Source organism: Bacillus sp. 11C (genome assembly GCF_055486375.1).
Genome location: NZ_JBUPVZ010000009.1, coordinates 115,344 through 173,014 on the forward strand (window position 1 = coordinate 115,344; position 57,671 = coordinate 173,014).

The following is a 57,671-nucleotide window of genomic DNA, read 5'->3' on the forward strand; positions in this document are numbered from 1 at the left end:
GCAAGAAAGAAAAATAGATTTGAATACGTCCCGTTCGCTTGAAGAATTTCTTTCCGGCTTACACCTGCGTATCGCCTTGACTGAGATGACAGAAGAGCACTTGCCGCGAGTTGCTCAAATGAGTGCGAGAATTAATCAGTTCAATATGAATCCGTCAGTCTATCGTGAGGAGCAGCTTGCCCAGCGGCTCAGTACGGACGGCCATATCGGCTGGATCGTTGAAGCAGCGGACAGATTCAGTGATGAAGGCATCGTCGGTGCAATTATGGGAATTCGAACAGAAGATTCATTAAAGTTAGATACTTTTCTTCTCAGCTGTCGCGCACTAGGCAAAGGAATTGAACATAAATTGCTGTCGGGTCTTGCTTCATATGCAAGGGATAAACAGCTTGCGACGTTGTCCTTGGAGTTTAAGGATTCAGGCAGAAACCGCGCCTTTTCTGAGTTCTTGGCTGCACATCGTTTTGAGGAAGAAGCGGGTCCGTTAAAAACAGTTTGTCAAATCTCTGTGCATGATGTTGAGGATCGAAGCGGGCATATTGAATGGGTATCCTCTCTGCAACCTGGGCCGGACAAAACGGAGAGAGCGGCTGCCAGTGATGCACTGCCGGAAGCTTTGATTGAAAACACAAACGCACATTGGGAGGTGCTGCATGCTGAACACTCCCTGCATTCTCCATATTTAATGGCCTTAGATACAAACCGGCCAGAGCATTTGCGATCTATATTAATGAAAGAACATATAGAAGCCGGAGCAGAAGAAAGCGTGCCGAAAACAGAACAGCAAAAAATTCTCTTGGCTATTTGGAAGGAAATCCTCCACTTAGATTATGTAGGAATTGACAACGATTTCTTTGATTTGGGAGGAAATTCGTTGCTCGCTGTCAAAATGGAAGTAGAGATGGAAAAGAAAGGCTGGTATGTTGATGAGTTGAATCATGCGAAAAAACACACGATAAGGGAATTATCTAAATATATGAAGAGGGAGAATCAGCATGCATAAAGATATTAAAGCAATTTTTGATGAAGATAAGGTTTTGGCAGAAGCTGCCGTTATATATGGATTTACTAGAGATCAAGTACAGTTTTTAGCGGATGCGGAAAACTATGTGTATGAGTTTGCCAAAGACAATGAATCTTATATTTTAAAGATTACACACACGATTCGCCGGTCGCCGGATTATATAATGGGAGAGATGGAATGGCTCCACCATCTTGCTGAAGGCGGGCTTTCAGTCGCCAAACCAATTCCGTCGTTAACCGGTAAAGATGTTGAGGAAGTGCCGGACGGAAACGGCGGAGCATTTTTATTGAGAGTCTATGAAAAGGCGCCGGGTCATAAAGTAGACGAATCTGAGTGGAACGAAACCCTATTTTTCGAGCTTGGCAGATATACAGGGAAGATGCACAGCCTGACAAAAAGCTATAAACTGAGCAATCCTAGATTTAAAAGACAGGAGTGGGATGAAGAAGAGCAATTAAAGCTCAGAAAATATGTCCCCGAAGATCAGACAAAGGTTTTTCAAGAGGCGGACGATTTAATGAATGAGTTGCGTCAACTGCCAAAAAACCGTGACAGCTACGGCCTTGTTCACGCAGATCTTCACCATGGTAATTTTAACTGGGATCATGGTAAGATCACTACATTTGATTTTGATGATATTGGGTACAACTGGTTTGTGAATGATATCAGCATTCTCCTTTACAATGTCCTATGGTATCCGGTCGTCCCATATGAAAATAAAGCAGCCTTTACAGAAGAATTTATGACGCATTTTATAAAGGGATACAGGGAGGAAAATGAAATTGCCGCCGAGTGGCTCAAGAAAATCCCGGATTTTCTCCGTCTGCGCCATATGCTGATTTATGGATTGCTGCATCAAATGTTTGACCTTGATTCAATAGGAGAAGAAGAAAAAGAAATGCTTAAGGGATTCAGAAACGATATCGAAAATCAAACGCCGATAACCGAATTTGACTTTTCGAAGTTAGCGTAAGAAATTTGCGCCGATCCCTTCTAAAGACGGTGCCCCTTATTAAAAAACTCCGGCTGTGAGCCGGAGTTTTTTATTTTTGTTCTAAAATAGCAAAAATGTTTTTTGCCTGCTGCGTATTGTCGATGAGCCCCTTCCATTTTCCCTTTCCCGGACCGTAAGCATAAACCGGTACGTCTTCACCGGTGTGGGCTAACGTTGTCCAGCCTGAAAAAGACCGTTTATCAAAAATCAATTGAATGCTTTTTTGGACAGCAGCTGTATTTGATTGTGAGGCTGCGTTTTTAACCTGATTGATCTCATTTTCCGTCAGCTTCATATTAATATAAGTGCTGAGCACCTTTTCGGCATCTTGGCCTTCAGCGATCTTCTCTGCCATATAGCCCGGCGTTTTTTTAGTGGCGATGATTAGGGAAGGATCCCATTTATAGCCGGTCTCGCGCGTCATTCCCTCTGCACCGTAAGAGAAACCGCCTGTAGAGTGATCAGCTGTAATAATAACCAGTGTTTCTTTATCTTTTTTCGCAAAATCCAGAGCAGATTGAACACCTTTCTCGAAATCTTCCATTTCGCTCAAAGCGCCCACCACGTCATTTTCGTGGGCTGCATTGTCTATATTGCTTCCTTCCAGAAGCATAAAAAAACCGTTTTCGTTCTTCTGTAATTGGGTGAGTGCCGCTTCTGTCATGTCTTTTAGAGAAGGTGTGCTGTTCTCTCTGTCAATCGCTTTATCTAATTCAACTTCTCCAAACAGTCCGAGCAGCTTATCGTGCTGATTTTTTTTCAAGTCTTGCTTTGTGTTCACATAATGATAGCCGTCTTTTTGGAATTCTTCAGCAAGATTTCGGTCTTTGCGAATGAAATATTTCGCTCCGCCTCCGAGTAAAACATCAACCTTATGAGAACCATTAATACGTTCATCATAGAATTGGTCCGCAATTTCAGTGTAGTTTTTCCGTGAGACGTTATGTACACCGAAAGCAGCGGGGGTGGCGTCGGTTAAGTCCGAAGTCACGACGAAGCCCACGGACATCTTGTTCTCTTTGGCAGCTTCTGTTACGCTTTTGAGCTGCTGATGTTTGTTGTCTACTGCAATCGCATCATTATATGTTTTCGTTCCGGTTGCCATGGCGGTTGCAGCAGCCGAAGAATCAGTAATATTGTCTCTGGGATCGTTAGGATGTGTCATCTGCATGCCTGTTAAATAAGGGTCCCATGCTGTTTGGACGGGGGTATTCAGCTTTTCGCTTTTTAATGTCCTATAGCTGTTAATCATCGGCATACCCATTCCATCTCCGATGATTAAGATCACATTTTTAGGGTTCTTGCTGCTGGTCTTGGATGATTGAGAATGAGGAGAGGATATGAATTCTGTTATGGCAAAAACACTTAAGAAAGCAGTCAAAATGAGGGTGACAATTACTGTAAAACGCGCTTTGGTAATAAGAAACATCTCCCTTATTGTGTTTATTTACTAATATGTATTTTATTTGAAAATGGTAGAGACTTCAATGCTTTTTTCGATAACAGCGAAAAGCCAATAGGGAATCTACCCCATTGGCTTTTATAATGTATCACATTTTACGCCGACTACGCCTTCAATGTCTTTAATGTCATAGTAGACATCGGTCGTGTACCTGTTTTTATGAACGCGGACCTTGACTTCCATGATTGGAAATTCCTTTTCACCCAGGTCGTCGATCCGGACGGAGTGCGTTTTAATATCTTTTCTTTTCATTTCTTTTAAAATATCTGTCATTTTGTCTTTATCCGAAAGCGACATTCTGATGCGGATGTCTTTTTCCTGCAGGCGGTCGGGACCGATTTTTCTGATCGCCCATGGTAAAAATTCCACGCTGATTAGGATGAACAGAAGACTGGCAAAGGCTTCTTTATAAAACCCGGCTCCGGTTGCCAGCCCAAGCCCCGCTGCACCCCAGATCATAGCTGATGTTGTCAGACCGGAAATGACATCGTTGCTTTTTCGCAAGATGACACCGGCACCGATAAATCCGACGCCGGAGATAATTTGGGCCGGGAGACGCAGCGGGTCCATCATGATGCGGTAGTATTTAGGGAAATGATATGCCGCATTAATACTGACGATCGTGAGCATGCATGAGCTGACGGCGATAACGATACAAGTTTTTAATCCGAGCGGCTTCTTTTTTAATTCGCGCTCAAGCCCGATGACCATGCCAATCAATGTGGCAATGCCCAATTTTAATAAAATATCAGGATCAATATACCAGCTCAACAGCAACTTCCCCCTTCTCTAAGGTGTTTTTAAATAAATATGATTTTCTCACAGTATTTATAGCAAAACAAGAGCACAAAAGCCACCAAGCGGCGCTTGATGGCTTGTTGCTTACTTTTTGCGTTTTAACAGCTTTTCCATGACGCCGAATAATCGATACGAGGCTTTTGCAGGACGTTTCGTGATCAAGCTGCCGATAATACCCGCGATCATACTCAGGAAAAATCCAGGTATCATTTCATAGAGGCCTGTAGAGTCAGCTAAACCAGTTGTAATCCAAATTAATACTGTCGCAGCTCCGACAACCATGGCTGAAAGAGCGCCCCATTCAGTCATCCGTTTCCAATACAGACTCAGAAGAATGGCAGGCCCGAAAGCAGAACCGAATCCGGCCCACGCATACCCAACTAAATCAAGAATCGTACTGCTCGGATTCAAGGACATCAGAATCGCAATGACCGCGATAATGAGCACTGACAGACGGCCGGTCATGACCAATTCTTTATCTGATGCTTCACGTCTGAAAAATGTCCGGTATAAATCCTCTGTCATGGCGCTCGCTGTGACCAGAAGCTGAGAAGAGATCGAACTCATAATCGCTGCTAAAATAGCAGACAGCAAAAATCCCGTAATTAATGGATGGAACAATATTTTAGAAAAAATAATGAAAATTGTTTCAGGATCGCTTACAACAACTCCGAATTTATGTGCGTAAGCCACACCGACCAAACCCGTTAAAGTTGAACCGAGAATGGAGATCACCATCCAGCTCATCCCGATTCTGCGCGCGGGTTTTAAATCTTTGATATGCTTAATCGCCATAAAACGGATGATGATATGAGGCTGGCCATAGTAGCCTAAACCCCAGGCCAAATAAGAAATAATGCTAATGACGCTCGCGCCTTTAAAAATATCCAATAGCTTCGGGTCCACGGCTGAAATCTCATGTAAAGCAGGAGAGACGCCGCCCAGCTGGGTAAAAGCAACGATCGGCACAAGCACTAGTGCTGCAAACATGATCGCACCCTGTACAAAGTCAGTCAGACTGACAGCAAGGAAACCGCCAAACAGTGTGTATAACACGACAACGCCCGCAGTCAGCAGGAGTCCAAGTGTATAATCGGCTCCAAAAGCAGATTCAAATAATCTTCCGCCTGATACCATACCAGAAGACGTATACAATGTGAAAAAGATCATAATGATCAAAGCTGATACAATTTTAAGCACTGATGAAGAATGCTGGAATCTTTTATCAAAGAAATCGGGAATTGTAATCGCGTCATCCGCCGCTTCCGTATACGCTCTAAGACGCGGAGCCAAAAGAAGATAATTCGAATACGCGCCGATTGTCAAGCCGAGTGCAAGCCATAGTGTCGACAAACCTGTGGCGAACATGGCCCCCGGAATTCCCATCAGCATCCATCCGCTCATATCCGCCGCACCGGCAGACAAAGCAGTGACAAACGGGCCGAGTCCTCTTCCCCCAAGCATGTAATCGTTGATATCAGTTGTTTTCCTAAATGAATACCAGCCGATTAACAGCATGGCAGTAAAGTAAATTCCTAACGATATAATAATTTCAATACTCACGTTTTACCCTCTCTTCAATCCTATAAATGTGACATCACCTCTCCAATTGATGGTGCCAGTTAAGTCTGGCGCAAGTGTGACCTATTTTGGTGCACTTGTTAACTTAACCTAACAAAGTATTCCCGGCCATTCAAGCGATGAAACTTTCAGCAGCAGTAAGAAATACCGCTGAAAACCTAGAAGGGACTAAGAGATAAAGCGCTTTCATAAATGAATAAAATTAAAAATATTCAGAAAAATATTTTGTTTCTCCTTCGACTCTTTTTAGTATAAAATATATGAGGTATTGTCTCGAAAACCCAAGCCTGTTCCAAGGCGTTTTGTTGCTTTAAAGGGCTTGTTTTTGATATGATCAGTATTATATGACTTAACGGAGAAATATGTGGAGGTGGATCAGATGTCACGAATTTCAATAGAAGAAGTAAAGCACGTTGCGCACCTTGCGAGACTTGCGATTACAGAAGAAGAAGCAAAAATGTTCACTGAACAGCTTGACAGCATCATTTCATTTGCCGAGGAGCTTAATGAGGTTAACACAGACAATGTAGAGCCTACAACTCACGTGCTGCAAATGAAAAATGTCATGAGAGAAGATGAAGCGGGTAAAGGCCTTCCGGTTGAGGACGTTATGAAAAATGCGCCTGACCATAAAGACGGCTATATTCGTGTGCCATCAATTCTGGACTAAAGGAGGGACACAAGAATGTCATTATTTGACCATAAAATCACAGAATTAAAACAGCTCATACATAAAAAAGAGATTAAGATTTCTGATCTGGTTGACGAATCTTATAAACGCATCCAAGCGGTTGATGATAAGGTACAAGCCTTTTTGGCATTAGATGAAGAAAGAGCGCGAGCGTACGCCAAGGAGCTTGATGAAGCGGTTGACGGCCGTTCTGAGCACGGTCTTCTTTTTGGTATGCCGATCGGCGTAAAAGATAATATCGTAACAAAAGGGCTGCGCACAACATGCTCGAGCAAAATTCTCGAAAATTTTGATCCGATTTACGATGCTACTGTTGTTCAGCGCCTTCAAGATGCTGAAGCAGTCACAATCGGAAAATTGAACATGGACGAATTCGCCATGGGCTCATCTACCGAAAACTCAGCTTACAAGCTGACGAAAAACCCTTGGAACTTGGATACAGTTCCCGGCGGTTCAAGCGGCGGTTCAGCGGCTGCGGTTGCTGCGGGAGAAGTTCCGTTTTCTCTTGGATCTGACACAGGCGGCTCCATCCGCCAGCCGGCATCCTTCTGCGGCGTTGTCGGATTAAAGCCAACATACGGACGTGTCCCCCGTTACGGCTTGGTCGCATTTGCCTCATCATTAGACCAAATCGGGCCGATTACTCGCACGGTTGAGGACAACGCATTTTTGCTTCAAGCGATTTCCGGCGCAGACAAAATGGACGCCACAAGCGCAAATGTGGATGTTCCTGATTTTCTTTCTTCATTAACTGGCGATATTAAAGGACTGAAAATCGCGGTTCCGAAAGAATATCTAGGTGAAGGTGTCGGCAAAGAAGCGAGAGAATCTGTTCTTGCCGCGCTGAAAGTTCTTGAAGGCCTCGGCGCTACATGGGAAGAAGTGTCTCTTCCGCACAGCAAATATGCGCTTGCGACATATTACCTGCTGTCATCATCTGAAGCGTCAGCCAACCTTGCACGCTTTGACGGCATCCGCTACGGCTACCGCACAGACAACGCGGACAACCTGATCGACCTTTACAAGCAAACGCGCGCTGAAGGTTTCGGAAATGAAGTCAAACGCCGCATCATGCTCGGAACGTTCGCTTTAAGCTCAGGCTACTACGATGCGTACTACAAAAAGGCGCAAAAAGTGCGTACGTTGATTAAGAAAGACTTCGAAGACGTATTTGAGAAATATGATGTGATTGTCGGACCGACAACACCGACACCTGCGTTTAAAATCGGTGAAAACACGAAAGATCCGCTCACAATGTACGCAAACGATATCTTAACGATTCCGGTCAACCTTGCCGGCGTACCGGGAATCAGCGTGCCATGCGGTTTAGCAGACGGACTTCCGCTCGGCCTGCAAATCATCGGAAAACACTTTGATGAAAGCACTGTATACCGCGTTGCTCATGCTTTTGAACAAGCGACAGACCATCATAAAGCAAAACCTGAACTGTAAGGGGTGAAAAGAATTGAACTTTGAAACGGTAATCGGACTTGAAGTCCACGTCGAGTTAAAAACAAAATCAAAAATTTTCTCAAGCTCTCCAACGCCATTCGGCGCGGAGGCGAATACACAGACAAGCGTCATTGACCTCGGATACCCGGGCGTCCTGCCTGTTCTGAACAAAGAAGCCGTTGAATTCGCAATGAAAGCCGCTATGGCGCTCAACTGTGAGGTCGCAACGGATACGAAGTTTGACCGCAAAAACTATTTCTATCCGGACAACCCGAAAGCGTACCAAATTTCTCAATTTGATAAGCCAATCGGCGAAAACGGCTGGATCGAAATTGAAGTCGGCGGAAAAACAAAACGCATCGGCATCACACGTCTTCACCTTGAAGAAGATGCCGGAAAACTGACGCATACAGGCGACGGCTATTCGCTTGTTGACTACAACCGCCAGGGAACGCCGCTAGTTGAGATCGTATCAGAGCCGGATATCCGCACGCCGGAAGAAGCGTACGCGTATCTTGAAAAGCTGAAGTCCATCATCCAATACACAGGCGTTTCTGACTGTAAAATGGAAGAAGGCTCGCTTCGCTGTGACGCCAATATCTCTCTTCGTCCGATCGGCCAAGAGGAATTCGGCACAAAAACAGAATTGAAAAACTTGAACTCTTTCGCGTTTGTTCAAAAAGGCCTTGAGCATGAAGAAAAACGTCAGGAGCAGGTTCTTCTCTCCGGCGGCGTCATCCAGCAGGAAACACGCCGTTACGACGAAGCAACGAAGAAAACCATTCTTATGCGTGTCAAAGAGGGATCTGACGATTACCGTTACTTCCCGGAGCCAGACCTTGTCGAGCTCTACATTGACGACGAGTGGAAGGAGCGCGTAAAAGCAAGCATTCCTGAGCTTCCGGATGAGCGCCGCAAGCGTTACATTGAAGAGCTTGGCTTGCCTGCGTATGACGCGATGGTTCTGACGCTGACAAAAGAAATGGCTGATTTCTTTGAAGAAACCGTCCAAAAAGGCGCTGAAGTTAAACAAGCGTCTAACTGGCTGATGGGTGAGGTATCAGCCTATCTGAACGCTGAGCAAAAAGAGCTTGCCGACGTTGCGCTGACACCTGAAGGCCTTGCCGGCATGATCAAATTGATTGAAAAAGGAACCATTTCTTCTAAGATCGCGAAGAAAGTGTTTAAGGAATTGATTGAAAAAGGCGGCGACGCTGAGAAGATTGTCAAAGAGAAAGGCCTCGTTCAGATTTCTGACGAAGGCGTGCTTCTGAAGCTTGTCACAGAGGCGCTTGACAACAATCCTCAATCAATCGAAGACTTTAAAAACGGGAAAGACCGTGCGATCGGTTTCCTTGTCGGACAGATTATGAAAGCGTCCAAAGGACAAGCCAACCCGCCGATGGTCAACAAAATCCTGCTTGAAGAAATTAAAAAACGCTAATATAAAAAAAGCAGCCTGCCTCTTGAGAGAGGGGGCTGCTTTTTTATGGTCAAATGGAGATGAAGACAGAGATCAGAGTCCGAAGCTTTTCAACTTCTTTGTCGGTGGTTCCGGTTAAATTGGACAGCATGCCTTTCATAATCGGCTTGCGCGGTTTATCCTGAGACAGTTCTTCCGCGATGACATCAAGCGACACGGTGATATCCTCGGACAGCGTGCTGTTTTCTTTCACTTTCTGAATGTCCTCAAGCAGCTGCTCTTTGCCCGCGGGCATCAGTCTGAAAATGTCTTTGGGCACAATCGGATTGAGAGTTGAACGACTCAGTCCCTGTACAAGGTCATCCAGTCTTTCGATGATAAAGACTGAGATTTCATCTGCATCGATGTTGAGCTCTCCGTTAAATACCATCACATTCATATAGGAATGCACAATGCCTCTTGCCATGATGGAAAGGTCTGCGACGTACCGTTCGATTCCCTCACCATAAGACGCCAGCAAGGCGTTCCGGTACAGTTTATCCGTCTCCGCGGTTATTTTGTAAAAGTATTGCTTGATCTCTTGATTTTCCGGAATGATATTTTCGGTAAGTAAAAGAACAATAAAATCTCTATGATCCCGGAAATCTTCAAATTGAGCGCCGATTTGCTTTTTCAGCACTTCCTTAGGCGTTTTTTCGGCGAGATCCTCTTCTATATGTTTCATTTTTTTCATAGACATGCCGATGTAATATTCGCAGGCTGATAACAGCAGCGCTTCTTTCGATTTGAAATGCAAATAAAAAGCGCCCTTCGAGATGCCGCATTCATTGGCGATTTCCTGGATTGTCGTAGCTGTGAATCCTTTTGTCGCAAATAAATGAATGCTGGTTTTTATGATTCTTTCTTTTTTTTCATTCATGACGTGCTTCCCCTTAATCCTTGAAAAATTTAGTAAAATTTTCTGGTATATGAGTTGACGTTGTTGCAATATAACGTTTAGTATTATATAGAATGACCAGTCAGTCAATAAAAAATGTAATGGAGGATATGATGAATCACGTTATTAATTTCGTTCTGAAAAACAAATTCGCCGTATGGCTGATGACGATTATTGTAACGGCAGCCGGATTGTATGCGGGTATGAATATGAAGCAAGAATCCATTCCTGACGTGAACATGCCTTACTTGACGATCAGCACCACATATCCGGGCGCGACGCCAAGCCAAGTGGCTGATGAGGTGACCAAACCGGTTGAACAAGCGGTGCAGAATCTGGACGGGGTCAGTGTTGTGACTTCGACCTCCTATGAAAACGCATCGTCGGTCATGATTGAATATGACTATGAGAAAGATATGGACAAAGCCAAAACAGAAGCGGCTGAGGCATTAGAAAACGCCAGCCTGCCCGATGACGCGAAGGATCCGGAAATTTCACGCTACAGCTTGAACTCCTTCCCGATTCTGACGCTGAGCGTGTCCAGCGATAAAGACAATCTGCAAGAGCTGACGAAAAAAGTGGAGGACAGCCTCGTTACGAAGCTTGAAGGTATAGAAGGCGTTGCTTCAGTCCAAGTATCAGGGCAGCAGGTTGAAGAAGTTGAATTTTCTTTCAAAGAAGACAAACTGAAAGATTACGGCCTTGATGAAGATACAGTCAAACAAGTGATTCAAGGTTCAGATGTGACAACTCCGCTTGGATTGTACACATTCGGAAATCAAGAGAAATCTGTCGTCGTCAGCGGCGATATTGAAACCATTAAAGATTTGAAGAATATGAGAATCCCGACGGCATCTGCTTCAAGTGCAGGCAGCAGCGCAGCATCTCAAGCGGCGGCCCAAAGTGCACAAGCGGCAGCGCAGGCGCAGCAAAGCGCGAGCACAGATGTGCCGACGGTCAAGCTTTCTGACATTGCCACAATGAAAGATGTGAAAAAAGCTGAATCTGTTTCACGCACAAATGGCAAAAACAGCATCGGCATCAACGTCGTTAAAGCAAACGATGCGAATACAGTAGAGGTTGCAGACAATGTCAAAGATGAGTTGAAGCAGTTCAAAGAAGACCATAAAGGCTTCGATTACAGCGCAACACTTGACATGGCAGAGCCAATCACACAGTCAGTTGAAACGATGTTAAGCAAAGCCGTTTTCGGTGCTATTTTCGCGATTGTGATTATTCTCTTATTCTTAAGAGATATCAAATCAACATTAATTTCAATTATTTCTATTCCATTATCACTGCTGATCGCGCTTCTTGTGCTGAACCAGCTGGATATCACACTGAATATCATGACGCTAGGCGCAATGACCGTGGCCATCGGACGTGTAGTCGATGACTCGATCGTTGTTATTGAAAATATTTACCGCCGCATGAGACTCAAAGATGAACCGCTCCGCGGAAAAGCCTTGGTCCGTGAAGCGACGAAGGAAATGTTTAAACCGATCATGTCATCGACGATCGTGACAATCGCGGTGTTCCTGCCGCTCGCACTTGTAGGCGGACAAATCGGTGAATTGTTTCTTCCATTTGCTTTAACAATCGTATTTGCGCTTGCCGCATCCCTGTTGATTTCGATCACGCTTGTGCCGATGCTCGCGCACAGCCTGTTCAAAAAATCATTATCGGGCGCGCCGGTCAAAGCGAAAGAACATAAACCTAGCAGACTGGCAGGCTTCTATAAAAAAGTTCTGAACTGGGCGCTGAGCCACAAATGGATCACGTCTATCATCGCTGTTCTAATGCTGCTGGGAAGCTTGTTCCTCGTACCGTTAATCGGTGCCAGCTACCTGCCGTCCCAAGAAGAAAAAACGATGCAGCTCACATACAGCCCTGAGCCGGGGGAAACGAAAGAAGAAGCCGAAGCTGAAGCTGAAAAAGCGGAAAAAATTCTGCTTGACCGCAAGCATGTCGATACGGTCCAGTATTCATTAGGCTCTGGCAGCCCGCTTGCCGGGGGAGATTCAAACGGTGCGTTGTTCTATATCAAATATGAAAGCGACACGCCTGATTTTGATAAAGAAAAAGACAACGTGCTGAAGAAAATCCAAGATCAGTCAGATCGCGGAGAATGGAAGTCACAGGACTTCAGCTCTTCAGGCAATAACAATGAATTAACATATTATGTGTATGGCGATTCAGAAAACGATATTAAAGACACGGTCAAAGACATTGAAAAAATCATGAAAGATGAAAAGGATCTGAAAAACGTAAGCTCAGGCCTTTCAAGCACATATGATGAGTACACATTTGTCGCTGACCAAGAAAAATTAAGCAAACTCGGTTTAACCGCGTCTCAAATTTCTCAGGCCTTAATGACACAAACATCACAAGAGCCGCTCACAACCGTGAAAAAAGACGGCAAAGAGCTTGATGTGAACATTAAGACGGAAAAAGACGAGTATAAGAGTGTGAAAGATTTAGAGAACAAAAAGATCACTTCTGCGACTGGCCAGGAAGTCAAAATCGGCGATGTCGCAAAAGTGAAAGAAGGATCAACATCTGATACGGTTTCAAAACGTGATGGAAAAGTCTATGCAGATGTCACAGGTGAAGTGACAACAGACAACGTCACAGCTGTATCAGCTGATGTCCAGAAGAAAATTGATAAGCTTGACCTTCCTGATAACGTATCAATTGATACAGGCGGCGTATCCGCAGATATCGCTGATTCCTTCACGAAGCTCGGTTTAGCGATGCTGGCCGCAATAGCGATCGTCTACCTCGTGCTTGTGATTACATTCGGCGGAGCCCTAGCACCATTTGCGATTCTGTTTTCATTGCCGTTCACAGTCATCGGTGCCCTGGTCGGACTATATGTATCAGGTGAAACGATCAGTCTGAACGCGATGATAGGTATGCTCATGCTGATCGGTATCGTTGTCACGAATGCCATTGTCTTAATTGACCGCGTCATTCATAAGGAAGCGGAAGGACTGTCTACGAGAGAAGCGCTTCTAGAAGCCGGCTCTACACGACTCCGTCCGATCCTGATGACAGCCATTGCGACAATCGGCGCCTTGATTCCATTGGCGCTCGGCTTCGAAGGCGGAAGCCAGGTCATTTCAAAAGGACTCGGCGTCACGGTTATCGGCGGTTTAATCAGTTCGACGCTTCTGACGCTCTTGATCGTGCCAATCGTATACGAAGTATTGGCGAAGTTCCGCAAGAAAAAACCGGGAACAGAAGAAGAGTAAAAATGTGAAAGCCTCAGCTCTGCTGAGGCTTTTGTGCGTTTTCACCTGTAAGATTATGTACATTTTGTTGCGATTTTTTTAACTCATAGTATAATTAAAGGTTGTTAGTGTAAAAATGGATCGGATACTCTTAAGTAGGATGATGAGATAATGAAACGTGCACGCATAATATACAATCCGACTTCAGGACGGGAGATCTTTAAAAAGCATCTTGCCCAGGTCCTGCAAAAATTTGAACAAGCCGGCTATGAAACCTCTACCCATGCCACAACATGCGCAGGAGACGCAACGCACGCCGCCAAGGAAGCGGCATTGCGTGAGTTTGACTTGATTGTTGCAGCGGGCGGAGACGGAACGATTAACGAGGTCGTTAACGGGCTTGCGCCTTTAGACAACCGTCCGACGCTCGGTGTGATTCCTGTCGGCACAACAAACGACTTTGCCAGAGCGCTCAATATTCCGCGCGAAGATGTTTTAAAAGCGGCAAATACGGTCATTAACGGAGCTACCCGCCCGATTGATATCGGACAGGTCAACGGCCAGTATTTTATCAATATCGCCGGAGGAGGCCGCCTGACGGAGCTGACGTACGACGTGCCAAGCAAACTCAAAACGATGCTCGGCCAGCTTGCTTATTATTTAAAGGGAATGGAAATGCTGCCTTCACTTCGACCGACAGAAGTCGAGATTGAATATGACGGCAAGCTGTTTCAAGGTGAAATCATGCTGTTTTTGGTCACGCTGACAAATTCCGTCGGCGGGTTCGAAAAGCTCGCACCGGATTCCAGCCTGAATGACGGCATGTTTGATTTGATGATACTAAAGAAAGCAAACCTTGCTGAATTTATCAGAGTCGCGACGATGGCGCTCCGCGGCGAACACATCAACGACCAGCACATTATTTATACAAAAGCGAACCGCGTGAAAGTCAATGTATCAGAAAAGATGCAGCTGAACCTGGACGGCGAATACGGCGGCATGCTGCCGGGCGAATTCGTGAATCTGTACCGACACATTCACGTCATCATGCCGGAAGAGAAAGCGGAACAGCTGGATGACTAAAAACTTGGCTTGAATAGGCCAAGTTTTTCTTTCGCTTAAAACTAGAGGTGATTATAGATGAAAATGAAACCCCCAGTAGAAAAAAACGAATACTACGACGTGACATTTGAGGATTTGACCCACGAAGGAGCGGGCGTCGCAAAGGTGCAGGGCTTCCCGATCTTCGTGCCAAACGCCCTGCCGGAAGAAAAAGCCCAAATCAAAGTGACACGCGTCAAAAAAGGCTTTGCTTTCGGCCGCCTGATCGAGATGAAGGAAGAAAGCCCGCACAGAATGGATGCTCCTTGCCCGATCTACAAGCAATGCGGCGGCTGCCAGCTTCAGCACATGACCTACGAAGGCCAGCTCTTGTTTAAACAGAAACAAGTCAAAGACGTCTTAGAACGCATCGGCAAGCTGGACCTGTCAAACGTCACCGTGCACCCGACACTCGGAATGGAAGACCCCTGGAACTACAGAAACAAAGCACAGGTCCCTGTAGGAGAACGGGAAGGCGGACTCGTCGCCGGATTCTATCAGCAAAGAAGCCATGACATTATAGACATGAGCGCCTGCCTGATCCAGCAATCCAAAAACGACGAAGCCGTTCAAGCCGTCAAAGACATTTGCGCCAAATACGGTGTCAAAGCGTACAACGAAGAACGCCACAAAGGCTGGCTCCGCCACATCATGGTCAGATACGGTGTCGTTACAGGCGAAATGATGATCGTCTTCATTACAAGAACGAACGACTTCCCGCACAAAGCGAAGATCATCGAAGACATCACAGCGCGATTCCCGCACGTCAAATCTATCGTGCAAAACATCAACCCAAACAAAACAAACGTCATCTTTGGCAACGAAACAAACGTCATCTGGGGCGAAGAATACATCTACGACCTTATTGGAGACGTCAAATTCGCCATCTCCGCCAGATCGTTCTATCAGGTCAATCCGGAGCAAACCAAAGTGCTCTACGACAAAGCGCTTGAGTACGCGGAGCTGCAAGGCGAAGAAACCGTCATCGATGCCTACTGCGGCATCGGAACGATTTCTCTCTTCCTGGCAAAGCAGGCGAAAAAAGTGTACGGCGTAGAAATTGTACCGGAGGCAATTGAGGATGCCAAACGCAACGCCGAGCTCAACGGCATCACAAACGCAGAGTTCGCGGTCGGTGAAGCGGAAACCGTGATTCCAAAGTGGTATGAAGAAGGCATCACGGCCGATACACTAGTCGTCGACCCGCCAAGAAAAGGCTGCGACGAAGCCCTCCTGCGGACGATTGTGGAGATGAAACCGAAGCGGGTGGTGTACGTGTCCTGTAATCCTGGCACGCTTGCAAGGGATTTGCGGGTGCTTGAGGATGGAGGGTATCAGACGCTCGAAGTGCAGCCTGTGGATATGTTTCCGCATACGAATCATGTGGAGTGTGTGGCGAAGCTTATATTGAAATAAAGTGTCTTCTTTAGAGGACACTTTCTTTTTTTATAAATTATTAAAAAATGAATGAAGTGAAGTATTGCTTTTTTTAATGATAAAAATATAAAACTAGCTTATTTGAATGTGGTAAAATTAACAAATAAGTTTAACCAAAAATATTTTAGTGTTAAATATCATATAAATTCAAATGTTACACTTTTAAAAAGATAGTAAAAATGAAAAGGTGAAAGAAATGATAGTTTATGAAGCTACAAAAGAAGATTTTCTAAGTGATGTGTTTGACGATAAATTGGTGACGAATATCTGTAAAAACTACAATGATAAAATTGGCAGAATAAATGAGAGAGAGGTTAGATCTTGGGATAACTCTATGCAGTACATGTATAGGGTATTAAGTGATAGAGAAATTCCTAAGGACGCAGGAATTGCTATTGAGTTCAAAATACCCCATACTTCAAAGCGTATTGATTTTCTTATATCTGGATCAGATAAGGATGATCGTTCATCTGTTGTGATTGTAGAACTTAAACAATGGGAGAAAGTAGAGAAAATAGATGGTAAAGAGGCTATCGTTAAAACGTTTATAAATCAAGGTTTACGTGAGACAACTCACCCCTCTTATCAAGCTTGGTCTTATGCTGCATTAATTAAAGACTATAATGAAAATGCTCAGAAAGAAGATATTAATCTATATCCTTGTGCATACTTACATAACTACTTGAATCAGGGTACAGATGATCCGTTAATTGATTCAATATATGATTATTATATAAAAGAAGCACCTGTTTTTATCAAAGGTGATTCAGGTAAGCTTCGTGATTTCATTAAAAAGTATGTTAAGTATGGAGACAACAAAGAAATTCTATATACAATAGATAAAGGCAGAATAAGGCCTTCAAAGTCTCTTCAAGATTTGTTAAACAGTATGCTTCAAGGTAATCAAGAGTTTATGATGATTGATGATCAAAAAGTTGTTTATGAGGCTGCTTTACATTTGGCAAATGAAGCGTTACGTACAAACACAAAACAAGTCTTAGTTGTTGAAGGCGGCCCTGGTACAGGAAAGTCTGTTCTAGCAATAAATTTATTAGTAGAAGCAACAAATCGAAGTCTGGTTGCACAATATGTAACAAAAAATGCAGCTCCCAGAAATATATATGCTACTAAGTTAAAACAAAATTTTCGAAAGGGGCACATTGATAATTTATTTACAGGATCGGGCAGTTATGTTAATGCTCCATCAGATGAATTTGATGTTCTGATTGTTGATGAATCGCATCGATTAAATGAAAAATCAGGGTTATTTAATAACCTTGGGGAAAATCAAATTAAGGAAATAATAAATGCTTCCAAGCTTTCTGTTTTTTTTATAGATGAACGTCAAAGAGTGACGCTAAAGGATATTGGGAGCATTGATACAATTCATAAATTCTCAAAAGAATTAGGTGCCAAGATTACAAATATGAAACTGGATTCACAGTTTCGTTGCAATGGTTCAGACGGTTATATAAGCTGGTTAGATGATGTTCTACAAATTCGGGAAACTGCGAATTCTAATTATATTGGAACGAACTATGATTTTCGTATATATAAAAATCCAAATGAACTGCGTAAAGAGATAGAAAAGCTGAATAAAGTTAATAATAAATCTCGAATAGTTGCTGGTTACTGTTGGAATTGGGTGAAGGAAGGAAAAGCTAAAACAGAATTCCATGATATCGAGATTCCTGAATATCAATTCGGAATGAGTTGGAATTTAAATAACTCTGACACGTGGGCAATTGATGAAGATTCTGTTAATGAGATAGGTTGTATACACACATGCCAAGGTTTGGAATTTGACTATGTAGGTGTAATTATAGGTGATGATCTAGTATGCAGGGATGGAGTAGTATTGACCGATCATTCAAAGCGGGCAAAAACAGATACCTCCTTACGTGGTTTGAAGAAAATGTTAAAGCAAAATTCAGATAAAGCTGAGAAGCTTGCAGACGAAATTATTCGCAACACATACAGAACATTGATGACTCGGGGACAGAAAGGCTGTTTTATTTATTGCATAGACAAAGAACTGGAAAATTACTTTTTAAAGAGAATGAAACAGATGCAAATGAATTATAAAGAGAATGAGTTTTTTAAGACTTCATCAGTTGCTGAAGAAAAAGCACAATACAAGTATTAAATAACATGATGCTATTAAAACAGACGCAGCCAAAAGCTGCGTCTTGTTTTTAACCAAGCGTGCCGTTTTCTGCAATCGTCATTTCCTTGTCAAAGATGGCTTTGTCTGCTAGGGAGTTCGTTGAATCGTTTGCAGCTTTGCTTGTCATGTTTCTGGATGCCACATTTACTTCATTTCCTAAGGAAGAACTGATAAAGCTTACACCGATTAAAGCAATTACAGCGCACAAAGTCAGTTTAAATTTCATACAAACAATCCCCTCTCTGAATTTGTTTGCGGGCGTGAACCATCTTTTTGAAACAGATAACAGAATCATCCATCTGCCCAATATCAGTATAAAACTTTGCGGCTAATAATGCCAACTCTTCCATATAAGGATATCCTTGGGATGTCTCTAATTTGTTAAAAACATTTAATAAAATGGACGCTTCTCCTTGTTTGATAAACAGCGCCTGCAATCCTTCAAACATAATTTTAAATAGGTCATCGTCGAATTTACATGCGAAGCGTACGCCTTTTCTGAAACAATCCATTGCTTGGCCTTGTTTATTTTGAAGAAAATAAATTAAGGCTAAATCGTGGTAAGCTTGTGTTAAGTTGTCGAAATTTGATTTTTTAAATTGGAGTATCGATTTCTCCATGTATTTTGCTGCTTTCGTCAATTCACCCATCTTAAGATAACAATTTCCGATATTGAATAAAGCTTGGCCGTAAATTCGCTTGTTTTTGCTTTCAAGCAGCCGTGCGCCTTTTAGTGCCTGTTCGAGGTGAGGGAGCGCCTTTTCATGACTTTCTAGGTCATCGTAGTTTCCTGCGATCACAAAATGGCATTGTATGCGGCGGACTGAGTAAAGGTCGTGCGTTTTATAGATGTTATACGCCTGAGAAGAATAGTGCATGGATACGTGGGTTTGTTTCATATGATAAAACACTTCAGCCATTTTAAAATAAAATTCCGCCCGCTCAATTTCATCCGAAATATAAGGTATTGTGTTTTCCGCTTTTTGATAGAATGTAATGGCAGTCAAGAAATTGCCTTGTTTGAATTCATACATTCCTTGAAAAAAGTAATAGTAGTGTTCAACGAGTTTCTCCATCTTCCTGTTGCTGCCTTCAATTCTCTTTAAATATTCTGATAACTTCATTTGGTTTCCTTCAGATGGAATCACATAGTCGATCATAAGCTGATGACGAAATGCAATGAGCTGATAGTAAATCAAGAGGTCTTGGTCTTCTTCCATGATGTCAATGTCCCGTTCGATCTCAGCTTTAAGCATTTCAGCATCTGTTACATTAAACTTTTGAATATGCCGATTCCACTCATTAATTTTCATCCCAACGTGCGGAGACGAAATCATGCCCAAACTTCTCACCCTTCCTCTTCTCACTAATTATGTAAATTTTATCAATACTGAAATTTAATAGGAAGGGGTTGAGAGACCGCAAAATAAATTTTCGGTGCAGTCCGCAAAAGGGAGTTTGGGTGTTTCGCGTTATATTTGGTTTTGTGAAGGTTAGTGAATTCTCAATATGTGAATTTTGGATTTCGGTTATTATGATTGAGTCATTACATAAATTAACTGGCATCAACACATAAACGATGTTTACCGCAATGAAGGCACTTAAAAAGATATCCTTGCAAAGTTCCGTTGTTTACTAACCAGCTTTTGAATTCCTCTCTTGTCATATGATAGTCATTGCATATGCTGTTAATATCGTTATCTAACTCATCTTCTAAATGGCTGATTTCTTTCCATCCAACATATTGCACAATGGCACAAAAATCTCCGCAATGACTCAGCCAATATTCTTGCTGCCAGCCGAAGTAACCCGGTGTTCTATGTATTAGTTCATCGATGAATGTTTCATTTTCCACTTCATCACAGCGGCCCGGATCTTGGAATTCACCATCATACAATTTGGCGGCTGATCCGTCAGAAATGCACCATGGACAAATTCCTTCTACATCATCTATTGAATAGAAAGGACCTTCATATACGTATTCACGTTCTTGCTTACATACAGGGCAGGTTGTCTTTTCTTTACTAATTACATTTAATGCAACTGGGTTTGGATTGTATTTAAACGTTGGAAGTGACATGGTATATCCTCCTAATGTTCACTTTTAGACTGTATGTACTGTTCTAAAAAAGTTTTTACCGACTCTCTCTTAGGGTGGGTTCCCAAGTGTTCATAAACCCAAATTGCTTTCCGCTGAGAGATTGTGTATTGAGATTGTAAAACATCCTCATAATCGTATTCTATTGAGAATTTTCCGTTTATCTCTAACTGAAGTGTCAAGTTCGTCCAGACATCCTGGTTATTTTCTTTGAACTCATCTCGTAATTCCTCAAATGAGTCATGTAATTGTAATAATAATTCATCATAAACGTCCTCACTAACATGAAAATGTTCAGGAATATTATGAGAATAGATATAATCCTCACTTTGCGGAGGATTGAAATAAAAGAAAACTTCAGAAGAATCGTCGAGTATTTCTGCATAAAGAATGACTTTTTCCCATTCAGAAGGAAGGAATGATTTCGTTAATGCCTTCTGCTATCTGTTGATATAATTCACCCATTTTTTCTGTTTCCATGCATACCTCCACTTTTCAAGAGCTATATCAAATTTATATATTTAGGTATCTAATTAAAGATTCTTGATCTTCCTCGTCTTCAGGCAAGATACCAAGAGTTTTGTACTCTCATAATGCAATTCTTTGATACCCATCTAACTCAGATGCCAAAATATCGTCATCATTATAGTCTAGTTGGAATTGACCATTGCTCTCCAATGTCAATGTAATGTGAGTCCAAACCTGATCAATATCATTTTTATACTCAACTCTTAATTCCTCAAAAATTTCACGGATTTCCCTTAATAAAGTTTTGAAGATATCTTTACTTACGTTGTATTGGGCAGGTATATCTTGTGAATAAATAATTTGATTATTTTCTGGTGTCTTGAAGTGAAAGAGAACCATAGTAGAGTCATCTAATACTTCTGCATAAAGATAAATTATTGTCCATTCACAAGGTATGATGTCATTTAATTTCTGGCTAATAAGCTGGTACAAATCTAGCATTTTTTTAGTTTCCAATCTTTTCACCTTCAATCGCCGAGAAATCTTAGTTATCAAAAATAGCCCAGCAGTGAAGGCTGAGCTATTTTTGATTATTGTAAAATAGATTATTCTTCTTCCGAATTGAGATAGCGTTCCAAGAACTCCCTGTTTTTCTTACCAGTAGGAACCAAACCTAAATGTTTATATTCCCAAACTACTTGACGTTGAGTACCGTTTAGTTCTGAAGCAATAACATCATCATAATCATAGTCAATTGAAAACTTTCCGGTATGCTCTAGCTTGAGTGTAAGGTTAGTCCACACATCTGAGTTATTCGCTTTCCATTCATCTCTTAGTTCATCAAATAAATCTTGTAGTTCGATTAACAAGTCATCATAAATTTGTTCACTTACTTGATAATGTTCCGGAATGTCATGTGAATAAATGAATACTTCACTATTTTTTGTATTAAAGAAAAAGTATACTTCTCTAGAGTCATCTAAAATCTCTGCGTATAGAGCAACTTTATTCCATTCTTCTGGAATCATTTCATTAATTTGTTCTGCTATTTTTTGATATAATTGGCCCATTTTTTCTGTCTCCATAATATCAACCTCCTGCTTGGTTTCTTATTGTCATATTTTTATATCTGCCATCACCAACTTTATACTTTACTTTAAATAAAGTTGGTCTCAATGAATCGCCTTGATAAACATTTTCTATTTGCACACTAACTGTTTCGGGAGGTTCTTCTTTAAGAGCTTTTGCCCACTCCTGCTCCATCTCATACCATTTCCCGCCGCTCCTATTAATCTGAGAATTCATCGGCACGATATTGTCAAACTGGCCTGAGCCTTTGAATTGGGTGGCGATTAAATGCCCGCCATCATCGTCGGGATTTCGGTCTTGGGGCTTTCCAGCGTTTGATTGCGCATATTGATTTCGTTTTGCTTCTCCCAGCTGCAGGTCTGCTTTGACACTTGTAATTCTACCATAGTTGTCTGTGGTGTACGTGTAGCCTTCTTTTGTTTTATAAACGACATTCGGCTTTAGCACTTTCTTTCTGCTCCATTTTGCGTAATGCTCGCCGTATTTGACGGTTACCGGCGGTACATGTGGCGCTGGTGTTCGTCTTCCGCTTGCTGAGATTCCGTACGGTTTCGGCAGGATGACTTTGGCGAATTTCTGCAGTCCCTCTTTAAGTGTGACCCCGTTGACTGCGTTGTAAGGTACGCCTGCTGGCACTAAGTCGTGACGGGGATGATAGGGGAGAATATCCGCAAGTGTGAGATCTCCGATTTGATTTAATTTGGTTTTGACGTGTTTTTTTGATATTTCAATGCCTGTGTTTATTTTTTGTTTGATGTGATCAATGGTTTGTTTTGAGACTGTTATGGCTTTTTGAGCTTTTGCTGATTTGCTTGCTGCTGTTTTGACTTTGGTCGTCACTTTGGCAGCTGTGCCTGTTTTAGAGACGGCGCCAACGCCTTTTGTGCCGACAACTGATGTGACAACAGTGCCAACCGCATATGACACCCATCTTGCTCTTGAGTAGGTGTCGCCATTCACCATGTCTTTTTGGTACGATTCTTCGATTGCTGCTGAAATGGCTTCATACGTTTTGATCGGGTGAGCCACCGCTCCTGTAATGGCTTCAACGGTTCCGCCAGGATCTGTGACCATATCCCACAAGCCTACGACCGCATCCTTTCCAGAATCATAAAGGCCGACGGCAACCCCTTTGAAGCCTGCTTCAAGCTCACGCGTGTTTTCAATTTGGGTGAAGTATCTTTGCTGTTCTGCTGTCAGATTTTCATAGCCGATCGTTTTTGCCATTGAGTAGAATTCATCAGCATCCGCATAATCGTAGTTTTTCAGTCTTTCTTTCAGTTTTTCAATCTCGCGTTCCTTCTCTTCCTCTTTCTTAATCTTCAAGTAAGCATCCGTCCGCTTTTCAATGTCGCCTTTTTTCTTATGTATGTCACTCTCACGGTACGCCTTGGCGTTGTAGTGGATAGGTGTGGCGTTTTTGCCTTTGCCTGTTGCTTCTTGGAGCTTTTGGAAGTCGGACTTGATGGATTGTTCGTTTGGTTCTGACAGGGCGTATTCTGTCTTCAGGTCTTCGTCCAAGGCGTCCAATTTTCCCAGTGTTTTTTTGCGTTTGTCGTTGGCATCGGCCAGCTCGTCTTTGAAGGTTTCTGTTGAAAACAGGTCGAGCGGGAGGATGTCGTCGATATCGTTTAAGATGTCTTTCATCGCTTTTTTCTGTTCGGACATGATGGACTTCGATTTTTTGTGGGCGTTTGCCAGTTCGTGCTCTAGAAAGGATTCTTCGATGTATGCGTCAGAGAGGCCTTTGTCCTCGACGGCTCCGGCGATGCTGTTGAAAAATGCGATTTTCATGTCGATATAGTCGATCCATTGGTCGGTGGCGCCGACGTGGTCGTGGTAGAAGGCTTTGATGTTGCTGGCGCCTTTTCCTGAGAATTCGCTGTCACTTAGATCAGCGACGCTTTTTAACGCTTTTCTCAAGTTCACCATTTGCGTTCTTAGTTCTTTGTACTCTTTTGCACGATCTGTCGCTTCCGAAAGCAGTGTTTTCGCTTCAAATACTTTCATGACCATTTCCCTTCTTTTGTTCGCTCGATATCAAAATTTTACCACGGAGCGGGATGAGAGCGGCTGTCGGAACTTGATTTTTGAGAAAAATGAGACTTTTGATCCGTGTCTTTGTGCGTGGATTCTATTTCATATGGTAAACTTTTTGTAGCGAAGAAGTGTTAGCATAGTTAGATTGAGTAAAGGAGCAGCCCTATGTATCTCTATAAAGTAAACAATCAAAACCAAATCGAAGATATTCGTGAGAAACCGTTTAAAAAAGAAAAAGAGATTCAGGATTTATGTGAAGCCAATCTTCAGCAGATGTTGGGTCTCAGGTTTGTGAAATCCGAATTCAAGATCAGCAATTTCCGCATTGATACGTTGGCGTTTGATGATGAGACGAACGCTTTTGTGATTATCGAGTATAAAAATACGAAGAACTTTAGTGTTGTCGACCAGGGGTATGCTTATTTAGCGGCGATGCTTAATCATAAAGCTGATTTTATTCTTGAATACAATGAGAATCATGATCGTCCGTTAAAGCGGGATGATGTGGACTGGTCGCAGTCGAAGGTCATTTTTATTTCCCCTGTTTTTACGGTGTATCAAAAGCAATCCATCCATTTTAAAGATCTGCCAATTGAATTGTGGGAGATGAAAAGATACGAAAATGATCTGATTCATATGAACCAAATGAAAGCGGATGGCGTATCCGAGTCGATTAAAACCATTTCGCGGCAAAGTGAGACCATTCAAGAGGTCAGTAAAGAAATTAAAGTGTTTTCTGAAGAGGATCACCTTGCAGATAAGCCGTTTGACACCACAGAGCTTTATCAGCAGCTAAAGGAGTTCATTTTAAATTTGGACGATCATATTTCAATCAAACCGACGAAGATTTATATCGCATTTACGTCAAATAAGCGGAACTTCGTGGATATTTCTCTTTTAAAAAGCGGACTTAAGGTGTGGGTGAATATGAAAAAGGGAGAATTGCACGATCCGGAAAAGAGAATGCGCGATGTCTCTGAGACCGGCCACTGGGGAAATGGCGACTATGAAATTTGTATAAAGGACGACGAAAACATTGAATATATCATGGGATTGATCAAGCAATCCTATGAGAAAAATAAGTGAGGGCTTCCGTTGAGGAGTTCTTTTTTTATGGGTTTTAACCGAGACTTAGAGGGGCCTTATGCCGCAACGTATTTGTGTTGCGGTCATAGCCCTTTTTGTTGATAAGAGGGTCATGTTTTACAGGCAGGGGGAATGGATATGGTATTAATGAAATCATTCTTGAGGAGGTTTACGAATGGCATATGAACAATATCAATCATTAGTTGAGACGCTGCACGACTGCATGGTGGCATGCAACCATTGCTATGACGCCTGTTTAAAAGAAGAAAATGAAAATATGATGGCGGATTGCATTCGGCTGGATCGGGAATGTGCTGATATTTGTGCGTATGTAGCGCAATCGATCGTAAGAGGCACGCTGTTTGTTTCCGAGCTGACACAGGCTTGCGCGGCGATTTGCGAGGCTTGCGGAAATGAATGCAAAAAGCATGACAAAGAGCATTGTCAGGATTGTGCTGAAGCTTGTTTTTCCTGTGCCGAGGCTTGTAAACAGGCAGTTTAATATTGAGTCAAAAAAGGGCTTGAAACAGTGACTGTTTCAAGCCCTTTTTTTATTCAGATGGAGAATCCTCTTTTTTATCAATATACAGAGTGCCGTCTGTTTGAACTTCTGCGTAAAATACTTCTTTAGGGTGTTGGATGCCGGATTCTTTTAGCAGGTCCATCAGCCATTGTTTGTTCAGATTCAATTTTTTCAGGTTGTCTTCTCTCACTTTCCCATCGGCTATGACTGAAGCGGGATGGGAAACCTTCGCATTTTCTCCTTGAACGTTCATATCCTTTTTCGTCACGTTTTGTTTTGCTTCCTTTTTCAGGACGGATAGACTGCCGTCCGTTTCAAAAATGGCATAATCGACATCGGCTAAGGAAAATATATTTTTTTTGCGCAGTAAGGTTTGTAAAGCATCGAGATCAAGACGGACGCTTCTTAACTGCTTATCCATTATTTTACCTTTTCTTATTAAGATGACTGGCTGCCCTTCAACCGCATACCGAATAGCAGGGAACTTAATATCCAGAAATCCGACGATGATTGTAAAAACGGTCCAGGCAAACAGGGCGATTAACCCATTTCTGATGCTGAGGGTGGAGTCAATGGCAAGCGATGCTCCAATGGTTCCAATGGAAATGGCTGAAACAAAGTTGAAAAAGGTCAGCTGGGCGATTTCTTTTCTGCCCATCAGTCTTGTTAACACCAACAAGGTGATAAAAGCGATGATAAGCCTAATGATCAGTTGAGGAATAGGCATTGGCGGGAGCTCCTTTTATATAGATTCGATTCATATGTCTTTTATTTTCATCATTCTTGGGGAAAACAATGCACCATTTTTTCAATCGTTCATAGCCTATACAGACAATAAAGGAGGGATGTTCATATGAAACTTCCTGCCGCAGATCTGGGGATAATGGCAGAGCATTTGAGCACCCATGAAGGTGTGATTTCTAAGCTGAAAGCATACGGATCTGCTGTTCGGCATCGCGATTTGAGGGATTTGCTCCACCTGCATGCGAATCTGTTAAGAACTCATGTTACAGCGATGTTGGCGCTGATCAATCCGGATCAAACGAGTGAGGTGCATTTGCCTGAAATGCCGCACGTTCATTTTCACCAGCATTCAGGGGCTCTTTCGGCCGCTGAAAAAGATATCGCTCTTGAGGCTAGGTCGACCGCAAAACTCATGGGAAGCGATAATTTTAATTCTGCATTAATGATGAAACATCCTAACGTGAGGAATATTCATCTTCAAATGTCTTTCCAAGATGCCGCGCTGCAAATACTGTATACCCGTCTGATCAGAAGAGGAAATGGTGAATTTGTTCCGATGGCCAGTGAACAAATGCAGCGGCTGACACTGCAACGCTATCAGCATGTCGGGAATGAGTGAACCGTAGGTGAAAGCTTTTCCAAACAATCAAATGGAAAGGCTTTTTTGAGTGAAAGATACATAAAAAGGGAACCCCGAATAATGAATTTTATTTCAGGAGGTGCTTTTGCTTGGACATGCTTCAGAAAGAAATTCAGGTTGGGGAGCACAGATTATTTTACCGGACTGCAGGTGTCGGCAGCAAAACGATTTTGCTGTTACATGGAATTCCGACAAACTCTTTTTTGTGGATGAATGTGATTCCGCAGCTGGCAAAGCAGTACACTGTTATTGCGCCTGATATGCTTGGGTACGGACTTTCAGGCAGGGCGGCAAAAGAAGAGCTGCCCCTCCCGATGCAGGCGCAGTACATGATATCACTGCTAGATATGCTTGGCATTCAGAAAGTAAACGTTGTCGGGCATGATCTGGGCGGAGGAGTCGCTCAAATATTAGCTGTCCAGTATCCGGATCGGGTAGAGAGTTTTGTTGTCATTGATGGCGTGACCTTCAGCAACTGGCCGCTGCCTAAAGTTGTATCGCTGCGGTATCCGACAGCGCCAGAGTTTGAGCCGTCTCCATATTTCATTGAGCGGATGATCAGGGAAGGGGTCTTTCATCAACAGATGGTTACACCCGAGATTCTTCAAGCATTTATCGCGCCGTTTGGCCATGAAAACGGACCAAGGGAATTACAGGAAGCTTCCCTCGCGCTTGAACATCATCAAACAGAAGATGTGGTTCCCGGGCTTCAGAGAGTGCGCGTACCGGCCACGTTTTTGTATGGGCAATATGATCGGTACCTTCCTCCATACTGGGGGTTCAAGCTGCAGGAAACGGTCCCGAATTCCACGTTTAAAGTGCTTCCGGAATGCAGCCATTATTCCATGCTGGACAATCCTTTATTGGTGTCTCAAGAGATTGGGGCCCATATGAATCAAATGAATGGATAACACGTAATGCCTGATAGATTCTGATATGATTTCTCTGTCAGGCATTTAGTGTTTTGGGAAAAACGAATTGACAGGATGAAAAAACAATTTCTTCCTTTTGTCTTGTTTTCAAATTTTTGGATTGATAAAATATGACATATCTTACATAGAGGGAGGGAAGCCGTTGAGTCAAGCCATACCATCTTCGCATGTTGGTGTTAAGATTAATGAATGGTACAAGATGATTCGTCAATTTAGTGTTCCGGATGCTGAGATTCTCAAAGCGGAGGTGGAGCAGGACATTCAGCAGATGGAAGAGGATCAGGATTTGCTGATCTATTATTCTCTCATGTGTTTTCGGCACCAGCTGATGCTGGATTATTTGGAGCCGGGACAAACATACGGGAATCGCCCTACAGTGACAGAGCTTCGGAAAACGATTGAGACTCCTCAGAAAAAACTCACAGGCCTTTTGAAATACTACTCTTTGTTTTTCCGCGGCATGTATGAATTTGATCAGAAAGAATATGTGGAAGCGATCGGGTTTTATCGCGAGGCGGAGAACGAGCTGCCGTTTGTGTCAGATGAAATCGAGAAAGCGGAATTCCATTTTAAAGTGGCGGAAGCGTATTACCATATGAAGCAAACCCATGTGTCGATGCATCATATCCTTCAAGCTTTAGACATTTATCAAAAACATCCTCTATACAGTGTTAGAACCATACAAAGCTTATTTGTGATCGCCGGCAACTATGATGACTTCAAGCATTATGACAGAGCGCTCCCGCATTTAGAAGCGGCGCTGGGATTAGCAACGGACATCCAAAACGACCGGTTTATCGCCATTTCTTTGTTGAACATCGCGAACAGCTATGACAGGTCAGGAAACTATCATATGGCGATAGAACACTATCAAAAAGCGGCGAAAGTAAGCAGAAAAACGGTACCTGATCTGCTTCCGAAAGTCTTGTTAGGTTTAAGCTGGACACGATGTAAAGCTGGCCGGATACAAGAGGCGTTTCAGTCAATAGAAGAAGGATTAGCACAAATCACAACATATCCGCAACTGACGTCTTATAAATTCTATAAAGAATTATATACGTTCTTGCAGGCCGTGTACAAAGAGGCTGTTGATGAAAGCAAAATTCATGATCTTTTAAACTATTTTGAAAAAAAGAACCTGCACGCTTACATTGAAGCATGTGCCCGAAGTGCTGCCGCTGTTTTTGAGAGCCGCTGTCATTTTGAACACGCTGCCGCGTTTTATCGAAAAGTGCTGAAAGCGCAAGAAGATATTCAAAAAGGAGAGTGTTTATATGCTTATTAAGAAAAAAGTGATGATGTGCCTTGCTGTTACCCTGATTTGCGGAAGTATCTCGGTTCCTTTCCTGACAAAGTCCGGCGATTTTAAGGAATCCACGGATCGAAACACGACGTATATCGATCATTCCCCTCAAAATAGTATTGCTGATCAGGAGAAGAAAGCCCTTAGCTAGGGCTTTTTTCTTGCTTTACGGAAGAAGTTCATCCTTTTACACCGCGGCATTCCTTCTATTTCTAACGCAAGACACTCGAAACAACCAAACCATTTGAGGTATAATGGATAAAGTGAATAACAATATGTAGATAGATATATATGAAAGAGAGTGGAGCATCATGGGCCGTAAGTGGAACAATATTAAAGAGAAGAAGGCGTCTAAAGACGCGAATACGAGCCGGATTTATGCCAAGTTTGGCCGTGAGATTTATGTGGCGGCGAAGCAGGGCGATCCTGATCCGGAATCCAATCAGGCGCTGAAGGTTGTGCTTGAGCGCGCGAAGACGTACAGCGTGCCGAAAAATATTATTGAGCGTGCGATTGAGAAAGCGAAGGGCGGAGCGGAAGAGAATTTCGATGAGCTTCGTTATGAGGGCTTCGGACCGAACGGATCAATGATCATCGTTGATGCGCTGACGAATAATGTAAACCGTACGGCGCCGGAAGTGCGTGCGGCGTTCGGGAAAAACGGCGGAAATATGGGTGTAAGCGGATCTGTCGCTTACATGTTTGACGCGACAGCAGTTATCGGTGTGGATGGCAAAACAGCTGATGAAGCGCTTGAAATTCTGATGGAAGCGGATGTTGATGTCCGTGATATTTTGGAAGAGGATGACAGTGCCATCGTGTATGCCGAGCCTGATCAATTCCATGCGGTGCAGGAGGCGTTTAAAAACGCGGGCGTTGAGGAATTTACTGTTGCCGAGCTGACGATGCTTGCGCAAAGTGAAGTGACGCTTCCGGATGATGCGAAGGAACAATTTGAAAAATTGATTGATGTATTAGAGGATTTGGAAGATGTTCAGCAGGTGTACCACAACGTTGATTTAGGTGAATGAGAAATGAGCAGGCTGTGATGGCCTGCTTTTTTCTTGTCCCCTGAATTTGTATGAGCTGTATATGGGCGGCCGCCTATACGATCTGTAAGGTATTCTCATATTCTGGACTGTAACCTATGTGAAGGAGAGAGTGAATATGACTGATACTGATACAAGACAGATCTATGGCGGACCTGGTTTTGGTGTTTCTCCAGGCTATGGTATCGGCCGTCCGGGGGTTAACATGTACGGAGGACTAGGCTACCCGGGCTACGGCATGCAAAGCGGAGGCTACCCGGGCTACGGCATGCAAAGCGGAGGCTACCCGGGCTACGGCATGCAAGACGGAGGCTACCCGGGTTACGGCATGCAAAGCGGGGGCTATCCGGGCTACGGCATGCAAGACGGAGGCTACCCGGGCTACGGCATGCAAGGCGGAGGCTACCCGGGCTACGGCATGCAAGGCGGAGGCTACCCGGGCTACGGCATGCAAAGCGGAGGCTACCCGGGCTACGGCATGCAAAGCGGAGGCTACCCGAGCTATGGCATGTACCATGAGAATGATGGGAATCCACATCATCAAGAGGATAATCCCCATCATCATGAAGGAAAAGATAATCACCACCATATGGGCCACTGGGGAAAAGACGGCTATAAATAAAGATGATGTAAAAAGGGACACTCTTGCAGACCAAGGGTGTTTTTTATCTTTTAATTGAAATGAAAAAGCTCAGCCGCGTTTTCGGTCATAATCATACCTCCTGCCTCATACCTATTAAGGTCATTGTATTTAAGAAAGGAGGAGCGGGAATGAAGGATATGCAGCCGTTTACGCCTGTTAAATCATACACGCCCTTTCACAGCCGTTTTGATCCCTGTCCGCCCATAGGGAAGAAATATTACAGAACGCCGCCTAATCTCTATATGACCTTTCAGCCTGAGCATATGGAGCAGTTTTCGCCGATGGAGGCTTTAAGGAAAGGCACCCTTTGGAAGGATCTCTATGATTTTTATGAAAACCCTTATCGAGGGGGAGACGCCCATGGCAAAAAAGGTTGATGCCGAGTATTACCGTCAGCTTGAGCAAATTCAAGCCGCGGATTTTGTGCTTGTTGAGCTGAGCCTTTATTTAGATACACATCCTCACGATGAAGACGCGCTGAAGCAATTCAATCAATATTCCGGCTATTCAAGGCACTTAAAAAGAAAGTTCGAATCCTCTTACGGACCGCTTTTGCAGTACGGCAACAGCCCCGCGGGCGAGGATTGGGATTGGAATCAAGGGCCTTGGCCGTGGCAAGTATAAGGAGGAATGCCTGAATGTGGGTGTATGAAAAGAAGCTGCAATACCCTGTTAAGGTCAGTACGTGCAATCCGACGCTGGCGAAATATTTGATTGAGCAGTATGGCGGAGCGGACGGCGAGCTGGCCGCGGCTCTCCGTTATTTGAACCAGCGGTATACGATTCCTGATAAAGTCATCGGCCTTTTAACGGATATCGGCACGGAGGAGTTTGCCCATTTGGAAATGATCGCGACCATGGTGTATAAACTGACGAAAGATGCGACACCGGAGCAGCTGCGTGAAGCGGGACTTGGCGAACATTACGTGAATCATGACAGCGCGCTGTTTTATCATAATGCGGCGGGTGTGCCGTTTACAGCGACTTATATTCAGGCGAAGGGCGATCCAATTGCCGATTTATACGAAGACATTGCGGCAGAAGAAAAAGCGCGGGCTACGTATCAATGGCTGATAGATATCTCCGATGATCCTGATTTGAATGATTCCCTGCGTTTTTTGCGTGAGCGTGAAATTGTGCATTCCATGCGCTTCAGAGAAGCGGTTGAAATTTTAAAAGAAGAGCGGGATAAAAAGAAGTTTTTCTAACGGGCAGCCGGGCCTCTCTTTCATGCACCCCTTTTACATACAGAGAAAATGTCTGTTTTTGCTGGAAGGTCTGCATTATAATCAAGGTGTGTGCAAGCTTACTTTTGGATTGGGAGGCCTTTATGTCATCTTTTAAGATTACGAATGAAACACTAGCTGATGGAATTTGTGCGTGTCCGGCCGTGTATGAGGATGCAGAGTCGATTACTGGACTGCTTGTCCGAACAGCTGAATGGCTCCGGGACCGGGGCTCTAACCAATGGAGCGGACTGCTGGAAGGGCAAGATACACACGATATCATGGGTTCAATTGAAAATGGACATGTGTTTGTGTTTAAAAAAGGTGAAGAGCTTGCGGCTGTCGTGATGCTGCTGCCGGAAGCGAGCGAGTGGGATCAGACGCTTTGGGGAGACGATGGGCATGAGGCGTCCATTTATTTGCATCGTCTGGCGGTCAGCCGCCGGTTTGCGGGACAAGGACTTGGGGCGCGCGTTCTTCATTGGGCGGAGACGGCTATTGACTATCCGGGGAAAACACGGATTCGGCTTGACTGTGTCGCTGATAATGACGCCTTACACTCGTTTTATCGGCGTATGGGATATGAGTTCATGGGTGCTGATGCATCCGGTTATCATTTATTTGAGAAAGAGCTTGCGGCAGAATAAGCGTCCTTTACAGGAGGCTTTTTTGTCTTTTTCTAAAAAGGGGGGACATGGGATGTGGTCACTTGTTTTTGTGATAGGGATCGTAACCGCTTGTCTGTTCGCTAGCGTATCCGTTTTTGTACGGGGGAAGCTTCCTGACAAAAGGTGGCCGGAATGGATATTGGCCGGGCTGATTGTCCTTTGTGTGCTTGCGATCTGGTACAGCCTCGTGTATGTACGCGGCTGGGAGGGGGCTGCGCTCGGCATGCTTGGATTTCAGGTCATTTGCGGAGCTATTGCTGGATATTTGATCGAAAAGGCCATTCGGCGATACAGGAAAAGATAAGGGCGTCTGCTGTCTCAAAAGATGTCGAATTTTTCACGAGGCGGCAGGAATTTTCTTTCGAAAAGAGAAATACATATTACTTTAAAATGAAAGCGTTTTCCGAATCAGGAAGGTGATGTTAATGATACACAGTGTGACGAATGGGCTGAATCGTTTTTGTACGTGGGTGATGAGACTGGCCTATTTGAATGTGCTTTGGATTTTGTTTTCTCTTGCAGGTCTGGTTGTGTTTGGGCTGATGCCCGCTACTGCCGCGATGTTTTCAGTGGCGAGAGAATGGGCGAAGGGGAACACGGATGCACCGGTGTTTTCTGTCTTTTTTCGGGCGTTTCAAAAGGAGTGGAGGGCAGCGCAGCTCCTCGGGCTCATGCTTGTGACGGCCGGCCTGTTTCTGTTTGCGGATATGCGGATAGCGGCTCAGATGAATCAGCCTTTGCTCGTCAATGTGTTCCTGAGCATCAGCTTTATTTTCGCGTTTGTTGTGCTGTACGTGTTTCCGGTGTTTTCTCATTTTGATGTGAAAATCAGGGAAGTGCTGAGCATCAGTTTTTTGATTGCCTTCAGCCGTCCGGCGGTGACGCTCATGATGGCGGCGGGCGCTGTCGGTGTGTTGTTTCTCGTGTTTTTTCACGTTGTGTTTCTGCTGTTTTTCAGCGGGAGTTTACTTAGCCTGATCTTAACGAAGCTATCCTTTAAAGCGTTTCGGTCAATGGATCAGCGTCAGGAGAAAGAAAAGGCGGCATGAAAAAAAGAGTCGCGGGCTGGTACAGACGGATGAAGATTAAGGATAAGCTGTTTGTGTTTCTATCTTTGATTATGGCCGTGTCCTTTCTGTTTGTATACAGCGGGGTGCAGTACGCCTTTCATGTGTATGATGAGCAGATTTACCGCAAGTCGTCGGAGGTGCTGCGGATGTCTTCTGAAAGGATCGAAGACGAGCTGAAAAAGATAGAGGATGTGTCATATGAAATCATTACGAACGAACAGATTCAGCGCATCCTGATGACGCAAAATCGTGATGATACGTACGATCAGTATCAAATGAAGCAGGAGCTGTGGGATCAGCTGGCGGAATATGCCGGCGATGAAAAGTACATCGATTCCATTCATTTGATTGACGCCCGCGGCTCAGAGTATTCAGCCGGAAGCAGTTCCTCAGATCTTTTGAAGCAGCAGCAGAAAGAGGTGTTTACACGAGCCAAAGCGAAAAATGGAAGAAATCTTTGGATGACGCTCGGCGGTTCAGATCCTGTCCTGATTTCAGCGCGGCAGATCAGATCCTATCACCAGCTGAGTTTGAACGGTTTGGGCATGGTGCTGATCCAAGTCAATGTGAAACAGATGATTCGTGATTTGCCGAAGGATTGGGGCGATGCGGTCGGAGACATCATGATCGCCGACCAAGGCGGGAATTTGGTGTACTCGGCACATGCTTCGGTGTTGGCGTCCGAGGCGGCAAAGGAGACGCTGAAGCACCCTGGTTATGACCTGATAAAAAAGAATGGCAAACGTTACTTTATTTCTTTCCTTCAATCATCCTATCAAAATTGGAGCTACTATAACGTCATCCCCTTTGATCAGATGTTCGAAAAAATTTCCTTTATGAAAACGGTGATCGGTACGTGTTTTCTCCTGTTTTTCTGTGCGGTTTTGCTTTTCGGAAGAAAAATCGCCAACAGTATCACGGAGCCGATCGAGCAGCTTGTGTCCGCGATGAAATCGGTGCAGGACGGCGGCATTGAGGCTGGGGTATCGCTTTCTCTGCCGGAACATACACAGGATGAAGCCGGCATGCTGAACCGCCATTTTACGGTCATGATGAAACGGATTAACGAGCTTATGGAAGAAAATGTGGAAAAGCAGCTCATCATTAAAGAAACCGAATTGAAGGCACTTCAAGCCCAGATCAACCCGCACTTTTTATATAATACGCTCGAGTCCATCAATTGGCTGGCAAAGGCGAATCAGCAAAAGCAAATTTCAAAAATGGTGGAATCGCTCGGCTTTCTGCTGCGAAACAGCATTCATATGAAAAAAGATACAGTGACCATTCAGGAGGAGGCGGACATCGTTCTTCACTATATGACCATTCAGCGGTTTCGATTTGAAGAGCGCCTGAATTTTACTTTGGATATCGACGAAGAAGTAAAGCATTGCCTTATTCCGAAACTGACGCTTCAGCCGCTGGTCGAAAATGCGATTCAATACGCGCTTGAGCCCTTCACCAGGCCGTGCGCCATCCGCCTTCAGGCGAAAAAAATGAAGAACTGTGCCTGTATTACGGTCGAAGATAACGGTCCCGGCATGGATGAACAGATTCTCGAAACATCGGGCGGAAGAGGAATCGGGCTTTGGAATATTCGTGAACGCATCAAGCTGACATTCGGAGAGCCGTACGGCTTGCGCATTCATAGTGAGCAAGACAAGGGAACGAGGATTGTGATCACAATACCGTGCCGAAATGAGGTGGCGTGATGTATAAGATACTGCTGGCTGATGATGAGAGGATTATTCTTGACGGAATGGCGGGAATCATTGAGTGGGAGGCGCTTGGCGCTTCATTGATCGGCAAAGCGCAGAACGGGAATGAAGCGTATGACAAGATCTTAAGCAAGCAGCCGCATATTGTCATTACAGACGTGAAAATGCCCGGTATGGACGGGCTTGAGCTGATTAAGAAGGTGTCAGCCGTCAGTCCGTCGGTTCAATTTATCGTCTTATCCGGGTTTGGAGAGTTTGAGTACGCGAAGGAAGCCATGAAATACGGGGTAAAGCATTATTTGCTGAAGCCCTGCAATGAACAGCAGATTATCAGCTCGCTGGAGGAGATCATGGCCGAGCTGAAGCAGTTCGATGTGCGGAAAAAGAGAACCGCTCATCTGAAGCATGAGCTCGATCATATCCGTTCCTTTGCCGCAGATCAATACTTGGAGGGCTTGATCGCCGGTGTAGCCCAGCTGTCACCGCTGCCTTCACTTGCCGGAACAAAGGTCCGCCTACTGATTTTAAAAGGGGAACAACCTGTTGATGCCGGGGTCAGAGAGACATTCGGTTCGGCGCTGACAGCGGTTTGCAGCAGCGGAGAATGGACGGTGCTCGCCGTGGAGGAAAACGCCGCTGAAAAGGCGGCGGACGTTTTCGGGGACGATCGGATGGCAATCAGCCAGGCGGGGGAACTCCGGCACGCGGGGCAGCTGTTTCGGGACACCGTCGAAACGTCTGGTGACCTGCACGGGAGCGCAGTGATTTCGAAAATGATCAGGCTTGTTGCCGATGAGCTCGGAAATCCGAATCTGTCCTTAAAATGGGCGGCGAAGGATATGCTGTTTATGAATCCTGATTATCTGGGGAAATTATTTAAACAGGAAACAGGCGAGAAATTTTCTCAATACGTGACGCGAGTGCGTCTTGAGCATGCGATGAAGCAGATGAAAATCAGGCGGGACGCGAGTGTCTCAGAAATCGCGGAAGAAATCGGGTTTGGCGATAATCCGAAGTATTTCAGTCTCGTCTTTAAAAAATATACCGGTCTGACACCGTCAGAATTCAGAAAAAAACAGGGAGGCGCATCCGCAGGATAGCCATCTCTGTTTTTTTTACTTTCCTCACTGTTTTTTGAGTGTTTCGCCCTATCTGAACGCTTTAAAATAAAATGTAAGCACTTACATTAAAGGGGGGATTGGTTTGAAGAAGATTTGTTACGTGCTGCTTTCGCTTGTCTGCGTCTTTTTTTTTAGCGGATGTTCCGCGGGTGAAGAGGCATCAGGGAAAAAAGAAGACATTACGCTCAGAATCGCATGGTGGGGCGGGCAGCCAAGGCATGATTATACAACGAAGGTAATTGAACTTTACGAAAAAAAGAATCCGCATGTCCATATTGATGCCGAATTTGCGAACTGGGATGACTACTGGAAAAAGCTCGCGCCGATGTCTGCCGCCGGCCAGCTTCCCGATGTCATTCAAATGGATACCGCTTATTTGGCACAATACGGCAAGAAGAACCAGCTGGAAGATTTAACGCCGTATACAAAGGATGGAACGATTGATGTCAGTTCAATCGACGAGAATATGCTGTCGGGCGGAAAAATTGACAATAAGCTTTATGGGTTTACGCTGGGCGTCAACGTGCTGTCTGTGATTGCCAATGATGATTTGCTGAAGAAAGCCGGTGTGTCCGTCAATCAGGAAAACTGGACGTGGGAGGATTACGAGAAGCTGGCGTATGATCTTCACGAACAAGCCGGCGTCTACGGCTCCAACGGCATGCATCCGCCTGATATTTTTTTCCCTTATTATTTGCGCACGAAGGGTGAGCGTTTTTATAAAGAAGACGGCACAGGCCTCGCGTATCAGGATGATCAGCTGTTTGTCGATTATTTTGAACGGCAGCTGAGGCTGGTGAAAGCGAAAACATCGCCAACACCCGATGAAAGCGCACAGATTAAAGGGATGGAGGACGACTTTATCGTCAAAGGCAAGTCGGCGATTACGTGGAACTACTCCAATCAATATTTGGGTTTTGCCCAGCTGACAGACTCGCCGCTGTCTCTTTATCTGCCGCCGGAGCAAATGAAGGAAAAGGCGCTGACGCTGAAGCCGAGTATGCTGTTTTCGATTCCGAAAAGCTCTGAGCATAAAAAAGAGGCCGCGAAGTTTATTGATTTCTTCGTGAATAATGATGAAGCGAACCAGCTGATTAAAGGCGAGCGGGGAGTGCCGGTATCCGACAAAGTGGCGGATGCGATTAAACCAGAGCTGAATGAGGAAGAAGCCAATATCGTTGAATATGTAGAAACCGCTTCAAAACACATCAGCAAAGCCGATCCGCCGGAGCCTGTGGGAAGCGCAGAGGTCATCAAGCTGCTGAAGGATACGTCTGATCAGATTCTGTTTCAGAAGGTATCGCCGGAAAAAGCCGCCAAAACGTTCCGGAAGCAGGCCAATGAAATTTTAGAGAGGAATAATTGACGGGAAATGGGGCTGACGCAATGAAAAAAAGCCGGAGTATGAGAAAAGACAATCTGGCGGGATATGCTTTTATTTCTCCGTTTATTATCGGGTTCCTTTGTTTTACGGTGATTCCGATGGGAGCGTCCCTGTTTCTGTCCTTCACAAGTTATGACTTGTTTACGGCGCCGAAATGGATCGGGCTCAATAACTACAAGGAAATGTTTACGGGTGACGAAAAGTATTGGCAGTCGCTGAAGGTGACGTTTACGTATGTGCTTGCCGGGGTGCCGCTCCGCCTCGGCTTCGCGCTTTTTATCGCTGTCATTTTAAACAATGCATCAAAAGGAACGGCCATTTACAGAACGCTCTTTTATCTGCCTTCGATCATCGGCGGAAGCGTGGCCGTGGCGATTATGTGGCGCAATATTTTTGGCAATGACGGGGTCATCAATGCGTTGCTGTTTTTTGTGGGGATTGATCAAAAAATTCTTTGGTATCAGGACCCGACAAGCGCGCTGTGGACACTGATTTTGCTGTCCGTCTGGCAGTTCGGGTCATCGATGCTGATTTTTCTGGCCGGCCTGAAAAACATTCCGTCTTCGTATTTGGAAGCGGCCAGTGTGGACGGGGCAAATTGGGTGCAGCGTTTCTTTCAAATTACGCTTCCGATTCTCACGCCGATTATCTTCTTTAATCTAGTGATGCAGACGATTTCTGCTTTTATGACGTTTACACCTGCCTATATCATTTCAAAGGGCGAGGGCGGGCCGCTTGACGGGACGCTTTTGTATTCGCTTTATTTGTTCCAGCGGGCGTTTAACTATTTTCAAATGGGCTACGCATCGGCGATGGCGTGGGTCATGCTGATCATTGTCGGGCTGATTACGCTGATTTTGTTTAAAACATCGGCCTATTGGGTTCATTACGAGTCAAAGGAGGAATGACGGATGGAGCCGGTCAACCAGCCTGTCAGAGAAGCCCCGGTTTTTGAGAGAAAAAAAGCCGGACGCTTCAGGCTCAAGCGCGTACTGTTCCATGTTTTTACGGCATCGCTGGCGGCGTTATTGCTGTACCCGGTCATTTGGCTGTTTGTCAGCTCGTTTAAGGAAAGCTCCAGTATTTTCACAACCTCTCATTCTCTCATTCCCGACCCTTTTATTCTCAGCAACTATGCGGAAGGATGGAAGGGCATTGCGGGGCAGCCGTTTCTGACCTTTATTAAAAACTCGGCGATCATTGTCGGGCTGTCCACAATCGGTGCCGTCCTGTCATCGGCTGTCATTGCATACGGATTTGCGCGCATCCCGTTTAAGGGAAAAGCGTTTTGGTTCGTCTGCATGATGGGGACGTTAATGCTGCCGCATGAAGTGCTGATGATTCCGCAGTATATTTTGTTTGCGAAATTAGGCTGGCTGAATTCTTTTAAACCGATTGTCATTCCGCCATTTTTCGGGCATGCGTTTTTTATTTTTCTGATGATCCAGTTTATCCGGACGATTCCCGAGGAGTTGGATGAAGCGGCGAGAATCGACGGATGCGGGCGCTTTGCCTGCTTTTGGCGGATTATTCTGCCGCTAATTGCCCCGGCGCTTGCGACGTCTGCGATTTTCTCCTTCTATTGGAAGTGGGAGGAGCTGATTCAGCCGCTTTTGTACTTGAATAAACCTGAGCTTTACCCTGTTTCACTCGCGCTGAAGCTTTTCCTCGATACGGAATCAGCTTCGAACTGGGGTGCGATGTTTGCCATGTCGGCTGTCTCGTTATTGCCTGTGATTCTTGTCTTCTTTTTGTTTCAGAAGTATATCGTTCAGGGCATTAGTACGACCGGATTAAAATAAAAAGGAGTGTTGCAGATGGCACAGCTTATCTTTGATGAAGAAAAGGTCACATCCGTGATTGACCGAATTGTGAAACGGACATTTCAAATGGATTTTGCATGGGATTGGCCGGGCGGCGTCGCATTTTATGGCGTGGCAGAGGCGTATGAAGCGACGGAAAACGAGGAATATATTAACCTGTTAAAAACGTGGGTGGATGATCAGCTTGAGGATGGGCTGCCGCCGCTTTCGATCAACGGGGTTTCCATCGGGCATACGCTTTTGTTCCTCCACAAGGTGACGGGTGATCACGTGTATTTGGAAACGGCCGGCGAGATGGCGGAATATGTGCTGCATAAAGCGCCGCGCTTCGGCGAGGGCATCCTTCAGCATACGGTTAATTCGACGGAATACGTGTTTCCTGAGCAAGCATGGGCGGACACGCTGATGATGGCAGGGCTGTTTATGCTGAGAATCGGGCGGGTGATGGAGCGTGAGGATTATTTTGAAGACGGTCTGCGCCAGTTCCACGGACATGAAGATGTGCTTCAAGATCCTGTCACAAATTTGTACTATCACGCCTGGGACAACAAAGCGCAAAATCATCTGTCGGGGATTTATTGGGGCAGGGCGAACGGCTGGGCGGCACTCACGATGGCGAAGGCGCTTCCGCTCATTGAGGTGACGCATCCTTCTTTTATGATCATTGACGGCTCGCTCAGAGACCAGCTGAGCGCGCTCGTCCGGCTGCAGGATGAATCAGGGCTCTGGCACACCATTTTGGATGATCCGGATTCGTATCTCGAGGTTTCGGCTTCGGCGGGTATTGCATCTGCTCTTTTGCCGAACGGAAAGCTGTATACAAAATACGCGCAGAAATCGCTTGCCGCCATTTTGGATGCGGTGGAAGAGGACGGACGGGTCAGCAAGGTATCGGCCGGAACAGCCGTCATGAAAAATGCCGAAGGATACAAACAGGTGCCTTACAAACGAATACAAGGATGGGGACAGGGACTTGCGCTGACTTTTCTTGCTGATGTGCTAAGAACGAAAAAACGCGTGTATCAGTAAAGCGGCGGCGGGGGGAAAGGGATGAAAAAACAGCCTCAACAGAAGGAACAGGTTTCACGCTGGAAGGGAACGTATTTCAAAAGAAACTTTGTCTTTATTTTGCTGATTGCCTGTATTCCCGGATTGCTGACTGGCGGCGCTATCTATTTTCTTTCGATCGACAAGGTGGAGAAGGAACTGCAGAGGTCGCATGAAACACAGGTGGCGCGTGAAGTCAGCCGGATGGATGAAAAGCTGGGAGTGCTGGAGCTGACTCTCACCCAGATGGCGTACGATTCTTCGCTGATGAATGGATTGGCAGAGAAGGATTTGGAGAAAGATTATACGTTCTCCTATCAATTAACGAAAAAGCTGTTTCTTTTACGGGACCAGCAGCCGCTGATCGAGCAGGCTTCCATCTTTCTGAACAGCCCCCGGCCTCTTGTGCTGAGCCCTGAATACAGCGCTTTGACAGAACAGGAGACGCTTCGCAAGTATCGCTCGCTGCTTGCCTCGGACAACAGTATTTATTGGAACCGATCCGGAAATCAAGCGATGCTGATCCAGCTCATTCCGGGTTCGGCGGAGAAACCGTTCGGCGCGATCATGCTGGCGGTTGATCCGTTAGAAATGGAGTCGATCCTGCAAAGCTTGTCCCCTTATCCTGAGGGCAGTGCGCTGCTTCTGGACCAAAATCGGGAAGTGCTTTTTCAGGAAGGAGAAAAGGATTTAGAAAAGACTTTAATTGAAGAGATAAAAAAACAGCCGGACGAGAAAGGGCATTTTCAGATGGAATGGGGCGGCACGTTGTATTCCGTCTCCTTTGGAGAAATGAACCGCATGCATCAGCAGTGGACCTTTGTGTCAGCGGCGCCTCTTTCAGCCATTACAGCGCCGATGGTGTTTTTATCAAAAGTGATCATCGTCATGCTTGGCATTTGCATCGGCTTAGCGGTGTGCATGACGTGGTACGCAGCAAAAAAAATCTATCGCCCCATTCAGCATTTGCTTGGCTTGTTTACCGGGGGAGAGAAGAAAACATGGCAGGTGTCCGGGCAGGATGAATTCAAGTGGATTGAAAAGCGATGGCATGACCTATCCCTTGAAAGCCGGAAGCTTCAAGAGCAGCTCCTGCGGCAGACGCCCCATATGAAAAAGAGTTTTTTGCAGCACCTCTTGCAGGGCGATTTTTACTATGACAACGAGGCAAGTCTCAGATCACGGATGGAGGAGGCTGGATGGAACATCGAAGAAAATGTGTTTCAGGTGCTTGATCTTCAGGTGACAGGGCTCCGCTGCGAAACAAGCATCTTCCGCGCCGGTGATGAACAGCTCGCTGTATTTACCCTGACCAATCTGGCCGAGGAGCTTGCGGAAAAACACTGTTTTCAGCCCTCCATTCTTGATATCGGCCGGCTTTCCGTCACCGTGCTTGTGATGAAAACAAACAGAGCTGATCTGAAGGCGTACGTAACGGAGCTGGCTCACCAATTTGACGAAGTCACCGGATTACACCTGACCGGGACGATGAGCAGGAAGACGGAGCTCGTCACGGAAATCCGTTCTTTATATCAGGATGTGAAAAGCGGCAAATCCCACAGGCGGTTTGCCAACCGGCATCAGGTGATTGATTTACAGGCCGGCTTCCCTCAGGATGAGCAGTCCGCCCCTTATTACCCTTTTGAGCTGGAAAAACAAATTGTTCGGGCCATCCGGCTGGAAAGAAAACAGGAAGCCGAGGACCTGATACGTGTCTGCATGGAGGAACTGGCGGAAAAGGCGGGCATAGACAGACATGTGCACTCCGCCCTGATTCAAGTGTTTTCCCGCATTCAGGAGGATATTCTGCATTCCGGGCTCAATCCGAGCGAACTGTTTCAGCATCGGGATCTGCTTCTGGAGATTTCAGAATTGCGCGAACCCGGTGAAGCGGCGGCCTGGCTGATGGCTGTCGTTACACCATACCTTTCCAAGCTTGAGGGCAGAAAAAACAGACAGGAAAAGCAGCTGGCGGAACGTGTGATGGCCATGATTCATGAACAGTATATGGCGGATCTTTCGCTGGAAAGCTGTGCCGATGCGCTTGGCATGAATTCATACACGTTAAGCAAGGCATTTAAGCAAGTAACCGGCATTAATTTTATTGATTATGTGACCCAAATCAGAATTGAAAAGGCGAAAGAGCTGCTGGTGAATACGAATAAGAAAATTCTTGACGTGTCAGAAGAAGTCGGCTACCGCCACAATTACTTTAACCGGATTTTTAAAAAACAGGTCGGCGTGCCGCCGGGTGTCTTCAGGCAAATGTATCAGGAAACGCCGTGAAAGGAGAGGACATGTGATGGAAAAACCGATTCAAGTGTTTTTAGCGGGTGATTCCACCGTGAGTGACTGCCCGCCTCATGAAGCGCCGATGGCGGGGTGGGGGCAGGTATTCGGGCAATTGTTTTCCGAAGATGTAAAGGTGCGCAATCACGCCAAAGGAGGGGCGAGCACCAATTCTTTTGTGGAGGAAGGAAGACTTCAGGCGATTGCCGAGCGCATCACACAGGGCGATTATTTGTTTATTCAATTCGGCCACAATGACCAGAAACCGCGGGGGACGCAGCCGTACTCTACGTTTCAGCAATTTCTCACCCTGTTTGTAGATACGGCACGTGAAAAGGGAGCGCATCCTGTGTTCGTCACATCAGTGCAGCGCCGCCGCTTTGATGAAAACGGGCGGATCGAGCATACGCTTGGCGAATATCCTGATGCGATGAAAGCACTGGCAAAGGAGCTTGCTGTGCCCGTGATCGATCTGCTGGCGAAAACAAAGGTGCTGTATGAAGCATACGGGCCGGAGGAGTCGAAGCGATTGTTCGTTTGGCTTCAGCCGAATGAACATTCGAATTATCCGGAAGGCATTGCGGACAATACGCATTTTTCGGAAGAAGGGGCAATGGAGGTTGCGAAGCTTGTGGCAGAAGGCATTGAGGAACTCTGCCTTCCGCTGAAGGACCATCTCGTGAGCCGGGAGGGAAAAGAAGATGTATAAGGAAGGTGCGTGCCTGTACCGTAACCCGCTCCGGTCAGCAAGCGATGTGAAGGACTGGCGGATGGAGGGAGGCGGACAGATTTCATTTGACGATCATCGCTTGCACCTGTCGCATTTTCAGGACGAAGCACACTTTGTCTATTGGTGCCCGGAAACCTTTCCGGACGGCATCATTGTGACGTGGGACTTCTCGCCGATTGAGCAGCCTGGACTGTGTATGCTGTTTTTTTCCGCCGCGGGGATTGGAGGCGAGGATTTGTTTGATCCAAGTCTCAAGAAAAGAACGGGAAAGTACCCCGAATATCATTCAGGAGACATCAACGCGCTCCACCTGTCGTATTTCCGCAGAAAATACGCGGAAGAAAGAGCGTTCCGCACCTGCAATTTAAGAAAAAGCCGCGGTTTCCACCTCGCCGCGATGGGAGCTGACCCGCTGCCTTCTCCAGACGACGCTGATTCTCCGTATCAGATGAAGCTCATCAAAGACAAAGGCTATGTGCACTTTTCAATCAATGATCTGCCCATTCTTGAGTGGACGGACGACGGCAGCGCACATGGGCCTGTGTTAACAAAAGGGAAAATCGGGCTCCGGCAGATGGCGCCCATGAAAGCCGCTTATCGAAATTTTGCGGTGCATCAAGCGGTGAGAAGATGAAGACGACGGTAACGGATGCGCTTTACGCAGGATGCGAAGCGGTGGTGAAAATCGCGTGGCTCAACGGGCTGTGGCTGTTGTTTACGCTTTTGGGCGGCGTTCTTTTTGGCTGGGCGCCGAGTACAGCCGCGATGTGTGCCGTCATACGGAAATGGCTGATGGGGCAAAAGGATGTCCCGGTGTTTCCGTTATTTCTCGATACCTACAAAAAAGAATTTCTCAAGGTCAATGCGATCGGATTGGCGTTTGCGGCTCTTTTGCTCATATTATCCGCGAACTATCATTATTTTTATGCCAGTACGGATTGGCTGTCCTTTGCCGTAACAAGCTGCACTTTGCTTGCTGGGTTTTTGTATATCATCGCGCTGCTGTATGTGTTTCCCCTTTATGTGCACTACCAGCTCCCGCTTCGTAAATATATTCCGCAAGCGCTGCTGTATGGCGCCATGCGGCCGCTGACGACCTGCTGTATGCTGATCGGGTGCGGATTTGTCTTTTATTTGCTGTATAGGCTCCCTGGCCTGATTCCTTTTTACGGCCCTTGTTTATTTGGGCTTGTGTCGATGTTTTTTGCTTTCAGGGGGTTTCAAAAGACGGAAGCCCAGCACCGTCAAGCCGGGTAACAAAAAAATGACAATCTCGCAAAAATGTGCAGTGTCTGAAAAAGGCAGATGCAAAAAAGTGTAATTGAAGACCGCTCACAAAGCGCATAAAATCCAATTTAAGTAAGCGCTTACAAATGAATGAAAAGGAGCTGTCTGATGAATACACGAAGGAAACGCATGTTTACCGCTGTAACGTTGCTGGTCTTGTTGGTGATGGGGGCCTCTGTATGTCCTGTGAAAGCTGAAGGGGCAGCGCGGCAGATGGAAGGGCTGAACCGGGGGCTTGTGGCAGTCAAGACGGACGGCGGCATTTTTGTCAGCTGGCGGTTTCTTGGCACTGAAAATGCATCTGTTTCGTTCAATGTGTACAGAGACGGGCAAAAGCTGAATGACGCACCTGTCAAGACCACGAACTATGTGGATAAAAACGGATCGGCGGGCTCAACTTATACGATTCGGGCTATCGTAAACGGAACCGAACAGGCGGCTTCTGAAAAAGCCTCCGTATGGGCGCAGCCGTATCATTCCGTCCCGCTGGATAAACCGGCTGGCGGTTTGACGCCAAAGGGTGAAGCTTACACGTACAGCGCCAATGACGCCAGTGTTGGCGATGTGGATGGCGACGGGCAATACGAGCTGATCCTGAAATGGGACCCGTCTAATTCAAAGGACAACTCACAGGATGGCTATACGGGTGACGTGCTGATTGACGCGTATAAACTGGATGGAACGAAGTTATGGCGGATTAATCTCGGCAAAAACATCAGAGCGGGAGCGCACTACACCCAGTTTATGGTGTATGACCTTGATGGTGACGGAAAAGCGGAAGTGGCGATGAAAACGGCTGACGGGACAAAAGACGGCACGGGCAAAGTGATTGGAAATGCCAATGCTGATTACAGAAATGAACAGGGGCGTGTGCTTTCAGGCCCTGAATATCTCACTGTGTTTCAAGGTGCAACCGGGAAAGAGCTTGTCACAACAAATTTTGAACCGGCCCGCGGCAATGTGTCGGATTGGGGAGACAGCTACGGCAACCGGGTTGACCGTTTTCTAGCTGGGATTGCCTACCTCGACGGACAGCGGCCGAGTCTGATTATGACTAGAGGGTATTATGCCAAGTCCATGATTGTTGCCTATAACTTCAGAGGCGGTAAGCTTTCAAAACTGTGGACATTTGATTCCTCACAGCCGGGAAATGAAGCGTTTGCCGGACAGGGGAATCACAGCCTGAGCATTGCGGATGTTGACGGAGACGGTAAGGATGAAATCATCTTCGGCTCAATGGCTGTAGATCATGACGGCAAAGGCATATATTCGACTGGCTTGGGCCACGGGGATGCCCTCCATACTGGGGATCTTGATCCAAGCCGGCCGGGTCTTGAGGTATTTCAAGTTCATGAAGACAAAAACGCAAAATACGGTTTATCCTTCCGTGATGCGGCAACCGGAAAAATCCTTTGGGGCGTTCATGCAGGCAAGGATGTAGGCCGGGGCATGGCTGCTGATATTGACCCGCGTTATCCGGGACAGGAAGTGTGGGCGAACGGTTCTCTTTACACAGCGAAAGGGGTCAAAATCGGAAGCAGTGTTCCGTCCTCGACCAACTTCGGCATTTGGTGGGACGGCGACTTGCTGCGGGAACAGCTGGACAGCAACCGAATCGATAAGTGGGATTATCAAAACGGCGTATCGAAAAATGTGCTGACTGCATCAGGCGCAGCCTCCAACAATGGCACAAAAGCAACACCGGCGCTGCAGGCTGATCTGCTCGGTGACTGGCGTGAGGAAGTTGTGTGGCGAACGGAGGACAGCAGTGCGCTGCGCATTTACACGACGACCATTCCGACTGAGCACAGGCTGTACACGCTGATGCATGATCCTGTGTACCGGCTTGGCATCACCTGGCAAAATGTCGCGTATAACCAGCCTCCGCACACAAGCTTTTTTTTAGGGGACGGCATGGCGGAACAGCCAAAACCGAATATGTATACGCCTTAACAGAAAGGGGGAAGGAACGGGCTGCGCGCAGCCCGTTCCCATTAAAATGAAACCAAAAAAGAGGCAGATGGAATACTTGACAAGGGGTTTGATTGCGGTCAAGACGGAGCAGGGCGTGTTTGTCAGCTGGCGTTTTCTCGGAACGGATCATGAGACGACGGCTTTTCACCTTTATCGGGACGGAACGCGGATCACCCGCAAGCCTATCGCTGACAGCACCAATTTTCTCGATCAAAACGGAACGGCGGAGTCTGTTTATCAGGTGGCGGCCGTCAATAAAGGACGGGAAGAAAAGCGTTCCAAAGAAGCTCCAGTCTGGATGGAAAATGTCCTAGAGGTTCCGCTTAACAAACCGGAAGGCGGTGTGACGCCGGACGGAAAGCCGTACACCTACAGCGCCAATGATGCCAGTGTCGGGGATGTGGACGGGGATGGAGAATATGAAATCATTTTGAAGTGGGACCCGTCCAATTCCAAAGACAACGCCCATGACGGATATACCGGGGATGTTCTCATAGATGCCTATAAACTGGACGGCACCTTTTTGTGGCGCATCGACCTCGGCAGAAACATTAGAGCGGGCGCGCATTATACCCAGTTTATGGTCTATGACCTGGACGGTGATGGAAAAGCAGAAATCGCCATGAAAACAGCCGACGGCACAACAGACGGGAAAGGAAACGTCATTGGCGATGAACATGCCGATTTTAGGAACGAACAGGGCAGAATCCTGTCCGGTCCGGAATATTTGACGGTGTTTAAAGGAGAAACCGGTGAAGCGATCACGACCGTGGAATATGAACCGCCCCGCGGCAAGCTGGAAGATTGGGGAGACGGGTACGGCAACCGGATGGACCGTTTTCTCGCCGGAATCGCTTATTTGGACGGGGAGCGGCCGAGCCTCGTGATGGCGCGCGGCTACTATACGAGAGCGGTGCTCGCAGCATACGATTTCAGAAACGGAAGGCTGAAAAAACGCTGGATATTTGACTCCAATCAGCCGGGCCATGAAGCGTACGCAGGGCAGGGGAACCACAGCTTGAGTGTGGCGGACGTCGACGGAGACGGAAAGGATGAAATCATTTACGGCGCCATGGCGGTTGATCATGACGGCACAGGCCTGTACACAACGGGGCTTGGACACGGAGACGCGATGCATGTAGGGGATCTGGATCCGTCCCGAAAAGGGCTTGAAGTGTTTCAGGTGCATGAGGATGCCTCGAAGCCGTACGGACTGTCGCTGCGTGATGCCGGAACCGGCGAGATTTTGTGGGGCGTTCATGCTGGGACAGATGTCGGCAGAGGCATGGCGGCCCATATTGATCCAAACTACAAAGGATCGCTCGTCTGGGGAATTGATCCGCCGGGCAATGACGGAATGTCATATGGGCTTTTTACGAGCAAAGGAGAAAAAATCAGCGACAAAGCGCCCGCCTCAGCCAATTTTGCCATCTGGTGGGACGGCGACTTGGTCAGGGAACTGCTCGATCATGACTGGGACGGAACAATCGGCAAGCCGAAGATTGAAAAATGGGATGCTGAAAACCGCTGTCTGAAAACAATTTTTCAGCCGGCCGGCGTGCTGTCCAACAACGGGACAAAAGGAAACCCTGTTCTTCAGGCCAACCTGTTCGGAGATTGGCGGGAAGAAGTGATATGGAGAACGGAGGACAGCAGCGCGCTCCGCATCTATACAACGACACATCTCACCGGCCACCGGTTGTACACGCTCATGCATGACCCGGTTTACCGGCTCGGCATCGCCTGGCAGAATACCGCCTACAACCAGCCGCCACACACGGGCTTTTATCTTGGAACGGAGATGAAAAAACCGCCGAAGCCCGCCCTGTACACAGCGGGAAGCAAAACGGAGACGCGGCTATAGGAGGAACGTATCGTATACAAAGCAAAAGCTGGTCGCTTTGAAAGGATGGCGTAGGGGCAGGTTCAGGCGTTGCACGCACCGGTTTTCTGACCATGATCGAAATCATATTAAAACAAAAAAAACGAGGGGGAATGAGAAAATGGCAAATCATATCTATCTTGCCGGCGATTCGACGGTTCAAAGGTATGGAGACAGCACCAATCAAGGGGGCTGGGGGCAGTTTCTCGGCTCACATCTGCCGGAGCATATTCAAGTGACCAACAGAGCGATCGGGGGAAGAAGCTCAAAAACATTTGTGGAAGAGGGCAGGCTTCAGGCGATCCTTGATGTGATCGAGCCGGATGACTGGCTGTTTGTGCAGATGGGCCATAATGACGCGTCGAAAAACAAGCCGGAGCGCTACACCGATCCTTATACCACCTATAAACAATATTTAAAGCAGTATATCGCAGGAGCGCGGGAAAAAGGCGCCCATCCGCTTCTCGTTACCCCTGTGGCCCGCTTTCATTACGAAAACGGCGTGTTTTTGAACGACTTTCCTGATTATTGCATTGCCATGAAGCAGACGGCTGCTGAGGAGAATGTCCAGCTCATTGATCTGATGGCCAAAAGCCTCGCTTTCTTTACCGAGAAGGGCGAGGAAAAAGTGTACACCTATTTTATGGTGTCAGAAGGAATTAACGATTACACGCACTTTACAAAAAAAGGCGCAAATGAAATGGCGAAACTTGTGGCAAAAGGCATAAAGGAGCTCGGCCTGCCACTGACAGAATCGATCATCAAAGAAGGGTGAAAAATGTGAGGAGAAAACTGTATCACGGTGCTTGCTATTATCCGGAATTATGGGATGAAGAGACGATCCGGCAGGACATTGACATCATGCGTGAAGTTGGCGTGAATGTTGTGCGGATCGGCGAATTTGCCTGGTCCGTCATGGAGCCGGAAGAAGGAAAAATTGACGTCAGTTTTTTCAAAGAGATCATCACCCGGTTGTATGATAACGGAATTGAAACGATCATGTGCACCCCGACGCCTACACCGCCGATTTGGCTGTCGCACGGCCGGCCGGAGCGTATGCATGTAAACGAAAAAAGGGAGGTCATGGGGCACGGCTCCCGTCAGCATGCTTGTACGAACAACCCGTATTTCCGAAAAAAAGCCGCCATCATCACCACAAGCATCGCCAAGGAGCTTGGCGAGCTCCCGGGACTGATCAGCTGGCAGCTGGACAATGAGTTTAAATGCCATGTCGCAGAATGTATGTGTGAGACGTGCTTGCGTTTATGGCATGACTGGCTCAGAAACCGTTACGGCGTGATTGAGCGGTTAAACGAAGCGTGGGGAACAGAAGTGTGGAGCGAAACGTACCAGACGTTTGAGCAAGTGCCGCAGCCGGGGCCGGCCCCATTTCTGCATCACGCCTCCTTGCGCACAATGTATCAGCTGTTTTCGATGGAGATGATCGCTTTATTTGCGGATGAACAGGCCAAAATGATCCGCTGCTATTCGGATGCGCCGATCACGCATAACGGCTCTGTCATGTTCAGCGTGGACAATGAGCGGATCTTTCGGAATCTCGATTTTGCCTCCTATGATACGTACGCTTCGCAGGAAAACGCCTCCGCCTTTTTATTGAACTGTGATTTGTGGAGGAATTTGAAACAAGGGCGCCCGTTTTGGATTTTGGAAACGAGTCCGTCGTATGCTGCCTCGCTTGAAAGCTCCGCTTTTCCGCATGCCGACGGATATTTACAGGCCGAAGCCGTATCTTCCTACGCCTTAGGAAGCGAGGGTTTTTGCTATTGGCTGTGGCGCCAGCAGCGTTCAGGCAGCGAGATTTCACACGGTTCGGTTCTGAGTGCTTGGGGTGAACCGACCGTTGGTTATCAGAACGTGTTGGCAGTCGAGCGGGCTAGACAGGAAATCGAACCGGTTATTTTATCGACTGTGCCCGTTCAAGCCGAGGCGGCGATGACGTACTCCGACAGGGCAAAAGCATTTATCAAAACTGAGCCTCACCGGGGACTTCAGCACCGTTCGCTTGTGACGCACTTTTATGAACGCCTTCTTAACACGGGGATTCACCGTGACCTCATTCCGGAAGGCGTTCCGCTGGACGGCTACCGCCTGCTGTTTACGCCATTTGTGCCGTATCTGTCTTCCGAATTTATCAACAAAGCTTCGGCATTCGCTGAAGCGGGAGGCATCTGGATCGCCGGGCCGCTGACAGGCGGGCGCACAAGTGAGCATACGATTCATACGGATTGCGGGCTTGGAGAACTTGAGAAAACAGCCGGGATCAAAACGCTATATACCTTTCCAATGAACGAGAACGTGAATACAGGAAAAGCGTTTGGCATCACTGCGCCGCTCGGGCTGTGGAGCGCGGTGTTTGATACAGAGAGCGGAAACACGCTTGGCACGGTTGAATCAGGACCGGGAGCAGGCCATGCGTTTCTGACAGAACGGAAACACGGCAAAGGGAAAATCGTCATGCTTGGATCGCTTCCATCCGGTCAAGAAGGGGATGCGATGCTGGAAGCGCTCGTCAGGCATTACGCGGCGGAAGCAGCCATCTCCGTTCGGTCGGATGTGACACCCGGCACGATCGTTGCCCCGCGCAAAGGCGATCACGGCCTTGTGTGGATCATCGTCAATATGGATGGAAAAGGAGGAAGCGTGACATTGCCTGAAGCGGGAACGGATCTGTTGACGAACCGTTCGGCGAAAGCGGGGAGGCTGGCGATCGGACCGCATGAATACCGTGTGATTCAGTTTGACAATCACAGCTGATTCTTTGCATCGAATCAGCTTTTTTCTATGGAGGGAGGGAACTGATGAAAAAGATCAAATGGTTATCAAAACAGCCGAAGGTGACAAGCGGTGTAACATGGGGCGTGCCATGGAAAAAAGGAGAATTGGAAAAAGATGACCCTCTGGCGCTTGTGAATGAAAAGGCGGAAAGCCAATTTGTGCAAAGCGAACCGTCGGCCTATTGGCCGGACGGGAGCATCAAGTGGACGAAGCACGCGGCGGTGTTCGGCGGACAGGAACATCAAAGCTTTACAGTGCAAAAAGGAGAAGGCCCGGAGCCGGACGAAATGCTCAGCATCAATGAGTCAGAGCATGACATCCAAGTCGATACAGGAACGCTCGTCTGTACCATTCATAAAACAGGCTCGGATCTCATTCAATCATTGCAGATCAACGGAAAGCCGATCGCCGCAGGCGGGAGGCTCGTTGCCATAAGAGAAACGAGACGGGAGTCGGCGGCGGAAACGGTTCTTTTTCAGGAAACGTCTGTCAGCCTCATCAAACGTGCGGTGCTTGAGAAGCAAGGCCCTGTCAAAGCGGTGATCAAAATAGAGGGTGTGCATATCCTTCAAAAAACAAATGAGGAATGGCTGCCGTTTGTGGTCAGATTGACATTTTATGCCGGGCTTTCTGAGATCGGCATCGTGCACACGCAGCTGATCGACAGGAATGGCAAACAAGAATTCATTAAAGGGCTCGGCATCGTGTTTGATCTTTTTCTGGAAGGGGAGCCGTACAACCGCCATTTCCGTTTTGCGGGAGAGAAAGGGATGTACAAAGAACCCGCCCAGCTGTTTGGCACACGTAAATTCAATGAACGGTACCCGCTTTATCAAAAGCAAATCAATGGCGAAACGCTGTTACCAAGTGAAGAGCATAAAGAATGGTTTGCTCACGGCACACAGAACGCGGTTTGGAATGATGTCAAAATTGTTCAGGATTCCAGCGATCATTACAGCCTGTCAAAACGGACCAGAAAAGACTATGCGTGGGTCGGCATGCTGCATGGCAGCCGGGCGAAGGGGCTCTTCTATGCGGGCGGCGAAAATGGCGGCATGGCTCTCGGCCTGCGGTATTTTTTTGAAAAATATCCGTCAGCACTGGAAATCAAAGGTCTCGCCAGCGGCCATCCAAAAATGACCGTCTGGCTTTGGCCCCCGGACGGAGAAGCGATGGATTTACGGCATTATACAGGAAACACCCATGTGGCCAACGCGTATGAAGGCTTTGATGAAATGCGTTCTGACCCGACCGGCATTGCCAACACAAATGAAATCAGCCTGTCGTGTTTTTCGCGCATGCCGTCTGAGGATGCCCTCAATGCGCTCGCTGACAAATGGCAGGCGCCGCCGCTGCTTGTATGCGAGCCGGACGTCTATTACGAGTCAAAAGCGCTAGGGGTTTGGAGTGTCATCGACACCTCCCATCCGCTCAAAAAAGAACTGGAAGAACAGCTCGACGCTGCCTTTCGATTTTACAAAAAGGAAGTAGAACAGCGCAGGTGGTACGGGTTTTGGCATTATGGCGATGTCATGCATACGTATGATCCGATCCGGCATATGTGGCGCTATGATCTCGGCGGATACGCATGGCAAAACAATGAGCTCGTTCCGACCTTATGGCTGTGGCAGGCGTTTTTCCGCTCAGGCAGTGAGGATATCTACCGCATGGCAGAAGCCATGACCCGCCACACGAGCGAAACGGACAGCTTTCACCTCGGTGAATACGCTGGTCTTGGCTCACGGCATAACGTTGTGCATTGGGGATGCGGCTGCAAGGAAGCGAGGATCAGCATGGCCGGGCTTTATAAATTCTATTATTATCTGACAGGAGATGAGCGGACGGGAGATTTGTTGACAGAAGTGAAGGACGCCGATTACGCCCTCGTCAAAACCGATCCGATGCGCGCTTTTTACGAGAAAGGCAAGCATCCGACCCACGCCAGAACGGGACCTGACTGGGCGGCGTTTTGCTCAAACTGGCTGGCGGAATGGGAGCGAACCGGGAATCCAGATTATCTCAAGAAGATCCAAACGGGCATCAGCTGTCTGAAGCGGCTGCCGCTCCGCTTATTATCTGGCCCGACATTTAAATATGATCCGGCGACCTCGATGCTTCATCATATGGGCGACGGCATAGCGGGCGGATATCATATGATCATTGCCTTCGGCGCGCCGCAAGTGTGGATGGAGCTGGCTGAGCTTCTTGATGACCGGGAATGGGAGGAAATGCTGAGTGAATTCGGCGAATTTTACACACTCAGTGATGAAGAAAAACGGAAACGAAGCGGCGGCGCGCTTCATGATGGGCATTTTCACTGGCCGATGTTCGCCGCTGCCATGACAGCCTATGCCGCGAGAAACAAACAGGATCAGAATCTCGCCGCCAAAGCGTGGAATCTTTTGCTTGATGATAAGCTGAGCCATACGCCGCTTCCGATCAAACCAGAGTGCATTGAGACATGGACGCAGCTGGAGGAGCTCCCGTGGGTGACAACCAACACCGTCTCTCAATGGTGTTTAAACGTCATAGCGGCGCTGGAACTGCTTGGAGATTCCCTTCCCGCAAAAAAAGATACATTAGGCAAAAAAGGATAACAGCCGGAATTTCATAGGAGAAATGATGCAAAAAATGAAGATTGCAAGTATTTATGTAAGCGCTTTATATTAAGAAGGGCAAAGGGGAATTGCAAAATGAAAAAAAGGGGGACTTACGCATCATGAAAAATAGAATGCGAAAAAAATGGCTGGCCTTGCCGCTCGCTGCCATGATGATCGCCGGATGCAGCAATTCGGAAACATCCAGTTCAGCAGGCGGTACGAAAGACACGATTAAAATTATGGCGCCGCTCTTATCACCGGAAAGCCCGAGTGAAAAGAGCCCTTCATTAAAAGCGCTCGAAAAATACACAGGCAAAGATATTAAGGTCACATGGGTGCCTGATTCATCCTACAACGACAAGTTCAACATCGTCATGGCCTCCGGAGAGATGCCTCATGCGATTGTGATTAAAGATAAGTCAGCCGGCTTTATCAAGTCTGTCAAAGCAGGGGCATTTTGGGAGCTGTCTCCTTATTTAAAAGACTACAAGAATTTAAGCCAGGCAGATGAAAAGATTTTGAAGAACAGCTCTGTGAACGGCGAGGTGTACGGAATCTACAGAACGAGGGACCTGATCAGAGCGTGTATGATCATCAGAACCGACTGGCTTGAAAATGTCGGTCTGGATATGCCGGAAACGATTGATGATTTCTATGAAGTGCTGAAAGCCTTTAAGGAAAAAGATCCCGACGGAAACGGCAAGGATGATACGTACGGTATGGTCGTGCCGAAATGGATGGGGCTCGGCAACGGAAGCCCGTGGGATGTTCTGCAAATCTGGTTCGGCGCACCGAACCGCTACGGCGTTGAAAATGGAAAGCTCACTCCTGATTTTACAACGAAGGAGTACATGGATGCGCTCAAGTTTTTTAAAAAGCTTTATGATGAGGGCTTGATCAATAAGGACTTTGCGGTCATGGATTCAGCGAAGTGGAATGATCCGGTTGTGAAAGGAAAAGCGGGTGTCATCGTTGATACCGGCTCCAGAGCGTCTCAAATCCAAAGCGCGATGGAGGAGGCGGATGAGTCGAACAAGGATGTGATTGACATCGTCGGCTCGCTTGAGGGGCCGAATGGCAAGCGCACCTTCCCGACATCCGGCTATTCAGGGATGATCACGATACCAAAATCAAGCGTCAAAACCGAAAAAGAGCTGAAAGAGGTGCTGTCCTTCCTGGATAAAATGAATGATAAGGAAGCGCAGATTCTCACGAACAACGGAGTGGAAGGCCGCAATTATGAGCTCAAGGACGGCGTATTCACCTCGCTTGAAAAAAACAACAAATCCCTTCTTTATGAGCATGAAGGCTTGGCGCAGTTCAGCATGTCGATTCCGAAAAGCGAGTATTACATCGAAGACCAGAAAACAAAGCTCTTCCAGCATCGCAAGGACATCATAACCGAAGGAGAAAAAATAGCCGTCTTTAACCCGGCTGAGTCGCTTGTATCTGATGTCTATACCCAAAAAGGAGCCCAGCTTGACAACATCATTCTCGACGCGAGAACGCAATTTATCATCGGAGAAATTGATGAAAAAGGGTTCGGGGATGCGGTGGAGCTTTGGAAAAAAAGCGGCGGCAATGAACTGATGAAGGACTTGAACAAATTGTATCAATCGACAAAATAAACCGATGCGCCTGCCGTTCGGCGGGCGCGCCGGTATCACGGAAGGAGAACAGATATGGAAACTGTGCCGAAGAAGGGAGACGCACCTGTTCTCACTGCTGGAAAAGGCATCAGCTGGATGGCTGCGCTCAAACGGGACAAATGGCTTTATCTTCTGCTTATTCCCGGCCTGCTTTATTTTTTGATATTCAAATACCTGCCGATGTGGGGCGTGCTGATCGCATTTAAAGACTATTCGCCTTATCTCGGCTTCTGGAAAAGCGAATGGGTCGGCTTTGATTATTTCAAAGACTTTTTTATGAATCCGGATTTTTTCCGGCTGCTGCGCAACACCCTCATGCTGGCGAGCCTGGACCTTTTGTTTGCTTTTCCCGCGCCTCTCATTTTGGCCTTGCTTTTGAATGAGGTGAGGAAGGCCGTGTATAAAAGGTGCATCCAAACTTTTATTTACGTGCCCCATTTTGTGTCATGGACAATTGTGGTCAGCATCACCTTTGTTTTCTTTACTGTCGATACAGGTGTGATCAACAAATTGATCATGAGCCTGACAGGTGAGCAGATTTCCTTCTTATCGGATGCGGACTGGTTCCGGCCGATGATTGTGATGCAAAGCATCTGGAAGGAGACAGGCTGGGGTACGATTTTATTTCTGGCCGCGCTGGCGACGGTTGATCAGGAGCAGTATGAAGCCGCCATTATGGACGGAGCGGGCCGGTTCAGAAGAATGTGGCATATTACGCTACCGGCGATCAGAAGCACCATTATCGTTCTGTTAATTTTAAGAATCGGCAGCTTTTTGAATCTCGGTTTTGAACAGGTGTATTTGATGACGAACTCGCTCAACCGGAGCGTGGCTGACATTTTTGACACGTATGTGTACATGATGGGGATTACCCAAGGCGCGTACAGCTACAGCACGGCTGTCGGTTTGTTTAAATCGGTTGTCGGGATTATCTTGATTTTCGGCGCCAATTACATTGCGAAAAAGTTTGATCAGGAAGGATTGTTTTAGAGGAGGGAGAGGTATGGCTGACATTCACACGATGCACAACACAAAAGCCGGACGGGTGTTTGACGTCTGCAACTTTCTGTTTCTCGGCGGAGTCGGCGCGATTACCATTTTGCCGTTTTTGTATATTATCGCCGGTTCCTTTGCGACAGAAGCGGAACTCGCCCAGCGCAGCTTCTTTATTTTCCCGAAAACCTTTACACTTGATGCTTACAAGTATGTGTTTTCGACACCGACGTTCATCCGAAGCATGGGCGTCTCCATTTTCATCACCGTGGTCGGGACGGCTGTGCAGCTGTTTTTCACCTTTACGATGGCGTATCCGCTGGCGAAGCGGCATGTGAAGGGACGGAATCTGCTGTTGAACCTGGTCATCTTCTCTATGCTATTTTCCGGCGGCATGATCCCGACGTACCTTGTCGTGAAATCACTTGGCCTTTTGGATACGTATTGGGCATTGATTCTGCCGATGGCGATTAATCCGTTCAACCTTATTATTATTAAAAAC

50 protein-coding genes and 3 pseudogenes (2 of these 53 cut by a window edge) are annotated in these 57,671 nt (G+C 46.4%); 41 read left to right on the forward strand and 12 right to left on the reverse strand.

Features of this window, described 5'->3' with window-relative positions:
• Together ACY3LV_RS14030 and ACY3LV_RS14035 are read left to right on the forward strand one after the other, a co-directional pair.
• A protein-coding gene (locus ACY3LV_RS14030) for an HAD-IIIC family phosphatase (RefSeq protein ID WP_464863994.1) crosses the window boundary here: on the forward strand, positions 1 to 1,003 show its final stretch. The gene continues 5,426 nt to the left of window position 1, outside the view; 1,003 of the gene's 6,429 nt are visible here — the last part of the coding sequence; its start codon lies off the left edge, out of view; its stop codon occupies positions 1,001 to 1,003.
• Positions 996 to 1,997, forward strand: coding sequence for a phosphotransferase enzyme family protein (locus tag ACY3LV_RS14035; RefSeq protein WP_333518771.1), 1,002 nt, complete (start codon positions 996 to 998; stop codon positions 1,995 to 1,997). Before ACY3LV_RS14030 ends, ACY3LV_RS14035 begins: the two co-directional genes overlap by 8 nt.
• Before the next feature lie 70 nt (positions 1,998 to 2,067).
• Here the strand turns inward: ACY3LV_RS14035 and ACY3LV_RS14040 are convergent, their stop codons facing one another.
• The 3 genes from ACY3LV_RS14040 to putP all read right to left on the reverse strand — a co-directional run bounded on the left by ACY3LV_RS14040 (position 2,068) and on the right by putP (position 5,841).
• Positions 2,068 to 3,447, reverse strand: a complete 1,380-nt coding sequence (locus ACY3LV_RS14040; protein ID WP_464863995.1) for an alkaline phosphatase — start codon at positions 3,445 to 3,447, stop codon at positions 2,068 to 2,070.
• Between the two features lie 111 nt (positions 3,448 to 3,558).
• On the reverse strand, positions 3,559 to 4,257 hold the full coding sequence (locus ACY3LV_RS14045; RefSeq protein WP_148963518.1) for an MgtC/SapB family protein: 699 nt from the start codon (positions 4,255 to 4,257) through the stop codon (positions 3,559 to 3,561).
• A 105-nt stretch (positions 4,258 to 4,362) separates the two neighbouring features.
• Positions 4,363 to 5,841 (reverse strand): sodium/proline symporter PutP, encoded by a 1,479-nt coding sequence (gene putP / locus ACY3LV_RS14050; RefSeq protein ID WP_148963519.1) that lies wholly within the window; start codon positions 5,839 to 5,841, stop codon positions 4,363 to 4,365.
• A 397-nt stretch (positions 5,842 to 6,238) separates the two neighbouring features.
• On the opposite strand from putP, the gene gatC reads away from it, so the two are divergent.
• Genes gatC through gatB form a run of 3 tightly spaced genes read left to right on the forward strand, consistent with a single transcriptional unit; the run spans position 6,239 to position 9,446 of the window.
• On the forward strand, positions 6,239 to 6,529 hold the full coding sequence (gene gatC, locus ACY3LV_RS14055; protein ID WP_087991377.1) for an Asp-tRNA(Asn)/Glu-tRNA(Gln) amidotransferase subunit GatC: 291 nt from the start codon (positions 6,239 to 6,241) through the stop codon (positions 6,527 to 6,529).
• Between the two features lie 15 nt (positions 6,530 to 6,544).
• Entirely contained in the window at positions 6,545 to 8,002 is a 1,458-nt protein-coding gene (gene gatA / locus ACY3LV_RS14060; protein ID WP_148963520.1) for an Asp-tRNA(Asn)/Glu-tRNA(Gln) amidotransferase subunit GatA, read from the forward strand.
• Between the two features lie 13 nt (positions 8,003 to 8,015).
• Positions 8,016 to 9,446, forward strand: coding sequence for an Asp-tRNA(Asn)/Glu-tRNA(Gln) amidotransferase subunit GatB (gene gatB / locus ACY3LV_RS14065; protein WP_148963521.1), 1,431 nt, complete (start codon positions 8,016 to 8,018; stop codon positions 9,444 to 9,446).
• A gap of 33 nt (positions 9,447 to 9,479) precedes the next feature.
• Here gatB and ACY3LV_RS14070 read toward each other — a convergent pair.
• Positions 9,480 to 10,344: pseudogene (locus ACY3LV_RS14070) on the reverse strand (TetR/AcrR family transcriptional regulator); the annotation flags it as partial.
• A 131-nt stretch (positions 10,345 to 10,475) separates the two neighbouring features.
• On the opposite strand from ACY3LV_RS14070, the gene srfP reads away from it, so the two are divergent.
• The 4 genes from srfP to ACY3LV_RS14090 all read left to right on the forward strand — a co-directional run bounded on the left by srfP (position 10,476) and on the right by ACY3LV_RS14090 (position 18,279).
• Positions 10,476 to 13,616, forward strand: a complete 3,141-nt coding sequence (gene srfP, locus ACY3LV_RS14075) for a surfactin resistance protein SrfP (protein WP_464864028.1) — start codon at positions 10,476 to 10,478, stop codon at positions 13,614 to 13,616.
• A gap of 150 nt (positions 13,617 to 13,766) precedes the next feature.
• Complete coding sequence (locus ACY3LV_RS14080) at positions 13,767 to 14,678, forward strand: diacylglycerol kinase (protein ID WP_464863996.1); 912 nt, start codon at positions 13,767 to 13,769, stop codon at positions 14,676 to 14,678.
• 57 nt (positions 14,679 to 14,735) lie between these two features.
• Positions 14,736 to 16,112 carry a 23S rRNA (uracil(1939)-C(5))-methyltransferase RlmD gene (gene rlmD / locus ACY3LV_RS14085; protein ID WP_464863997.1) on the forward strand — a complete coding sequence of 459 codons (1,377 nt, stop codon included), beginning with the start codon at positions 14,736 to 14,738 and terminating at the stop codon, positions 16,110 to 16,112.
• A 217-nt stretch (positions 16,113 to 16,329) separates the two neighbouring features.
• Positions 16,330 to 18,279, forward strand: coding sequence for a DNA/RNA helicase domain-containing protein (locus tag ACY3LV_RS14090; protein WP_464863998.1), 1,950 nt, complete (start codon positions 16,330 to 16,332; stop codon positions 18,277 to 18,279).
• Positions 18,280 to 18,328: 49 nt separating this feature from the next.
• On the opposite strand, the gene ACY3LV_RS14095 is transcribed toward ACY3LV_RS14090, so the two are convergent.
• From ACY3LV_RS14095 to ACY3LV_RS14125, 7 genes and pseudogenes are all read right to left on the reverse strand, one after another.
• Positions 18,329 to 18,526 (reverse strand): hypothetical protein, encoded by a 198-nt coding sequence (locus tag ACY3LV_RS14095; RefSeq protein WP_003240078.1) that lies wholly within the window; start codon positions 18,524 to 18,526, stop codon positions 18,329 to 18,331.
• Positions 18,516 to 19,637, reverse strand: a complete 1,122-nt coding sequence (locus ACY3LV_RS14100; protein ID WP_437124958.1) for a response regulator aspartate phosphatase — start codon at positions 19,635 to 19,637, stop codon at positions 18,516 to 18,518. Before ACY3LV_RS14100 ends, ACY3LV_RS14095 begins: the two co-directional genes overlap by 11 nt.
• Before the next feature lie 218 nt (positions 19,638 to 19,855).
• Complete coding sequence (locus ACY3LV_RS14105; RefSeq protein WP_087993974.1) at positions 19,856 to 20,380, reverse strand: CbrC family protein; 525 nt, start codon at positions 20,378 to 20,380, stop codon at positions 19,856 to 19,858.
• A gap of 11 nt (positions 20,381 to 20,391) precedes the next feature.
• A pseudogene (locus ACY3LV_RS14110) lies at positions 20,392 to 20,878 on the reverse strand (antitoxin YezG family protein).
• A 33-nt stretch (positions 20,879 to 20,911) separates the two neighbouring features.
• Positions 20,912 to 21,382, reverse strand: a pseudogene (locus ACY3LV_RS14115) (TIGR01741 family protein).
• 89 nt (positions 21,383 to 21,471) lie between these two features.
• Positions 21,472 to 21,951 (reverse strand): antitoxin YezG family protein, encoded by a 480-nt coding sequence (locus ACY3LV_RS14120; protein ID WP_087992465.1) that lies wholly within the window; start codon positions 21,949 to 21,951, stop codon positions 21,472 to 21,474.
• Between the two features lie 4 nt (positions 21,952 to 21,955).
• The gene (locus tag ACY3LV_RS14125) at positions 21,956 to 23,965 is read right to left on the reverse strand and encodes a T7SS effector LXG polymorphic toxin (RefSeq protein ID WP_464863999.1); all 2,010 of its coding nucleotides are present in this window, start codon (positions 23,963 to 23,965) and stop codon (positions 21,956 to 21,958) included.
• Positions 23,966 to 24,160: 195 nt separating this feature from the next.
• On the opposite strand from ACY3LV_RS14125, the gene ACY3LV_RS14130 reads away from it, so the two are divergent.
• Both ACY3LV_RS14130 and ACY3LV_RS14135 read left to right on the forward strand, forming a co-directional pair.
• Positions 24,161 to 25,081: a DUF5655 domain-containing protein gene (locus ACY3LV_RS14130; RefSeq protein ID WP_464864000.1), complete on the forward strand. Its 921-nt coding sequence runs from the start codon at positions 24,161 to 24,163 to the stop codon at positions 25,079 to 25,081.
• Between the two features lie 175 nt (positions 25,082 to 25,256).
• Positions 25,257 to 25,583: a four-helix bundle copper-binding protein gene (locus ACY3LV_RS14135; protein WP_333561811.1), complete on the forward strand. Its 327-nt coding sequence runs from the start codon at positions 25,257 to 25,259 to the stop codon at positions 25,581 to 25,583.
• Positions 25,584 to 25,632: 49 nt separating this feature from the next.
• Here the strand turns inward: ACY3LV_RS14135 and ACY3LV_RS14140 are convergent, their stop codons facing one another.
• The gene (locus tag ACY3LV_RS14140; protein WP_464864001.1) at positions 25,633 to 26,331 is read right to left on the reverse strand and encodes a YetF domain-containing protein; all 699 of its coding nucleotides are present in this window, start codon (positions 26,329 to 26,331) and stop codon (positions 25,633 to 25,635) included.
• Between the two features lie 126 nt (positions 26,332 to 26,457).
• On the opposite strand from ACY3LV_RS14140, the gene ACY3LV_RS14145 reads away from it, so the two are divergent.
• From ACY3LV_RS14145 to ACY3LV_RS14290, 30 genes are all read left to right on the forward strand, one after another.
• A complete protein-coding gene (locus tag ACY3LV_RS14145; RefSeq protein ID WP_464864002.1) occupies positions 26,458 to 26,967 on the forward strand; it encodes a hypothetical protein in 510 nt (169 codons plus the stop codon).
• Positions 26,968 to 27,083: 116 nt separating this feature from the next.
• Positions 27,084 to 27,899, forward strand: a complete 816-nt coding sequence (locus ACY3LV_RS14150; RefSeq protein ID WP_464864029.1) for an alpha/beta fold hydrolase — start codon at positions 27,084 to 27,086, stop codon at positions 27,897 to 27,899.
• 163 nt (positions 27,900 to 28,062) lie between these two features.
• Positions 28,063 to 29,205 (forward strand): response regulator aspartate phosphatase, encoded by a 1,143-nt coding sequence (locus ACY3LV_RS14155; RefSeq protein ID WP_464864004.1) that lies wholly within the window; start codon positions 28,063 to 28,065, stop codon positions 29,203 to 29,205.
• Positions 29,195 to 29,374, forward strand: coding sequence for a phosphatase RapH inhibitor (locus tag ACY3LV_RS14160; protein ID WP_148963535.1), 180 nt, complete (start codon positions 29,195 to 29,197; stop codon positions 29,372 to 29,374). The genes ACY3LV_RS14155 and ACY3LV_RS14160 overlap by 11 nt, the downstream gene beginning before the upstream one ends.
• A gap of 160 nt (positions 29,375 to 29,534) precedes the next feature.
• Positions 29,535 to 30,254, forward strand: coding sequence for a YebC/PmpR family DNA-binding transcriptional regulator (locus ACY3LV_RS14165; RefSeq protein WP_464864006.1), 720 nt, complete (start codon positions 29,535 to 29,537; stop codon positions 30,252 to 30,254).
• Positions 30,255 to 30,390: 136 nt separating this feature from the next.
• Complete coding sequence (locus ACY3LV_RS14170; RefSeq protein ID WP_464864007.1) at positions 30,391 to 30,894, forward strand: spore coat protein; 504 nt, start codon at positions 30,391 to 30,393, stop codon at positions 30,892 to 30,894.
• A 149-nt stretch (positions 30,895 to 31,043) separates the two neighbouring features.
• Positions 31,044 to 31,292: a spore coat-associated protein CotJA gene (gene cotJA / locus ACY3LV_RS14175; RefSeq protein ID WP_003219489.1), complete on the forward strand. Its 249-nt coding sequence runs from the start codon at positions 31,044 to 31,046 to the stop codon at positions 31,290 to 31,292.
• Positions 31,276 to 31,539: a spore coat protein CotJB gene (cotJB, locus tag ACY3LV_RS14180; protein WP_010329138.1), complete on the forward strand. Its 264-nt coding sequence runs from the start codon at positions 31,276 to 31,278 to the stop codon at positions 31,537 to 31,539. The genes cotJA and cotJB overlap by 17 nt, the downstream gene beginning before the upstream one ends.
• Positions 31,540 to 31,553: 14 nt before the next feature.
• Positions 31,554 to 32,123: a spore coat protein CotJC gene (gene cotJC / locus ACY3LV_RS14185; protein ID WP_087992477.1), complete on the forward strand. Its 570-nt coding sequence runs from the start codon at positions 31,554 to 31,556 to the stop codon at positions 32,121 to 32,123.
• A gap of 122 nt (positions 32,124 to 32,245) precedes the next feature.
• Positions 32,246 to 32,788, forward strand: coding sequence for a GNAT family N-acetyltransferase (locus ACY3LV_RS14190; RefSeq protein WP_148963538.1), 543 nt, complete (start codon positions 32,246 to 32,248; stop codon positions 32,786 to 32,788).
• A 22-nt stretch (positions 32,789 to 32,810) separates the two neighbouring features.
• On the forward strand, positions 32,811 to 33,113 hold the full coding sequence (locus ACY3LV_RS14195; RefSeq protein WP_333561817.1) for a YesK-like family protein: 303 nt from the start codon (positions 32,811 to 32,813) through the stop codon (positions 33,111 to 33,113).
• Between the two features lie 115 nt (positions 33,114 to 33,228).
• Complete coding sequence (locus tag ACY3LV_RS14200) at positions 33,229 to 33,858, forward strand: YesL family protein (protein WP_464864008.1); 630 nt, start codon at positions 33,229 to 33,231, stop codon at positions 33,856 to 33,858.
• Positions 33,855 to 35,588: a cache domain-containing sensor histidine kinase gene (locus tag ACY3LV_RS14205; protein ID WP_464864009.1), complete on the forward strand. Its 1,734-nt coding sequence runs from the start codon at positions 33,855 to 33,857 to the stop codon at positions 35,586 to 35,588. The genes ACY3LV_RS14200 and ACY3LV_RS14205 overlap by 4 nt, the downstream gene beginning before the upstream one ends.
• Positions 35,588 to 36,694, forward strand: coding sequence for a response regulator transcription factor (locus ACY3LV_RS14210; protein ID WP_464864010.1), 1,107 nt, complete (start codon positions 35,588 to 35,590; stop codon positions 36,692 to 36,694). Before ACY3LV_RS14205 ends, ACY3LV_RS14210 begins: the two co-directional genes overlap by 1 nt.
• A gap of 103 nt (positions 36,695 to 36,797) precedes the next feature.
• Positions 36,798 to 38,081 carry an ABC transporter substrate-binding protein gene (locus ACY3LV_RS14215; protein WP_148963543.1) on the forward strand — a complete coding sequence of 428 codons (1,284 nt, stop codon included), beginning with the start codon at positions 36,798 to 36,800 and terminating at the stop codon, positions 38,079 to 38,081.
• Positions 38,078 to 39,007 (forward strand): carbohydrate ABC transporter permease, encoded by a 930-nt coding sequence (locus tag ACY3LV_RS14220; RefSeq protein ID WP_464864011.1) that lies wholly within the window; start codon positions 38,078 to 38,080, stop codon positions 39,005 to 39,007. The genes ACY3LV_RS14215 and ACY3LV_RS14220 overlap by 4 nt, the downstream gene beginning before the upstream one ends.
• Before the next feature lie 3 nt (positions 39,008 to 39,010).
• Positions 39,011 to 39,901, forward strand: a complete 891-nt coding sequence (locus ACY3LV_RS14225) for a carbohydrate ABC transporter permease (protein ID WP_464864012.1) — start codon at positions 39,011 to 39,013, stop codon at positions 39,899 to 39,901.
• Positions 39,902 to 39,916: 15 nt separating this feature from the next.
• Entirely contained in the window at positions 39,917 to 40,951 is a 1,035-nt protein-coding gene (gene yesR / locus ACY3LV_RS14230; RefSeq protein ID WP_333561823.1) for a rhamnogalacturonyl hydrolase YesR, read from the forward strand.
• A gap of 21 nt (positions 40,952 to 40,972) precedes the next feature.
• The gene (locus ACY3LV_RS14235; RefSeq protein WP_464864013.1) at positions 40,973 to 43,255 is read left to right on the forward strand and encodes a helix-turn-helix domain-containing protein; all 2,283 of its coding nucleotides are present in this window, start codon (positions 40,973 to 40,975) and stop codon (positions 43,253 to 43,255) included.
• A 13-nt stretch (positions 43,256 to 43,268) separates the two neighbouring features.
• A complete protein-coding gene (locus tag ACY3LV_RS14240; protein ID WP_464864014.1) occupies positions 43,269 to 43,967 on the forward strand; it encodes a rhamnogalacturonan acetylesterase in 699 nt (232 codons plus the stop codon).
• The gene (locus ACY3LV_RS14245; protein ID WP_464864015.1) at positions 43,960 to 44,622 is read left to right on the forward strand and encodes a YesU family protein; all 663 of its coding nucleotides are present in this window, start codon (positions 43,960 to 43,962) and stop codon (positions 44,620 to 44,622) included. The genes ACY3LV_RS14240 and ACY3LV_RS14245 overlap by 8 nt, the downstream gene beginning before the upstream one ends.
• Positions 44,619 to 45,245: a YesL family protein gene (locus ACY3LV_RS14250; RefSeq protein WP_148963549.1), complete on the forward strand. Its 627-nt coding sequence runs from the start codon at positions 44,619 to 44,621 to the stop codon at positions 45,243 to 45,245. Before ACY3LV_RS14245 ends, ACY3LV_RS14250 begins: the two co-directional genes overlap by 4 nt.
• 138 nt (positions 45,246 to 45,383) lie before the next feature.
• Entirely contained in the window at positions 45,384 to 47,228 is a 1,845-nt protein-coding gene (rhgW, locus tag ACY3LV_RS14255; RefSeq protein ID WP_464864016.1) for a rhamnogalacturonan lyase, read from the forward strand.
• A 46-nt stretch (positions 47,229 to 47,274) separates the two neighbouring features.
• Positions 47,275 to 49,113, forward strand: coding sequence for a rhamnogalacturonan lyase (locus tag ACY3LV_RS14260; RefSeq protein ID WP_464864017.1), 1,839 nt, complete (start codon positions 47,275 to 47,277; stop codon positions 49,111 to 49,113).
• Positions 49,114 to 49,252: 139 nt separating this feature from the next.
• Positions 49,253 to 49,906 (forward strand): rhamnogalacturonan acetylesterase, encoded by a 654-nt coding sequence (locus tag ACY3LV_RS14265; protein ID WP_464864018.1) that lies wholly within the window; start codon positions 49,253 to 49,255, stop codon positions 49,904 to 49,906.
• 5 nt (positions 49,907 to 49,911) lie between these two features.
• Positions 49,912 to 51,906: a beta-galactosidase gene (locus ACY3LV_RS14270; protein ID WP_333561830.1), complete on the forward strand. Its 1,995-nt coding sequence runs from the start codon at positions 49,912 to 49,914 to the stop codon at positions 51,904 to 51,906.
• Positions 51,907 to 51,950: 44 nt separating this feature from the next.
• Complete coding sequence (locus ACY3LV_RS14275; protein ID WP_333561831.1) at positions 51,951 to 54,524, forward strand: exo-rhamnogalacturonan lyase family protein; 2,574 nt, start codon at positions 51,951 to 51,953, stop codon at positions 54,522 to 54,524.
• Between the two features lie 122 nt (positions 54,525 to 54,646).
• On the forward strand, positions 54,647 to 56,155 hold the full coding sequence (locus tag ACY3LV_RS14280) for an extracellular solute-binding protein (protein ID WP_464864019.1): 1,509 nt from the start codon (positions 54,647 to 54,649) through the stop codon (positions 56,153 to 56,155).
• 54 nt (positions 56,156 to 56,209) lie between these two features.
• Entirely contained in the window at positions 56,210 to 57,166 is a 957-nt protein-coding gene (locus tag ACY3LV_RS14285; protein ID WP_014479122.1) for an ABC transporter permease, read from the forward strand.
• 13 nt (positions 57,167 to 57,179) lie between these two features.
• Positions 57,180 to 57,671 carry the 5' portion of a carbohydrate ABC transporter permease gene (locus tag ACY3LV_RS14290; protein WP_464864020.1) on the forward strand. 396 nt of this gene lie beyond the right edge of the window, so 492 of the gene's 888 nt are visible here — the first part of the coding sequence; it begins with the start codon at positions 57,180 to 57,182; its stop codon lies beyond the right edge, outside the window.

Excerpts from the sequence above, each read along its gene's own strand:
- ACY3LV_RS14035 (WP_333518771.1), top strand. The coding sequence starts at position 996 with ATGCATAAAGATATTAAAGCAATTTTTGATGAAGATAAGGTTTTGGCA.
- ACY3LV_RS14040 (WP_464863995.1), bottom strand. The coding sequence starts at position 3,447 with ATGTTTCTTATTACCAAAGCGCGTTTTACAGTAATTGTCACCCTCATT.
- gatC (WP_087991377.1), top strand. The coding sequence starts at position 6,239 with ATGTCACGAATTTCAATAGAAGAAGTAAAGCACGTTGCGCACCTTGCG.
- gatA (WP_148963520.1), top strand. The coding sequence starts at position 6,545 with ATGTCATTATTTGACCATAAAATCACAGAATTAAAACAGCTCATACAT.
- srfP (WP_464864028.1), top strand. The coding sequence starts at position 10,476 with ATGAATCACGTTATTAATTTCGTTCTGAAAAACAAATTCGCCGTATGG.
- ACY3LV_RS14080 (WP_464863996.1), top strand. The coding sequence starts at position 13,767 with ATGAAACGTGCACGCATAATATACAATCCGACTTCAGGACGGGAGATC.
- rlmD (WP_464863997.1), top strand. The coding sequence starts at position 14,736 with ATGAAAATGAAACCCCCAGTAGAAAAAAACGAATACTACGACGTGACA.
- ACY3LV_RS14090 (WP_464863998.1), top strand. The coding sequence starts at position 16,330 with ATGATAGTTTATGAAGCTACAAAAGAAGATTTTCTAAGTGATGTGTTT.
- ACY3LV_RS14095 (WP_003240078.1), bottom strand. The coding sequence starts at position 18,526 with ATGAAATTTAAACTGACTTTGTGCGCTGTAATTGCTTTAATCGGTGTA.
- ACY3LV_RS14100 (WP_437124958.1), bottom strand. The coding sequence starts at position 19,637 with ATGATTTCGTCTCCGCACGTTGGGATGAAAATTAATGAGTGGAATCGG.
- ACY3LV_RS14105 (WP_087993974.1), bottom strand. The coding sequence starts at position 20,380 with ATGTCACTTCCAACGTTTAAATACAATCCAAACCCAGTTGCATTAAAT.
- ACY3LV_RS14120 (WP_087992465.1), bottom strand. The coding sequence starts at position 21,951 with ATGGAGACAGAAAAAATGGGCCAATTATATCAAAAAATAGCAGAACAA.
- ACY3LV_RS14125 (WP_464863999.1), bottom strand. The coding sequence starts at position 23,965 with ATGAAAGTATTTGAAGCGAAAACACTGCTTTCGGAAGCGACAGATCGT.
- ACY3LV_RS14130 (WP_464864000.1), top strand. The coding sequence starts at position 24,161 with ATGTATCTCTATAAAGTAAACAATCAAAACCAAATCGAAGATATTCGT.
- ACY3LV_RS14135 (WP_333561811.1), top strand. The coding sequence starts at position 25,257 with ATGGCATATGAACAATATCAATCATTAGTTGAGACGCTGCACGACTGC.
- ACY3LV_RS14140 (WP_464864001.1), bottom strand. The coding sequence starts at position 26,331 with ATGCCTATTCCTCAACTGATCATTAGGCTTATCATCGCTTTTATCACC.
- ACY3LV_RS14145 (WP_464864002.1), top strand. The coding sequence starts at position 26,458 with ATGAAACTTCCTGCCGCAGATCTGGGGATAATGGCAGAGCATTTGAGC.
- ACY3LV_RS14150 (WP_464864029.1), top strand. The coding sequence starts at position 27,084 with ATGCTTCAGAAAGAAATTCAGGTTGGGGAGCACAGATTATTTTACCGG.
- ACY3LV_RS14160 (WP_148963535.1), top strand. The coding sequence starts at position 29,195 with ATGCTTATTAAGAAAAAAGTGATGATGTGCCTTGCTGTTACCCTGATT.
- ACY3LV_RS14165 (WP_464864006.1), top strand. The coding sequence starts at position 29,535 with ATGGGCCGTAAGTGGAACAATATTAAAGAGAAGAAGGCGTCTAAAGAC.
- ACY3LV_RS14170 (WP_464864007.1), top strand. The coding sequence starts at position 30,391 with ATGACTGATACTGATACAAGACAGATCTATGGCGGACCTGGTTTTGGT.
- cotJA (WP_003219489.1), top strand. The coding sequence starts at position 31,044 with ATGAAGGATATGCAGCCGTTTACGCCTGTTAAATCATACACGCCCTTT.
- cotJB (WP_010329138.1), top strand. The coding sequence starts at position 31,276 with ATGGCAAAAAAGGTTGATGCCGAGTATTACCGTCAGCTTGAGCAAATT.
- cotJC (WP_087992477.1), top strand. The coding sequence starts at position 31,554 with ATGTGGGTGTATGAAAAGAAGCTGCAATACCCTGTTAAGGTCAGTACG.
- ACY3LV_RS14190 (WP_148963538.1), top strand. The coding sequence starts at position 32,246 with ATGTCATCTTTTAAGATTACGAATGAAACACTAGCTGATGGAATTTGT.
- ACY3LV_RS14200 (WP_464864008.1), top strand. The coding sequence starts at position 33,229 with ATGTTAATGATACACAGTGTGACGAATGGGCTGAATCGTTTTTGTACG.
- ACY3LV_RS14205 (WP_464864009.1), top strand. The coding sequence starts at position 33,855 with ATGAAAAAAAGAGTCGCGGGCTGGTACAGACGGATGAAGATTAAGGAT.
- ACY3LV_RS14210 (WP_464864010.1), top strand. The coding sequence starts at position 35,588 with ATGTATAAGATACTGCTGGCTGATGATGAGAGGATTATTCTTGACGGA.
- ACY3LV_RS14225 (WP_464864012.1), top strand. The coding sequence starts at position 39,011 with ATGGAGCCGGTCAACCAGCCTGTCAGAGAAGCCCCGGTTTTTGAGAGA.
- yesR (WP_333561823.1), top strand. The coding sequence starts at position 39,917 with ATGGCACAGCTTATCTTTGATGAAGAAAAGGTCACATCCGTGATTGAC.
- ACY3LV_RS14235 (WP_464864013.1), top strand. The coding sequence starts at position 40,973 with ATGAAAAAACAGCCTCAACAGAAGGAACAGGTTTCACGCTGGAAGGGA.
- ACY3LV_RS14245 (WP_464864015.1), top strand. The coding sequence starts at position 43,960 with ATGTATAAGGAAGGTGCGTGCCTGTACCGTAACCCGCTCCGGTCAGCA.
- ACY3LV_RS14250 (WP_148963549.1), top strand. The coding sequence starts at position 44,619 with ATGAAGACGACGGTAACGGATGCGCTTTACGCAGGATGCGAAGCGGTG.
- rhgW (WP_464864016.1), top strand. The coding sequence starts at position 45,384 with ATGAATACACGAAGGAAACGCATGTTTACCGCTGTAACGTTGCTGGTC.
- ACY3LV_RS14260 (WP_464864017.1), top strand. The coding sequence starts at position 47,275 with ATGAAACCAAAAAAGAGGCAGATGGAATACTTGACAAGGGGTTTGATT.
- ACY3LV_RS14265 (WP_464864018.1), top strand. The coding sequence starts at position 49,253 with ATGGCAAATCATATCTATCTTGCCGGCGATTCGACGGTTCAAAGGTAT.
- ACY3LV_RS14275 (WP_333561831.1), top strand. The coding sequence starts at position 51,951 with ATGAAAAAGATCAAATGGTTATCAAAACAGCCGAAGGTGACAAGCGGT.
- ACY3LV_RS14280 (WP_464864019.1), top strand. The coding sequence starts at position 54,647 with ATGAAAAATAGAATGCGAAAAAAATGGCTGGCCTTGCCGCTCGCTGCC.
- ACY3LV_RS14285 (WP_014479122.1), top strand. The coding sequence starts at position 56,210 with ATGGAAACTGTGCCGAAGAAGGGAGACGCACCTGTTCTCACTGCTGGA.